This is a genomic window from Gemmobacter caeruleus (assembly GCF_008271655.1).
Taxonomy (GTDB): domain Bacteria; phylum Pseudomonadota; class Alphaproteobacteria; order Rhodobacterales; family Rhodobacteraceae; genus Gemmobacter; species Gemmobacter caeruleus.
Map to the genome: position 1 here is coordinate 1 of NZ_VKKX01000002.1, position 55,904 is coordinate 55,904.

Annotated in this window: 48 protein-coding genes, 1 tRNA gene and 2 pseudogenes; 21 read left to right on the forward strand and 30 right to left on the reverse strand. The window is 66.0% G+C overall.

Annotated elements, in window-relative coordinates; all coding sequences use genetic code 11:
- The first annotated feature begins 122 nt into the window (after window positions 1-122).
- On the forward strand, window positions 123-1,682 hold the full coding sequence (locus tag FOA17_RS00470; RefSeq protein WP_203232236.1) for a pre-peptidase C-terminal domain-containing protein: 1,560 nt from the start codon (window positions 123-125) through the stop codon (window positions 1,680-1,682).
- Between the two features lie 159 nt (window positions 1,683-1,841).
- The gene (locus FOA17_RS00475; RefSeq protein WP_149139562.1) at window positions 1,842-2,783 is read left to right on the forward strand and encodes a CehA/McbA family metallohydrolase; all 942 of its coding nucleotides are present in this window, start codon (window positions 1,842-1,844) and stop codon (window positions 2,781-2,783) included.
- Here the strand turns inward: FOA17_RS00475 and FOA17_RS00480 are convergent, their stop codons facing one another.
- Complete coding sequence (locus FOA17_RS00480) at window positions 2,784-3,494, reverse strand: PAS domain-containing protein (RefSeq protein ID WP_149139563.1); 711 nt, start codon at window positions 3,492-3,494, stop codon at window positions 2,784-2,786.
- A 197-nt stretch (window positions 3,495-3,691) separates the two neighbouring features.
- Between FOA17_RS00480 and FOA17_RS00485 the strand changes: the two genes are divergently transcribed.
- The 3 genes from FOA17_RS00485 to FOA17_RS00495 are packed head-to-tail and all read left to right on the forward strand — an operon-like array spanning window position 3,692 to window position 5,741.
- The gene (locus FOA17_RS00485) at window positions 3,692-4,585 is read left to right on the forward strand and encodes a YicC/YloC family endoribonuclease (protein WP_149139564.1); all 894 of its coding nucleotides are present in this window, start codon (window positions 3,692-3,694) and stop codon (window positions 4,583-4,585) included.
- A 2-nt stretch (window positions 4,586-4,587) separates the two neighbouring features.
- On the forward strand, window positions 4,588-5,223 hold the full coding sequence (gene gmk, locus FOA17_RS00490) for a guanylate kinase (RefSeq protein WP_149139601.1): 636 nt from the start codon (window positions 4,588-4,590) through the stop codon (window positions 5,221-5,223).
- Window positions 5,220-5,741, forward strand: coding sequence for a gamma carbonic anhydrase family protein (locus FOA17_RS00495; protein ID WP_149139565.1), 522 nt, complete (start codon window positions 5,220-5,222; stop codon window positions 5,739-5,741). The genes gmk and FOA17_RS00495 overlap by 4 nt, the downstream gene beginning before the upstream one ends.
- Before the next feature lie 88 nt (window positions 5,742-5,829).
- Here the strand turns inward: FOA17_RS00495 and FOA17_RS00500 are convergent, their stop codons facing one another.
- Window positions 5,830-6,687, reverse strand: a complete 858-nt coding sequence (locus FOA17_RS00500) for a LysR family transcriptional regulator (protein ID WP_149139566.1) — start codon at window positions 6,685-6,687, stop codon at window positions 5,830-5,832.
- A 99-nt stretch (window positions 6,688-6,786) separates the two neighbouring features.
- Between FOA17_RS00500 and FOA17_RS00505 the strand changes: the two genes are divergently transcribed.
- From FOA17_RS00505 to FOA17_RS00520, 4 genes are all read left to right on the forward strand, one after another.
- Window positions 6,787-9,231: a GcvT family protein gene (locus FOA17_RS00505; RefSeq protein ID WP_149139567.1), complete on the forward strand. Its 2,445-nt coding sequence runs from the start codon at window positions 6,787-6,789 to the stop codon at window positions 9,229-9,231.
- 83 nt (window positions 9,232-9,314) lie between these two features.
- Window positions 9,315-11,765: a GcvT family protein gene (locus FOA17_RS00510; protein WP_203232237.1), complete on the forward strand. Its 2,451-nt coding sequence runs from the start codon at window positions 9,315-9,317 to the stop codon at window positions 11,763-11,765.
- Between the two features lie 90 nt (window positions 11,766-11,855).
- Window positions 11,856-13,400, forward strand: coding sequence for a trimethylamine methyltransferase family protein (locus FOA17_RS00515; RefSeq protein WP_149139569.1), 1,545 nt, complete (start codon window positions 11,856-11,858; stop codon window positions 13,398-13,400).
- Between the two features lie 5 nt (window positions 13,401-13,405).
- Window positions 13,406-14,839 (forward strand): aldehyde dehydrogenase family protein, encoded by a 1,434-nt coding sequence (locus FOA17_RS00520; RefSeq protein WP_149139570.1) that lies wholly within the window; start codon window positions 13,406-13,408, stop codon window positions 14,837-14,839.
- Here FOA17_RS00520 and FOA17_RS00525 read toward each other — a convergent pair.
- The 21 genes and pseudogenes from FOA17_RS00525 to pyrC form a co-directional block, all read right to left on the reverse strand.
- Window positions 14,824-15,495, reverse strand: a complete 672-nt coding sequence (locus FOA17_RS00525; protein ID WP_149139571.1) for an SDR family NAD(P)-dependent oxidoreductase — start codon at window positions 15,493-15,495, stop codon at window positions 14,824-14,826. The two genes, FOA17_RS00520 and FOA17_RS00525, sit on opposite strands and share 16 nt — an antisense overlap.
- 138 nt (window positions 15,496-15,633) lie before the next feature.
- Entirely contained in the window at window positions 15,634-17,112 is a 1,479-nt protein-coding gene (purF, locus tag FOA17_RS00530; RefSeq protein ID WP_238991676.1) for an amidophosphoribosyltransferase, read from the reverse strand.
- Between the two features lie 100 nt (window positions 17,113-17,212).
- The gene (locus tag FOA17_RS00535) at window positions 17,213-17,818 is read right to left on the reverse strand and encodes a CvpA family protein (protein WP_149139572.1); all 606 of its coding nucleotides are present in this window, start codon (window positions 17,816-17,818) and stop codon (window positions 17,213-17,215) included.
- Window positions 17,819-17,840: 22 nt separating this feature from the next.
- A complete protein-coding gene (radA, locus tag FOA17_RS00540; RefSeq protein ID WP_149139573.1) occupies window positions 17,841-19,193 on the reverse strand; it encodes a DNA repair protein RadA in 1,353 nt (450 codons plus the stop codon).
- The gene (locus FOA17_RS00545) at window positions 19,193-20,170 is read right to left on the reverse strand and encodes an LLM class flavin-dependent oxidoreductase (RefSeq protein ID WP_149139574.1); all 978 of its coding nucleotides are present in this window, start codon (window positions 20,168-20,170) and stop codon (window positions 19,193-19,195) included. Before FOA17_RS00545 ends, radA begins: the two co-directional genes overlap by 1 nt.
- A complete protein-coding gene (locus tag FOA17_RS00550; protein ID WP_149139575.1) occupies window positions 20,167-20,583 on the reverse strand; it encodes a paraquat-inducible protein A in 417 nt (138 codons plus the stop codon). Before FOA17_RS00550 ends, FOA17_RS00545 begins: the two co-directional genes overlap by 4 nt.
- Window positions 20,584-20,625: 42 nt before the next feature.
- Window positions 20,626-21,411 (reverse strand): DNA repair protein, encoded by a 786-nt coding sequence (locus FOA17_RS00555; protein WP_203232238.1) that lies wholly within the window; start codon window positions 21,409-21,411, stop codon window positions 20,626-20,628.
- Window positions 21,412-21,557: 146 nt separating this feature from the next.
- Complete coding sequence (locus FOA17_RS00560) at window positions 21,558-22,304, reverse strand: ABC transporter ATP-binding protein (protein WP_149139576.1); 747 nt, start codon at window positions 22,302-22,304, stop codon at window positions 21,558-21,560.
- Window positions 22,301-23,044, reverse strand: a complete 744-nt coding sequence (locus FOA17_RS00565) for an MlaE family ABC transporter permease (RefSeq protein WP_162528134.1) — start codon at window positions 23,042-23,044, stop codon at window positions 22,301-22,303. Before FOA17_RS00565 ends, FOA17_RS00560 begins: the two co-directional genes overlap by 4 nt.
- 32 nt (window positions 23,045-23,076) lie before the next feature.
- Window positions 23,077-24,138, reverse strand: coding sequence for an alanine racemase (alr, locus tag FOA17_RS00570; protein ID WP_149139578.1), 1,062 nt, complete (start codon window positions 24,136-24,138; stop codon window positions 23,077-23,079).
- Window positions 24,139-24,317: 179 nt separating this feature from the next.
- On the reverse strand, window positions 24,318-25,748 hold the full coding sequence (locus FOA17_RS00575) for a mannitol dehydrogenase family protein (RefSeq protein ID WP_149139579.1): 1,431 nt from the start codon (window positions 25,746-25,748) through the stop codon (window positions 24,318-24,320).
- Window position 25,749: 1 nt separating this feature from the next.
- Window positions 25,750-26,523, reverse strand: coding sequence for an L-iditol 2-dehydrogenase (locus FOA17_RS00580; RefSeq protein WP_275259717.1), 774 nt, complete (start codon window positions 26,521-26,523; stop codon window positions 25,750-25,752).
- Window positions 26,520-27,526, reverse strand: a pseudogene (locus tag FOA17_RS00585) (ABC transporter ATP-binding protein). Before FOA17_RS00585 ends, FOA17_RS00580 begins: the two are co-directional and overlap by 4 nt.
- A gap of 8 nt (window positions 27,527-27,534) precedes the next feature.
- On the reverse strand, window positions 27,535-28,365 hold the full coding sequence (locus tag FOA17_RS00590) for a carbohydrate ABC transporter permease (RefSeq protein WP_149139580.1): 831 nt from the start codon (window positions 28,363-28,365) through the stop codon (window positions 27,535-27,537).
- 3 nt (window positions 28,366-28,368) lie between these two features.
- Window positions 28,369-29,241, reverse strand: a complete 873-nt coding sequence (locus FOA17_RS00595; protein WP_149139581.1) for a carbohydrate ABC transporter permease — start codon at window positions 29,239-29,241, stop codon at window positions 28,369-28,371.
- Window positions 29,242-29,334: 93 nt separating this feature from the next.
- Window positions 29,335-30,648: an ABC transporter substrate-binding protein gene (locus FOA17_RS00600; protein ID WP_149139582.1), complete on the reverse strand. Its 1,314-nt coding sequence runs from the start codon at window positions 30,646-30,648 to the stop codon at window positions 29,335-29,337.
- 103 nt (window positions 30,649-30,751) lie between these two features.
- Window positions 30,752-31,717, reverse strand: a complete 966-nt coding sequence (locus FOA17_RS00605) for a sugar-binding transcriptional regulator (RefSeq protein ID WP_149139583.1) — start codon at window positions 31,715-31,717, stop codon at window positions 30,752-30,754.
- Entirely contained in the window at window positions 31,714-32,400 is a 687-nt protein-coding gene (locus tag FOA17_RS00610) for an HAD family hydrolase (protein WP_149139584.1), read from the reverse strand. The genes FOA17_RS00605 and FOA17_RS00610 overlap by 4 nt, the downstream gene beginning before the upstream one ends.
- A 41-nt stretch (window positions 32,401-32,441) precedes the next feature.
- Window positions 32,442-33,947 (reverse strand): replicative DNA helicase, encoded by a 1,506-nt coding sequence (locus FOA17_RS00615; protein ID WP_149139585.1) that lies wholly within the window; start codon window positions 33,945-33,947, stop codon window positions 32,442-32,444.
- A gap of 272 nt (window positions 33,948-34,219) precedes the next feature.
- Window positions 34,220-34,900: an orotate phosphoribosyltransferase gene (locus FOA17_RS00620; RefSeq protein ID WP_149139586.1), complete on the reverse strand. Its 681-nt coding sequence runs from the start codon at window positions 34,898-34,900 to the stop codon at window positions 34,220-34,222.
- Between the two features lie 77 nt (window positions 34,901-34,977).
- Window positions 34,978-36,021, reverse strand: coding sequence for a dihydroorotase (gene pyrC / locus FOA17_RS00625; RefSeq protein ID WP_149139587.1), 1,044 nt, complete (start codon window positions 36,019-36,021; stop codon window positions 34,978-34,980).
- Between the two features lie 90 nt (window positions 36,022-36,111).
- Between pyrC and FOA17_RS00630 the strand changes: the two genes are divergently transcribed.
- Both FOA17_RS00630 and FOA17_RS00635 read left to right on the forward strand, forming a co-directional pair.
- A complete protein-coding gene (locus tag FOA17_RS00630; RefSeq protein ID WP_149139588.1) occupies window positions 36,112-36,465 on the forward strand; it encodes a GFA family protein in 354 nt (117 codons plus the stop codon).
- Entirely contained in the window at window positions 36,462-36,857 is a 396-nt protein-coding gene (locus FOA17_RS00635; RefSeq protein WP_203232239.1) for a lysozyme inhibitor LprI family protein, read from the forward strand. The genes FOA17_RS00630 and FOA17_RS00635 overlap by 4 nt, the downstream gene beginning before the upstream one ends.
- Window positions 36,858-36,860: 3 nt before the next feature.
- Here the strand turns inward: FOA17_RS00635 and FOA17_RS00640 are convergent, their stop codons facing one another.
- The 4 genes from FOA17_RS00640 to FOA17_RS00655 all read right to left on the reverse strand — a co-directional run bounded on the left by FOA17_RS00640 (window position 36,861) and on the right by FOA17_RS00655 (window position 42,340).
- Window positions 36,861-37,799 (reverse strand): phosphoadenosine phosphosulfate reductase, encoded by a 939-nt coding sequence (locus tag FOA17_RS00640; protein ID WP_149139589.1) that lies wholly within the window; start codon window positions 37,797-37,799, stop codon window positions 36,861-36,863.
- 126 nt (window positions 37,800-37,925) lie between these two features.
- Complete coding sequence (locus FOA17_RS00645; RefSeq protein ID WP_149139590.1) at window positions 37,926-38,963, reverse strand: glycosyltransferase family 2 protein; 1,038 nt, start codon at window positions 38,961-38,963, stop codon at window positions 37,926-37,928.
- The gene (locus FOA17_RS00650) at window positions 38,963-40,006 is read right to left on the reverse strand and encodes a glycosyltransferase family 2 protein (protein ID WP_149139591.1); all 1,044 of its coding nucleotides are present in this window, start codon (window positions 40,004-40,006) and stop codon (window positions 38,963-38,965) included. Before FOA17_RS00650 ends, FOA17_RS00645 begins: the two co-directional genes overlap by 1 nt.
- Window positions 40,007-40,009: 3 nt before the next feature.
- Window positions 40,010-42,340, reverse strand: coding sequence for a glycosyltransferase family 2 protein (locus FOA17_RS00655; protein ID WP_238991677.1), 2,331 nt, complete (start codon window positions 42,338-42,340; stop codon window positions 40,010-40,012).
- A gap of 246 nt (window positions 42,341-42,586) precedes the next feature.
- Between FOA17_RS00655 and FOA17_RS00660 the strand changes: the two genes are divergently transcribed.
- From FOA17_RS00660 to hpbA, 3 genes are all read left to right on the forward strand, one after another.
- Window positions 42,587-44,845: a glycosyltransferase family 32 protein gene (locus tag FOA17_RS00660; RefSeq protein ID WP_149139592.1), complete on the forward strand. Its 2,259-nt coding sequence runs from the start codon at window positions 42,587-42,589 to the stop codon at window positions 44,843-44,845.
- An 18-nt stretch (window positions 44,846-44,863) separates the two neighbouring features.
- Window positions 44,864-45,484 (forward strand): YdeI/OmpD-associated family protein, encoded by a 621-nt coding sequence (locus tag FOA17_RS00665; protein ID WP_149139593.1) that lies wholly within the window; start codon window positions 44,864-44,866, stop codon window positions 45,482-45,484.
- A 130-nt stretch (window positions 45,485-45,614) separates the two neighbouring features.
- Entirely contained in the window at window positions 45,615-47,651 is a 2,037-nt protein-coding gene (gene hpbA / locus FOA17_RS00670) for an N-methyl-L-proline N-demethylase HpbA (RefSeq protein ID WP_149139594.1), read from the forward strand.
- A gap of 178 nt (window positions 47,652-47,829) precedes the next feature.
- Here the strand turns inward: hpbA and FOA17_RS00675 are convergent, their stop codons facing one another.
- Together FOA17_RS00675 and FOA17_RS00680 are read right to left on the reverse strand one after the other, a co-directional pair.
- Window positions 47,830-48,309 carry a hypothetical protein gene (locus FOA17_RS00675; protein WP_238991678.1) on the reverse strand — a complete coding sequence of 160 codons (480 nt, stop codon included), beginning with the start codon at window positions 48,307-48,309 and terminating at the stop codon, window positions 47,830-47,832.
- Between the two features lie 204 nt (window positions 48,310-48,513).
- Window positions 48,514-48,589: transfer RNA gene (locus tag FOA17_RS00680), tRNA-Ala, on the reverse strand.
- Window positions 48,590-48,756: 167 nt separating this feature from the next.
- Between FOA17_RS00680 and proS the strand changes: the two genes are divergently transcribed.
- The 7 genes from proS to FOA17_RS00715 all read left to right on the forward strand — a co-directional run bounded on the left by proS (window position 48,757) and on the right by FOA17_RS00715 (window position 54,774).
- Entirely contained in the window at window positions 48,757-50,097 is a 1,341-nt protein-coding gene (gene proS / locus FOA17_RS00685; protein WP_149139595.1) for a proline--tRNA ligase, read from the forward strand.
- A gap of 144 nt (window positions 50,098-50,241) precedes the next feature.
- The gene (locus FOA17_RS00690; protein ID WP_149139596.1) at window positions 50,242-51,171 is read left to right on the forward strand and encodes a class I SAM-dependent methyltransferase; all 930 of its coding nucleotides are present in this window, start codon (window positions 50,242-50,244) and stop codon (window positions 51,169-51,171) included.
- Window positions 51,172-51,186: 15 nt separating this feature from the next.
- Window positions 51,187-51,678 (forward strand): DUF2937 family protein, encoded by a 492-nt coding sequence (locus FOA17_RS00695; protein ID WP_149139597.1) that lies wholly within the window; start codon window positions 51,187-51,189, stop codon window positions 51,676-51,678.
- A gap of 86 nt (window positions 51,679-51,764) precedes the next feature.
- A complete protein-coding gene (locus FOA17_RS00700) occupies window positions 51,765-53,048 on the forward strand; it encodes a lipoprotein-releasing ABC transporter permease subunit (RefSeq protein ID WP_238991679.1) in 1,284 nt (427 codons plus the stop codon).
- On the forward strand, window positions 53,041-53,718 hold the full coding sequence (locus FOA17_RS00705; protein ID WP_149139598.1) for an ABC transporter ATP-binding protein: 678 nt from the start codon (window positions 53,041-53,043) through the stop codon (window positions 53,716-53,718). The genes FOA17_RS00700 and FOA17_RS00705 overlap by 8 nt, the downstream gene beginning before the upstream one ends.
- A gap of 52 nt (window positions 53,719-53,770) precedes the next feature.
- On the forward strand, window positions 53,771-54,175 hold the full coding sequence (locus FOA17_RS00710; RefSeq protein ID WP_149139599.1) for a cytochrome c family protein: 405 nt from the start codon (window positions 53,771-53,773) through the stop codon (window positions 54,173-54,175).
- Complete coding sequence (locus tag FOA17_RS00715; protein WP_149139600.1) at window positions 54,175-54,774, forward strand: DUF1345 domain-containing protein; 600 nt, start codon at window positions 54,175-54,177, stop codon at window positions 54,772-54,774. Before FOA17_RS00710 ends, FOA17_RS00715 begins: the two co-directional genes overlap by 1 nt.
- Window positions 54,775-55,472: 698 nt before the next feature.
- On the opposite strand, the pseudogene FOA17_RS00720 reads toward FOA17_RS00715, so the two are convergent.
- Window positions 55,473-55,904, reverse strand: a pseudogene (locus FOA17_RS00720) (integrase core domain-containing protein); the annotation flags it as partial.

The window sequence follows — 55,904 nt, forward strand, 5'->3', positions numbered from 1 at the left end:
CCGCGCCAAGCCCGCACCCTCCAGGTGATCCATGAAACGCGCCCCTCGCAGCCGTCAACGCCATGATTTATATGCGAAATATCACGATTACGACAGCGAAATCAGCGACTTACTTGGAGAATGTGGGTTACAGCGGCGATGAGGCGGGCGAGGGCGCCTATACCATCACCGCGCGCATGGGCGACACGATCCTCAACAGCGCCGCCACCACCTTCAATATCGGCGGGTCCAGCGTGATTTCGTCCGATCTGGGGCAGTCGAACGATTCCGACTGGTTCCGCGTCAATCTGGTGGCCGGACGCAGCTATGGCTTCCAGCTGACCGGCGATGGCTCGGCCAATTCGCTGGACGATGGCCGGGTGCAGATCGTGACGGCCAGCGGCCAGATCCTCGATACCGACTATACGGGCGGCACCGCCACGCTGAACCCCGCGACCAGCGGCACCTATTATGTGATCGTCAGCGATTACAGCAATGACGAGGCGAATGAGGGCAATTACCGCCTGACCGCGCAGATGAGCGACACCATCGTCAACAACGTCGCCACCACCTCGGTCCTGGCGCGCAATGGTTCGGTCACCTCGACCATCGACGCGCCGAACGATACCGACTGGTTCAAGGTCTCGTTGCGCGAAGGGCTGGCCTACGGGTTCAAGATCACCGGCAACGGCACCAATCCGCTGTCCGACCCGGATATCTATCTGCGCGACACCAACGGCGCCGATATCCTGGTCTATGGCAATATCGGTTCAGGCACCTCCTCCACGATCAGCTGGACCGCCGATCAGTCGGGCACCTATTTCGTGCAGGCCGGCAATATTCTGGAAACCGATCTCGGCGGCTACAAGATCACCTCGATCGCCACCGATACGATCCGCGGCGATACCGCGACCGCCGCCACCCTGCTTGAGGGCGAAAAGCGGCTGAGCCGGGTCGATGTCGGCAATGATGTGGACTGGTTCGAGATGAACCTGGTCGCGGGGCGCAGCTATACGTTCAAGCTGAACGGCAATGGCGCGGCGCCGCGTCTGGCCGACCGTTTCCTCGCGCTTTATGACGAGGATGGCGCGCGGATCAACGCGGCCTCCAGCAGCGGTTCGTCCAGTTCGGTCATCACCTTTACCGCGACCGAGAGCGGCACCTTCTATCTGGGCGCGCAGGGCTATTACAGCACCAGCACCGGGAATTACACGATCTCGGTCGGGTCCAATGCCAGCCGCTTTGTCGGCAGCGGCGCGGGCAATGACATGGCGGGCAATGGCAAGGCCAATGTGATGCTGGGCTATGGCGGCGCCGACAAGCTGGCGGGGCTGGGCGGCAATGACGTGCTGCGCGGTGGCACCGGGCGCGACATGCTGCTGGGCGGCGGCGGCAATGACCGGCTGTTCGGCGATGCCGGGGCCGATACGCTGAACGGTCATGCCGGCGACGACATCCTGACCGGCGGGCGCCATGCCGACCTGTTCATCTTTGCCCGCAATGGCGATCATGACGTGATCCGCGATTTCACCAATGACGTGGATACGATCCGTCTGGCGGGCTTTGGCCTCAGCTCGGTGCGGGCCGCGCTGAACAAGGCGGTGCAGGTGGGCGACGATGTGGTGTTCGACTTTGGCCGCGGCGATACGCTGACGGTCGAGGACACGACCCTGACCGCGCTGCGCAACGACCTGCTGGTCTGAACCCGGCCTGGCCGGACGGCGATCCTGCAATCAAGGGGGCGCCCAAGCGCCCCCTTTTTCCTGCGCAGCTCTCTGTCGCCGGCGGGACAGCCGCGTCGCCGCCGGCACAGCAATCGCCGCCGCGCCGCGCTTGGCTGACCCGGACAGGAGGCCCATCCCATGCGACTTTCCGCCTTTTCAGCGCCGGGCCGGTTCTGGCGCGGCAATCTGCACAGCCATTCCACCCGCTCCGACGGGGTCTTGCCGCCCGAGGAGGTCTGCCGCCGCTACCGTGCCGAGGGCTATGACTTTCTGGCGCTGACCGACCATTTCATCGGGCGCTACGATTATCCGATCGTGGATACGCAGCCCTTTCGCGCGCCGGGATTCACCACCCTGACGGGGGCCGAACTGCATTCCGGCCCGATGCGCAATGGCGAGCTGTGGCACATTCTGGCGGTCGGCCTGCCGCCCGACTTTGCGCCGCCCGCCGCGCCGGATTTCGCCGTGCATCCCGGCATGGAAAGCGGCCCTGCGCTGGCGGCGCGGGCGGTGGCGGCGGGGGCCTTTGTCGCGATTGCCCATCCGCAATGGTCGGGCCTGACACTGGACGATGCCCGCAGCCTGACGGCCGCCCATGCGGTCGAGGTCTATAACCACGGCTGCGCCATGGGCTGCGACCGGCCCGACGGCTTTGCCATTGCCGATCTGCTGCTGTCCGAGGGGCGGCGCCTGTCGATGATCGCCACCGATGATGCCCATTTCTCGGAGCCCGATCATTTCGGCGGCTGGGTGATGGTCAAGGCCATCGAGAACACGCCCGAGGCGCTGCTGGCCGCGCTGAAGGCGGGCGATTTCTACAGCAGCCAGGGGCCGGAGTTGCGCGACGTGGTGATCGAGGGCGACCGGATTCGGGTCGAAAGTTCGGCCGTGGTCAGCATGATCGTGCAGGGGCAGGGCACGGCTGCCCGGGCGGTGCATGGCCATGCGATGACCCGCAGCAGCCTGCCGCTGGAACGCTTTGCCGCCTCGCCCTGGTTGCGGGTCACGGTGATCGACGCGGCGGGGCGGCGGGCCTGGTCTAACCCGGTCTTCCGGGCCGAGGCGGAGGGCGCCGCGTGACTATTCCTCCAGATCGACCAGCCGCAGATAGCTGCGGGCCTTGGCGCAGGGCTTGACCCGGTAGGGCGCGGCAGGTTCGGCAAAGGCCGGGGCCAGCGGCGCCGGCTGCGTGCCGGCGCGGATCAGGTCTTGCGCCGGGTCGGCTCGCGTCAGGCGCGGCGGGGTCAGCGCGCTGCAACTGGCCGCGACGATCGACAGCCGGCGCGGCGCCCGCCCGATCTGCCCCGACAGCGCCAGACAGCCAAGCGCCATCTCGCCCCGGCCGCCATCGCCGGCCAGCGGCATCAGGATCATCCGGCCGAACAGCGACGGCCGCCCCAGCCCGGTCTCGGCGGCCAGCGTCAGGTCAAGGATCGCGGGCCGCAGGAAACAGGCATCGAGCAACCCGGTCAGCCGCGCCCGCGCCATCGGATCGAACAGCGCGCTCAGCGGCATGCCGCGCCCGTCCATGCCCAGGATGTCGCACAGGCTCATGCCGGCGATGCGCAGCCGGGCGATGCCGGGGGCGATGCGTTCCGCCAGAAAGGCCCCTTGCAGCGCGCCGCGCAGCCCCCGTGGATCAATCGCGCCGCGCGGTGGCAGCGCGCCATTTTCGCGCAACCCCTCCCAGTAGCTGCGCACCTCCTCGATCATGGCGCGCATCTCGGTTTCTCGCCGTGCCCGTGCCTCGGCATCGCCGGGGCCTTTGCCGCCGAAAAAGGTCAGGACCATGGCTGTCGCTCCGCTGGGCCGGAACCGGGCGCCGGTGGACAGCCCCGCGCGAATCCGCCATGGTCGGGCGGGTCACGGGCGTCCAGAAGGCTCAGGGGCCGGGAATGGGTTACTGTGATCTTAATATAACCGGATTCGCCGCAAATTTGCGGGATTTCTGAACCATTGGTAAATGCGCGTCGCGCAAGGAGAATGCCATGACCGTGTCGATGACCGGGTTTGCCGCCGGCAAGGGGCAGGGGCCGGGCGCCTCGTGGGTCTGGGATCTGCGCGCGGTGAATGGCAAGGGGCTGGACCTGCGGTTGCGGGTGCCGGACTGGATCGACGGGCTGGAACTTGCGCTGCGGGGCGAGCTGTCGCGCGCACTCAGCCGGGGCAATGTCAGCCTGACGCTGCGAGTCACCCGCGAACAGCCCGAGGCCGAGGGGCTGCGCCTGAACCCCGCCACCCTGCGCGGCGTGCTGCTGGCGCTGGCCGAGGTGGAGCGCGTGGCGATGGAGGAGGGCGTCACGCTCGCGCAGCCCTCGCATGCCGATGTGCTGGGCTTTCGCGGCGTGGTCGAGACCGGGGCAAGCGACGAGGATACGACGCCGCTGCGCAATGCGATCCTGGCCGATCTGCCGGCGCTGATCACGGCTTTCAACGCCATGCGCCAGGCCGAGGGCGCCGCGCTGGCGCAGGTGATCGGTGGCCAGATCGACCGCGTGGCCAGCCTGCGCGACGAGGCCGCCGCCGCCGTGGAAAACCGCCGCGCCAGCCAGGCCGAAACGCTGCGCACCCAGCTTGCCCGCGTGCTGGAGAACAGCGAGGACGCCGATCCGCAGCGCCTGGCGCAGGAACTGGCACTGCTGGCGGTCAAGACCGACGTGACCGAGGAGCTGGACCGGCTGGCGGCCCATGTCACCGCCGCCCGCGCGCTGCTGGCGGAGCCCGGCCCGGTCGGGCGCAAGTTCGATTTCCTGATGCAGGAATTCATGCGCGAGGCCAATACGCTCTGTTCCAAGGCGCAGGACATTGCGCTGACCCGGATCGGGCTTGACCTCAAGACGGTGATCGACCAGATGCGGGAACAGGTTCAGAACGTGGAATGACCATGACGCGCAAGGGTTTGCTGCTCATCCTCTCCTCGCCTTCGGGGGCGGGAAAATCGACGCTGGCACGACGGCTGATGGATTGGGATCCGACGCTGCGCTTTTCCGTTTCGGCCACCACCCGCGCGCCGCGCCCGGGCGAGGAAGACGGGCGCGAATATTACTTCAAGGCCCGGGCCGAATTCGAGGCGATGGTGGCCGCGGGCGAGATGCTGGAACATGCCGAGGTGTTCGGCAATTTCTACGGATCGCCCAAGGGGCCGGTCGAACGCGCCATGGCCGAGGGGCGCGACACGCTGTTCGACATCGACTGGCAGGGCGGCCAGCAGATCCGCAATTCGGCGCTTGGCCGCGATGTGGTGTCGATCTTCGTGCTGCCACCCTCGATCGCCGAGCTTGACCGCCGGCTGCGCAGCCGCGCCCAGGACAGCGACGAGGTGATCGCCGGGCGCATGGCCAAAAGCCGCGACGAGATCAGCCATTGGGCCGAATATGATTACGTCATCGTCAATCACGACATCGACACCGCCTTTGCGCAATTGCTGACCATCCTACAGGCCGAACGCATGCGCCGCGACCGCCAGCCCGATCTGCCGGGCTTCGTGCGCGCCCTCAATCAGGAGTTCGAGACGCGATGATCTATGCCCTGGACGGGATCGCCCCGCAGATCGCCCCGGATGCCTGGGTGGCGCCGGATGCCAATCTGATCGGGCGGGTGGTGCTGGAGGCGGCGGCCTCGGTCTGGTTCGGCTGCACCCTGCGCGGCGATAATGAGGAAATCCGCATCGGCGCCGGGTCGAACGTGCAGGAAAACTGCGTGCTGCATACCGATATGGGCTATCCGCTGGTGATCGGCCCCGATTGCACCATCGGCCACAAGGCGATGCTGCATGGCTGCGTGATCGGCGCGGGCAGTCTGATCGGCATGGGGGCCACGGTGCTGAACGGCGCCCGGATCGGCCGGGGTTGCCTGATCGGCGCCGGCGCGCTGATCACCGAGGGGAAGGAAATCCCCGATGGCAGTCTGGTCATGGGCGCGCCGGGCAAGGTGGTGCGGCTTCTGGATGCCGCCGCGCAGGACAAGCTTTTGCGCTCTGCCGCCGGCTATCGCGCCAATGCCGCACGGTTCCGCGCCGGGCTGCGGCCGGTGGGCTGACCCCGCGCCGCGCGGCCATGCCGTCGCCAAAGGCGTCGCATTTCCATGGGAACCCTGTCGCCCGGCCGCAGCCCGGCGAGCTGTCAGTTCACCCCTCGCGTCCGGCCAGACGGCGGCGGATGATGCGGGTCAGACGGCGGTGCAGCGGCGTGATGCGATGGCGCAGGTGCATGGCGGCATAGACCGGCTGACGCAGCACCGGCGCATCGCTGACCGGACGGAAGCGCCCGGTGGCGCACAGGGTTTCCGCTGTCTTTTCCAGCACATAGCCCGCGCCCCCCATGGCGGTCAGCAGGGCGGCGACTGTGCCGCTTTGCCCGACCGAGATCGCGGCGCCGGCCAGATGCGGGGTGACCTGGCGGTGCATCGCCTCGAAGGCGGGCGAGAAATGCGCGAAGACGAAGCTTTCGGCCTGCACCGCCTCCAGCCGGTCGGTCTCGGACGAGACCATGACATAGGCCACATCCCCCACGCTTTCGAAATGCAGATCCGGGTGCGGCTTGGGCGAGAACATCACCGCGAAATCCTGCGTGCCGGTCAGCAGGTCGGCGCACATCTGATTGGAATAATCCGGCTCGATATAGAATGCCGCTTCGGGCAGGGCGCGGCGGAAATCGGCGACCCAATCGCCGATATGCTGCGCCGCCAGATCGTTCTGGATCGCCAGCCGCACCAGCTGGCTGCCATGCAGCGGCACCTGGATGCGCCGCCGGGCCTCGTTCCATTCATGGCGCAGGCTGCGCGCGTGCCCCTCGAACCGTCCGCCCTCGACCGTCAGGTCGGTGCCCGCACGCGACCGTTCGAACAGCCGCGCGCCAAGGGCGGTTTCCAGCGCGGCGATCCGGGCCGAGACGGTGCTTTGCGTGATGCCCAGCCGCTCTGCCGTGCGGTTGAAGCTGCGCGTTTCGCACAGGTCGAGAAAGGTCTCCAGCAGGTCGATCTGCATGCGCCACCTCCTGATCGGTTTTCTCGATCAATAGGGCGGCTGCGGCCGAATTGAAAGCCCGGTGCCGCCTGATACTCTGCGGCAAAAGCGGAGGATGCGATGGCGGAATTTCCGACACAGGCGCGGGTGGTGATCATCGGGGGCGGGGCGGTCGGGGCCTCGTGCCTCTATCATCTGGCCAAGGCCGGCTGGACCGATTGCCTGTTGCTGGAAAAGAACGAACTGACCGCTGGTTCCACCTGGCATGCGGCGGGAAATGTGCCCACCTTTTCCGCCAGTTGGTCGATCATGAACATGCAGCGTTATTCGGCGCAGCTCTATCGCGGCCTGGGCGCCGAGGTGGACTATCCGATGAATTACCATGTCACCGGCTCGGTCCGGCTGGGCCATACGGCGGAACGGCTGCTGGAATTCAAACGCGTGGTGGGGATGGGGCGCTATCAGGGGATGGATCTCGACATTCTTGCGCCCGACCAGATCCGCGATCGCTATCCCTTTCTGGAAACCCATGACCTGACCGGCGCGCTGCACGATCCCTATGACGGCGATATCGACCCCGCGCAGCTGACACAGGCGCTGGCCAAGGGCGCGCGCCAGATGGGCGCGCGGATCGAACGGTTCTGCCCGGTGACTGCCGCCCGGCGCGACGGCGGCGTCTGGGTGCTGACCACGCCCAAGGGCGAGATCCGCTGCGATATCGTGGTGAATGCGGGCGGCTATTACGCCGCCGAGGTGGGCCGCATGTTCGGCCGCCGCGTGCCGATGATGGTGATGAGCCACCAATATCTGCTGTTCGACACCATCCCCGAACTGGAGGCCTGGTCGAAAGGCGCGGGGCAAAAGCTGCCGCTGTTGCGCGACGTGGACAGCAGCTATTACCTGCGGCAAGAGAAATATGGCTTCAACCTCGGGCCTTACGAAAACCCCTGCCGGGCGCATTGGGCCACCCCCGACGATCCGATGCCCGAGGATTTCAGCTTTCAACTCTTCCCCGACGATCTGGAGCGGCTGGAATGGCATATCACCGATGCCATGGCCCGCGTGCCGCTGCTGGCCGAGGCCAATCTGCAAAAGGTGATCAACGGCCCGATCCCCTATACGCCCGATGGCAACCCGCTGATCGGCCCGATGCCGGGCGTGCCCAATGCCTTTGAGGCCTGCGTCTTTACCTTCGGCATCTGCCAGGCTGGTGGCGCCGGCAAGGTGCTGGCTGAATGGGTGACCGAAGGCGCGACCGAATGGGACATGTGGTCCTGCGACCCGCGCCGCTTCACCGGCTGGGAGGACCAGGATTATTGCGTGCAGAAGGGGATGGAGGTCTATGGCCACGAATACGCCATCCATTTTCCGCATCACAGCTGGCCCGCCGCGCGCAACCGGCGCCTGTCGCCGGTGCATGACCGGGTCAAGGCGCTTGGCGCGCAATTCGGCGCCTTCAACGGCTGGGAACGCGCGCTGTGGTATGCCCGGCCCGGCGACGATACCTCCGAGGCGGCGCAACAGACCTGGGCGCGCAAGGGGCCTTGGTTCGATGCGGTGGCCGGCGAATGCGCGGCGGTGCGCGACGCGGCGGGCATCCTGGATTTGCCGGGCTTTTCGCGCTTTCGCCTGTCGGGTCCGGCGGCGCGGGACTGGTTGGGCCGGATGATCGCGGGCAAGGTGCCGGCGCCGGGTCGCATCGGTCTGGGCTATTTCGCCGATGACAAGGGCCGGATCGTCACCGAGATGTCGATCATGTGTCTGGCCGACGATCTGTTCTTTCTGATCACCGCGGCGGTGGCACAGCTGCATGATCTGGAATGGCTGCGCCGGCATCAGCCGCCCGAGGGTGTCACGATCGCCGATGTGACCGAGGATTTCGCCTGCCAGATCCTGACCGGCCCGATGAGCCGCGCCATCCTGGCCCAGGTCACCGAGGCCGATCTGACCCGGCCCTGGCTCAGCCACCAGTCGGCGCAGATCGCGGGCCGCTGGTGCCAGTTGGTGCGCGTCTCCTTCGCCGGCGAGTTGGGCTGGGAGATCCATACCAAGACCGCCGACACCGCCACGATCTTTGACGCCGTCATGGCGGCCGGGCAGGCGCATGGGCTGCGTCCCCTTGGCATGTTCGCCCTGAACAGCCTGCGGGTGGAAAAGGGTTATCGCGCCTGGAAGGGCGATCTTTCGACCGATTACACCCTGCTGCAAGGCGGGCTGGAGCGGTTCATCGACTGGTCCAAACCCGATTTCATCGGCAAGGCCGCGCTGGAGGCGGAACGCGCCGCCGGGCCGCGCCGGCGCTTTGTCACGCTGGTCATCGCGGCCGGCGATCACGACGCGCCCTATATGGCGACGATCTGGCATGGCGGGCAGGTGGTGGGCGAGCTGACCTCGGGCGAATGGGGGCACCGGCTGGGTGTCTCGATCGGGCTGGGCATGATCCGCGCCGATCTGTCGGTGCCGGGGACAGAGGTCGAGGTGGAGATCTTTGGCCAGCGCCATGCCGCGGTGGTGCAGGAGGATCGCCCGCTCTGGGATCCGCAGAACCAGCGGCTGCGCGGGTGATCCGTTTCTTCGACGAAGAAACGGGGTGAAAGTTTTCGACGAAAACTTTCCATCGCGGGATGGAAAGCAACAGGAGCAGGATGATGGCGCAGATACCTTCCAAAGCGCAGGCGGTGATCATCGGGGGCGGGGTGTCGGGCTGTTCGGTGGCCTATCATCTGGCCAAGGCCGGCTGGCGCGACATCGTGCTGCTGGAACGCAAGCGCCTGACCTCGGGCACGACATGGCACGCGGCGGGGCTGATCGGGCAATTGCGCGCCAATCAGAACATGACGCGGCTGGCCAAATATTCCGCCGAGCTTTACCGCAAGCTGGAGGCCGAGACCGGCGTCGCGACCGGCATGAAGACCGTGGGGTCGATGACCGTCGCCCTGACCGAAGACCGCATGCAGGAGATTTTGCGCCAGGCCACCATCGCCGACATCTTCGGGGTGGAGGTGCATCGCATCACCCCGGCAGAGGTCAAGGCGCTCTATCCGCATCTCAATACCGACGGTGTGGTGGGCGGTGTGCATCTGCCGGGCGACGGGCAATGCGACCCGGCCAATATCGCCATGGCCCTGGCCAAGGGCGCGCGGATGAACGGCGCTACCATCCTGGAGAATGTGAAGGTCACAGGCGTCACCGAGGCTGTCGAGGGCGCGCGCCGCCGGGTGACCGGCGTGAGCTACGAGGGCCCCGACGGCCCCGGCTTCATCGCGGCCGACGTGGTGGTGAATTGCGGCGGCATGTGGGGGCGCGATCTGGCGGCGCAGAATGGCGTGACCGTGCCGCTGCACGCGGCCGAGCATTTCTATCTGGTGACCGAGCCGGTGGCCGGCCTGACCGACATGCCGGTGCTGCGGGTCGTGGACGAATGCGCCTATTACAAGACCGATGCCGGCAAGATGATGCTGGGTGCCTTTGAGCCCAGGGCGAAGCCCTGGGGCATGGGTGGCATCCGCGAGGATTTCGAATTCGACACCTTGCCCGAAGATTGGGATCATTTCGCGCCGATCCTCGACATGGCCACCCGCCGCATGCCGATGTTCGAGACGGCGGGCATCCACACCTTCTTCAACGGGCCGGAAAGCTTTACCCCCGACGATCGCTATTACCTTGGGCCGGCGCCGGAACTCGCGGGCTATTGGGTGGCGGCGGGGTATAATTCGATCGGCATCATCTCCTCCGGCGGGGCGGGGATGGCGCTGGCGCATTGGATCACCGAGGGGCACGCGCCCTTTGACCTCTGGGATGTGGACCTGCGCCGGGCGCAGCCCTTTCAGAAGAACCGCGCCTATCTGAAGGAGCGGGTGACCGAAACCCTGGGTCTGCTTTACGCCGATCATTATCCCTATCGCCAGGTGGTGACCGCGCGCGGCGTGCGGCGCACCCCGCTGCATGAGGCGCTGAAGGCACGCGGCGCGGTCTTTGGCGAGGTCGCGGGATGGGAGCGCGCCAACTGGTTCGCGGTGCCGGGGCAGGAACGCGACTACCGCTATGCCTGGGGCCGGCAGAACTGGTTTGAAAACCAGCGCGCCGAACATCTGGCGGTGCGGCAGAAGGCGGGGCTGTTCGACATGTCTTCCTTCGGCAAGATCCGCGTCGAGGGGCGCGATGCCTGCCGGTTCCTGAACCGTCTTTGCGCCGGGCAGATCGACGTGGCGCCGGGGCGCATCGTCTATACCCAGATGCTGAACGAACGGGGCGGGATCGAATGTGACCTGACCGTCACCCGGCTGAGCGAGACCGCCTTCCTGCTGGTGGTGCCGGGGGCCACGCTGCAACGCGACCTGGCCTGGCTGCGCGGCCATCTGGCCGAGGATTTCGCGGTGGTGACCGATGTGACAGCGGGCGAGGCGGTGCTGTGCCTGATGGGGCCGGAGGCGCGGCGCATCTTGCAGAAGGTCAGCCCGAACGATCTGAGCAATGCCGCGCATCCCTTTGGCACGGCGCGCGAAATCGAGATCGGCATGGGCCTCGCCCGGGCGCATCGCGTGACCTATGTCGGCGAATTGGGCTGGGAGCTTTATGTCAGCGCCGATCAGGCCGCCCATGTTTTCGAGGCGCTGCTGGAGGCCGAGCCGGAGCTGAAACTCTGCGGCATACACGCGCTGGACAGTTGCCGGATCGAGAAGGGTTATCGCCATTGGGGCGATGACATCACCGATGAGGATCATGTGCTGGAAGCGGGGTTGGGTTTTGCCGTGCGCGCCGCGAAAGAGGGCTTCATCGGCCGCGAGGCGGTCTTGCGCAAGCGTGAGGCCGGGCTGGCGCGGCGGCTGGTGCAGTTCCGCCTGACGGACCCGGCGCCGCTTCTGTTCGGGAACGAGGCGGTGCGGCGTGATGGTCGGATCGTCGGGCCGGTGACCAGCGGCAATTACGGGCATCATCTGGGCGGGGCCATCGGGCTGGGCTGGGTGCCCTGCGCGGGCGAGACCGAGGCCGATCTTCTGGGATCGCGCTATGAGATCGAGATCGCGGGCGAGCGTCATGCGGCGGTGCCGTCGCTGGTGGCGATGTATGATCCGGCCTCGGACCGGGTGCGCATGTGACGACCGGGGACGGGGGGCTGTCTGCCCCCCGCGCGGCCTGCGGCCGCCCCCCCGAGGATATTTCTGAACAGATGAAGGCAGGAGGGCGTCATGTCTGAAGCGGCAGAGGCGGCACGGGGGCGGCGGGCGGGCGGGCGCGCGGCGCGGGTGGCGGAGCGGGCGGCGCCCCTGGCCGAGGCGCTGCGCCCGGTGCGCCCGGGCCTGCAAGGCGGGCAGTATCGCCCGCTGAGCGAGGCGGGGGTGGCGCAGATCCATGCCGCTGCACTGGACGCCTTGGAGGAGATCGGGCTGGCCAATGCGCCGCCTTCGGGGGTGGAGATCCTGACCGGGGCGGGGGCGGTGCGGGGCGCGGACGGGCGCATCCGCTTTCCCCGTGCGCTGGTCGAGGACATGCTGGCCAAGGCCGCGCGCGACATTACCCTGCATGGCCGCGACCCCAGGCATGACCTGCATCTGTCGGGCAGCCGGGTGCATTTCGGCACCGCGGGCGCGGCGGTGCATGTGGTCGATCCGCTGACGCTCGACTATCGCGACAGCACGGCGCAGGATCTTTATGATGCGGCGCGGATCGTGCAGCATCTGGACAATGTGCATTTCTATCAGCGCACCATGGTCTGCCGCGATCTGGCCGACAATTTCGACATGGATATCAACACGCTTTATGCCTGTCTTTCGGGCACGACCAAGCATGTCGGCACCTCGTTCAGCGATCCGTCGCATGTGGCGGGCTGTTTCGAGCTGCTGCATGCCGTGGCGGGGGGCGAGGAGGCCTGGCGCGCGCGGCCCTTTGTCAGCAATTCCAACTGTTTCGTCGTGCCGCCGATGAAATTCGCCGAGGAATCCTGTCAGGTGATGGAGGATTGCGTGCGGCGCGGCATGCCGGTCCTGTTGTTGTCGGCGGGGCAGGCGGGGGCCACGGCCCCGGCGCCGATCGCGCTCGCTATCGTGCAGGCGGTGGCGGAATGTCTGGCGGGCGTGGTCTATGTGAACGCGATCCGGCCCGGGGCGCCGGCGGTCTTTGGCACCTGGCCCTTTGTCAGCGATCTGCGCACCGGCGCCATGTCGGGCGGCAGCGCGGAACAGGCGCTGCTGACGGCGGGCTGTGCGCAGATGCACCGTTTCTACAACCTGCCCGGCGGCGCCGCGAGCGGCATCACTGACAGCAAGCTGCCGGACATGCAGGCGGGCTGGGAACAGGCGATCACCAATGTTCTGGCCGGACTGTCGGGGCTGAACATGTGCTATGAGGCCGTGGGGATGCATGCCTCGTTGCTGGGCTTCTGTCTGGAAAGCCTGATCCTGGGCGATGACATTCTGGGCCAGGTCTTGCGCTGCGTGCGCGGCATCGACGTGACACCGGATTCGACCGCTCTGGAGGCCATGCGCGAGGTCTGTCTGGGCGGGCCGGGGCATTATCTGGGTTCGACCCAGACGCTGGGCCTGATGCAGACCGAATATATCTATCCTGCCGTCGGCAACCGCATGTCGCCGAAGGAATGGGCCGAGGCCGGCAAGCCGCTGTTGCTGGATCGCGCGATTGCGCGCAAGAATGAGATCCTCGCCAAGGCGGGCAGCCAGATCGCGCCCGAGATCGACGCCGCCTTGCGCGCCCGTTTCAACATCCGCTTCCGGTGATTGCCATGATGCCCCTGCATCCCGCGAAATTCTACATTGACGGCCAATGGGTTGACCCGATCGCGCCAGACAGGTTGGGGGTGGAGAACCCCGCCACCGAGGAGATCATGGCCGAAATCGCGCTTGGCGGTGTGGAGGATGCCGACCGGGCGATCCTGGCGGCGCGGGCGGCGTTTGACGGCTTTTGCGCCACGCCCTCGGCCGAGCGCATCGCGCTGGTGCGCCGGATTCTGGAGGCATACAACGCCCGTCATGAGGATTTCGCCCAGGCGATGCGCTTGGAGATGGGGGCGCCGATCACCTGGTCGCGCGACGCGCAGGTCTGGGCGGGGCGGGTGCATATCGAAAGCACCCTGGCGGCGGCCGAGGAAATGGTCTGGGAATGGTCGCGCGGCGATACGCGGATGCTTTATGAGGGGATCGGGGTTTGCGGGCTGATCACGCCCTGGAACTGGCCGATGAACCAGATCGCCTGCAAGGTGGCGCCGGCGCTGATTGCGGGGTGCAGCATGGTGCTGAAACCGTCGGAAATCGCGCCGCTGTCGGGGCTGTTGTTTGCCGAGATCTGTGACGCGGCGGGGGTGCCGAAAGGGGTCTTCAACCTGGTCAACGGCATGGGGCCGGTGGTCGGGCATCGGCTGGCCAGTCACCCGGAGGTGGATATGGTCAGCTTTACCGGATCGACCCGGGCCGGAACGGCGGTGGCCACTGCTGCCGCGCCCACGGTCAAGCGTGTGGCGCAGGAGCTGGGCGGGAAATCGGCCAATATCATCCTGCCTTCGGCCGATCTGGCGGCGGCCGTGCGCGGCGGGGTCGAGGGCTGTTTCGGCAATACCGGGCAAAGCTGCGATGCGCCGACGCGCATGCTGGTGCCGCGCGCAAGCCATGAGGCCGCCTTGGCGGTGGCCGCAGAAGTGGCGGCCGAGGTGGTGATCGGGGCCACGGGCGAGGCCGGCACGACGATGGGCCCGCTGGTATCGAAGGTGCAGTTCGACAAGGTGCAGGCGCTGATCGCGGCGGGGATCGCCGAGGGCGCGCGGCTGGTCGCCGGCGGGATCGGCCGGCCCGAGGGGGTGAACCAGGGCTGGTATGTGCGCCCCACGGTCTTTGGCGACGTGACCAATGACATGACCATCGCGCGGGAGGAAATCTTTGGCCCCGTCCTGTCGATCCTGCCCTATGACACGGTCGAGGAGGCGATCGCCATTGCCAATGACACGCCCTATGGTCTGGCGGCCTATGTGCAGGGCGCGCGGGACGAGGCGCGCGCGGTCGGGCGGCGGCTCCGTGCGGGGCAGGTGAACCTGAATTACCCCGATTGGGATACTTTCGCGCCCTTTGGCGGCTACAAGCAATCGGGCAACGGGCGTGAATATGCCGGCTGGGGCATTCACGACTTTTGCGAGGTGAAGGCGCTGGTCGGTTACGGCGCCGACTGAAGCGCCGCCACCAGCCGCGCGGCCTCGGCCTGCGGGTTGGTCAGGGGGGCGCGATCCTCGCCGGGGTGAAAGCGCGCGCGGGTGGCGGTCGGCATCGGCGCCGGGGTTTCGATCCGCACGCGCGGGCCGATGCGGGCGGTTTCCTGCTGCCAACTGCGCGCGAGCGCGATCTGGGCGGATTTGCTGGCGCCATAGGCGCCGTAATTCATCTCGCCGCCCCTGGGGTCGTCGAGGAACAGCGCCTGACCGGCGGGGGCAGCCTGCAAGAGCGGCGCCACCATCGGGATCAGCACGCCGGTCGCGCGGATATTGGTCGCGACCGACTTGTCCCAATCCTTCACGTCAAGGAAATGTGCCGGGGCCAGGGGGGCTGCGTGGATCGCGGCATGGATCCAGAGATCGAGCTTGCCCCAGCGGTCATGGATCGACCGGCAGAGCCAGGCCATCGCCTCGTCATTGGTGATGTCCATCGGGGCGAGGGTCAGTTCGCCCGCGCCGGGCTGCTTTTTCGCCTTCACGCGGTCGTCCAGTTCCTCCAGCCCGCCGACGGTGCGGGCGACCGCCACAACATGCCAGCCGCGCCCGGCCAGTTCTTCGGCCAGGGCGGCGCCAAGGCCGCGCGAGGCGCCGGTGACAAGGGCAATGCGGTCAGACATGGGGGCAGACTCCGGTGCGGGGCGGCAGGCGCCCGGGGGTTTCACACCCCCGGACCCCCGTGGGATATTTGGGAACAGATGAAGGGGCAAGGGGGCGCGGCCCGCAGAATGCGGGGCGCGATGCCGCAGGGGCGCGGATCAGGCCGCGGGTTCCTTCATCTCGAACCCTTGGGCCAGCTTGTCCGAGGGTGGGATCGGATATTCGCCCGAGAAGCAGGCATCGCAGAATTTCGGCGCCTTGGGGTCGCGGCCCGCGGCCTCGCCCGCGGCGCGGTAAAGCCCGTCGAGCGAGATGAATTTCAGGCTGTTGACGCCGATCCAGTCGCGCATCTCGTCTTCGGACATGGTGGCGGCGAGCAGCTTGGAGCGTTCGGGCGTATCGACGCCGTAGAAGCAGGGCCAGGCCGTCGGCGGCGAGGCGATGCGGAAATGCACCTCGGCGGCGCCGGCATCGAGGATCATGTCCTTGATCTTGCGCGAGGTGGTGCCGCGCACCACCGAGTCGTCCACCAGGATCACCCGCTTGCCCTGGATCAGCGCGCGGTTCACGTTCAGCTTGAGCCGCACGCCCATGTTGCGGATCTGTTCGGTCGGTTCGATGAAGGTCCGGCCCATATATTGATTGCGGATGATCCCCATGGCGTAGGGGATGCCCGATTGCTGCGAATAGCCGATGGCGGCGGGGGTGCCGCTATCGGGCACCGGGCAGACCAGATCGGCATCGACCGGGGCCTCTTTCGCCAGTTCGACCCCGATCTGGCGGCGGGTTTCATAGACCGAGCGGCCCATCAGGATGGAATCGGGGCGCGAGAAATAGACCTGTTCAAAGATGCAGAAGCGCGACGGGGCGGGCGAGAAGGGGCGGGTGGATTGCACCTTGTTGCCCTCGATCACCACCATTTCGCCCGGCTCGATCTCGCGCACATATTCGGCGCCGACGATATCGAGCGCGCAGGTTTCCGACGACAGGCACCAGCCGCTGTCGCCCAGCCGCCCCAGCACCAGCGGCCGCACGCCATGGGCGTCGCGCACGCCGATCAGTTTCGTCCGCGTCATGGCGACCACCGAAAAGGCCCCCTCGACCCGGCGCAGCGCATCCTTGATGCGTTCCGAGATATTGGTCTGGATCGAGCGCGCCATCAGGTGAATGATGCATTCGCTGTCCGATGACGACTGGAAGATCGAGCCGCGTTCGATCAGTTCGCGGCGGAGTGCGGCGGCATTGGTCAGGTTGCCGTTATGGGCGATGGCAGCGCCGCCCATCGAAAATTCGCCGAAAAACGGCTGCACGTCGCGAATGGCCGTCGCGCCCTTGGAACCGGCGGTCGAATAGCGCACATGGCCGATGGCCAGCGCGCCGGGCAGGGTTTCCATCACATCGGCGCGGGTGAAGTTGTCGCGCACATAGCCGAAGCGGCGGGCCGAGTTGAAGCCCTGTTCGGGGTCATAGGTGACGATGCCGCCGGCCTCTTGTCCGCGATGTTGCAGCGCGTGCAGGCCGAGTGCCACGAAATTCGCCGCATCGGTCACGCCGATTACGCCAAAGACGCCGCATTCCTCCTTGAGCTTGTCGCCATCGTCCATTGGGTCGAACGGGGTGCCAGGAAGGGCGCGCATGGAGGCTCTCCAGAATCCGAAGGGGGGCGTTCTGGCCCCCCTTTACCGCCTTGTCGTCAGAGTGTCACGCCCCGATGCGCCGCGCCGCAGCACGTTCGCGTCAGCCGCCGGTGGTGGGCGCCGGTTGCGCGGGGCTGATCGCCGGGTCGGCCGGGGCGGCGCAGACCGCGACCAGCCCTTCGTATTTGCCGACGATCCAGCCCGGCGCGTCGCTGGGAAGCTGGCTGTCGATATTGCCCTGGAACGAGGAAAACACCTTGGCCGAGCGCGAATTGTCCACCATGGGCACGGTCTGGCCGGGCAGGGCGCGGTCATAGACGATGAAGGCCACCGCCACCAGCAGCACGCCCCGTGCCACCCCGAACAGGAAGCCGAGCGCCTGATCCAGACCGCCCAGGAAGGACTGGTTCACCCAGGAGGACAGAAGCGGCGTGAACAGGGCTGCCAGCACCAGCCCCACGGCAAAGACCGCGGCAAAGCCCACGATGATCGACAATTCGCAGCTGTCGCCGATCAGCTTGCTCAGCCCCGGGATTTCCTTCACCAGCGGCTGTGCCTGGGCGGCAAAGACATAGGCGAGGATCGCGGCGCCGATCCAGCCGGCAATCGCCATGATCTCGCGGATCAGGCCGCGCGAATAGGCCAGGATCGCCGACAGCACGATGACCGCGGCCACCACGCCGTCAATGATGGTGAAACCTTCCATTCCGTCACTCCCCAGGGGCGGTTCAACCGGCCCCGAACATTTCGCCCACAAAGGCCGTCAGATCGGCCATTTCGCGCAGGCGCATACCCTCTGCCTGTCCCGCCTTCGACCGGGCGGGCAAGGTCGCCTGTGAGAAACCAAGTTTCGCCGCCTCTTTCAACCTGTTTTCGGTCTGCCCGACCGGCCGGAGTGCGCCGGAAAGCGAGATTTCCCCGAAAAGCACCATGTCGGGCGGGATTGCCACATCCTCGCGCGCGCTGAGCAGGGCGGCCGCGATGGCCAGATCGGCGGCGGGTTCGCTGACGCGCATGCCACCAGCCACGTTCAGAAACACGTCGAGCCCGGTAAAGGGGATGCCGCAGCGCGCCTCCAGCACGGCGAGAATCGTGCCGAGCCGGCCGCTGTCGATGCCGACCACCGTGCGGCGTGGCGTGCCCAGGGTGGAGGGCGCGACCAGCGCCTGCACTTCGGTCAGCACCGGGCGGGTGCCCTCGATCCCGGCAAAGACCGCCGAGCCGGGCGTCGCGGCCTCTCGGTCCGACAGGAACAGCGCCGAGGGGTTCAGCACCTCGGACAGCCCGTCGCCCGTCATCTCGAACACGCCGATCTCGTCGGCGGGGCCAAAGCGGTTCTTCACCGCGCGCAGAATGCGGAACTGATGCCCGCGCTCGCCCTCGAAATAAAGGACGGTATCGACCATATGTTCCAGCACGCGGGGGCCGGCAATGGCGCCTTCCTTGGTGACATGGCCCACGATCACCACCGCGACGCCGCGCCGTTTGGCAAAGCTGACCAGCTCATGCGCGGCCGCGCGCACCTGGCTGACCGAACCGGGCGCGCTTTCGACATTGTCGAGCCACATGGTCTGGATCGAATCGATGATCGCGAGCGCCGGGCGTTCGGCATCGAGCGTGGTCAGGATGTCGCGCAGGTTGGTTTCGGCGCCCAGACCCACGGGGGCGGTCTGCAAGCCCAGCCGCTGCGCGCGCATCCGCACCTGAGCCGCGGCTTCCTCGCCGGAAATATAAAGGCATTTCAGGCCGGTGCGGGCGAAACTTGCGGCGGCTTGCAGCAGAAGCGTCGATTTGCCGATGCCGGGATCGCCCCCCACCAGAATGGCCGAGGCCGGCACGAGGCCGCCGCCCAGCACGCGGTCCAGCTCGCCAATGCCAGACGAGGCGCGGGGCGGCGGGGCCTCTTCGGTGGCCAGATCGGTGATCGGGATGCTGCGCCCCTTGGCAGTCGGTTTCGGGCCGGCGGAGAGCGGCGCCTCCTCCACGATGCTGTTCCACGATCCGCAGGCATCGCATTTGCCCGCCCAGCGGGGATGGGTCGCGCCGCAGACCGAACAGACAAAGGCCTTTTGCCTGGCCATCAGCGCCACGCCTCGGCGGTCAGGGTCAGCGCGCGCTTGCGGGCCTCGAAATCCCAGCAATCGGTGACCAGGATCAACTCATCGGCCTGCGTGGCGGCCACGATCCCCTCCAGCCCCGCGCGCACCTGATCGGGCGTGCCGCAGGCATGGCAGCCCAGCATGGCACTGACCTGCGCCTGTTCGCGGGGCGTCCAGTCAAGGGGGCCGGGCGGCAACTGGTGGCGCCGGTCGCCGCGCACCAGCCCCAGAAACCCCTTCTGCACCGTGGTAAACAGATGTCGCGCCTCGTCTTCGGTCGCGGCGCAGGCCACGTTCACCGCCACCATCGCATAGGGCGCCGCGAGCCGGGCCGAAGGTTTGAAACGGTCGCGATAGAGATGCAGCGCCTCATGCAGCGCGGCGGGCGCGAAATGCGAGGCAAAGGCATAGGGCAGGCCCAGTTCCGCCGCCAGCAGCGCCCCGAAATGCGATGAGCCGAGGATCACCACCTCCACCTCTGCGCCGGCGGCGGGAACGGCGGTGATGCCGATCTGGTTATCGGCGGCGAACCAGCCCAGCAATTCGACCACATCCTGCGGAAAACGGTCTGCCCCCTGCGGATCGCGGCGCAGCGCGCGGATCAGCGTCGCCCCGTCGGTGCCGGGCGCACGCCCCAGCCCGAGATCGATGCGCCCCGGATGCAGCCGGGCCAGCGTGCCGAACTGTTCCGCCACCACATAGGGCGCGTGATTGGGCAGCATGACCCCGCCTGCACCAACCCGGATATGCGAGGTCGCGGCGGCGACATGGGCGATGACGACCGGCGTCGCGGCCGATGCCACGCCCTCCATATTGTGATGTTCGGCCACCCAATAGCGGCGAAACCCCAGCCCCTCGACATGGGCGGCGATGGCGGCGGCATTGCGCAGGGCCTGGCCCGGCCCCTGATCCGCGCGCACGCGCGTCAGGTCGAGCAGGGAAAGCGGTGGACGGGTCATTGCGGGCTTTTCAGGAAAAGTGACATCAGGATACAGGCGGAGAACAGATAAAGGCCCCAGGCGGTTTCCACCGTGGCCAGCCCCACGCCCTTCACGATCACGACATACAGCGCGATCAGGAAGATATCCGCCATGGCCAGCTTGCCCAGCACCACAAGGGCCGGTTCCACCCGCGGATCCAGCAGCCCGAAATCGCGCAGGGCGCGGCCCAGCACCTTGAGCAGCGGCGCGAAGATGGCGCAAAACGTGACCAGCAGCGCCAGCACCACATCGCTTTCCCACAGCGATTGCAGCCCCGAGATGACGGAGATTTCCGAAAGCCCGAACATTGGCAGCAGACCCGCGCGTAACAGCGGGGCAAACCAGGCGATCGGGAACAGCACAAGAAGCAGGAGATTGAGCGTGCGTGACATGGCCGCGATCCTGCGGTGAAAGCAGGGCAGGCGCAAGTGGGCCTATTGCGGCAGCGGGTCGGATTTGATCCCGTGCAGCGGCACCACATTCAGTTCGCGGGCCGGTTCGGGGCGGTCCTCGAAATCATAGCCCAGCTCGGGCAGGATCTCGCGCAGATCGGCCTCCAGCCGGCGAATCTGGCTGTGGTTGCGGCGTTCCTCGGTTTCGACATCGGTCAGCCAGCGGCGCAGTTCATCGACGGTCAGCCGGGCCAGCTGGATCCGCTCGGCCAGCGCATCGGCATCGCCCTGCCGCGCGGTCAGGAAGTTGCGCGCGCGCCCCACCTTGTCGGCGGAATAGGCACGGGCCAGATCGCGGCTCTGAAAGCTCATCTGCGCGGCCAGTTCCAGCAGCTCCGGCTCCAGCTGTTGCAGATCGGGATGTTTGCGCAGCAATTCCATGCGCTGCCGCATCTCCTCGAATTCGGTGGACAGGCCGAAGACGCCGGTGCGGTCGGCGGCATGGGCCAGGCTATAGGCGCGCTTCACGTCCTCCATGCCGATCTGGAAGGACCGATGGGTCTTTTCCAGCTTGGCCATGCGGGCATTGGCGGGGATGAAGAAGCAGACGCAGACCATGATCGCGGTCAGGGTCAGTTGCACCCACATGCCCGCCGCCGGCAGCGCGACCGAGCCCCAGGTGAGTTGCAGCGTGGGCCAGGGCATCTGGCCGATCGCCGCCAGGGCCGAGATCAGGACAAGAAAGCAGGTGATCGCCACGATCGCGCCAAAGGCGAGGTTCTGGCCGACGCTCAGCGCCAGCCGCAAAAGATGATCGTTGTCACGCACCTTGCACCCCTTGAAGTCCCACGCGTTAACTTTTTGCGCAAGTCCATGGGAAAGCAACACATTTTCGCCACAATCCCACGGGACGGAAACGATCATGGCGGGCCGCGCGGGGATTGTTCCCGCCCGGGCATCAATGCCCGGCGCGTTCAGCGCAGCGATTCGATGGGGCCTTCGGCGCGGCCATGGATGAATTGCTGGACGTAAGGGTCTGGCGTGGCGTCCATTTCCGAAACCGGCCCCGTCCAGCGCACCTTGCCGCCATGCAGCATCGCCACATTATCGGCAATGGCACGAACCGAAGACATGTCATGCGTGATGGTCATCGCGGTCGCGCCCATCTCCACCACGATTTCGCGGATCAGGTCGTTGATGACACCCGACATGATCGGGTCCAGCCCGGTCGTGGGTTCGTCAAAGAAGATGATCTCGGGATTGGCGGCGATGGCGCGGGCGAGGCTGACCCGTTTCTGCATGCCGCCCGACAGTTCGGCCGGGAACAGGTCGGCCACCTGCGGGCCAAGCCCCACGCGGCGCAGCTTTTCGATGGCGATCTCGCGCGCTTCGGCCTTGGGCCGGGCCAACGAGCCGCGCAGCAGGCGGAAGGCCACGTTTTCCCAGATGCGCAGGCTGTCGAACAGCGCGCCGCCCTGAAACAGCATGCCGAACCGCGCCAGAAAGGCGTCACGGTCGCCGCGCGTCACGTCCTGCCCGTCCAGCGTGATGCTGCCGCCATCGGGCTTGATCAGGCCGAGGATACATTTCAGCGTCACCGACTTGCCGGTGCCCGAACCGCCGATGATCACCATCGAGGTGCCCTTGGCGATGGTCAGATCCACCCCGCGCAGCACGGCATTGCTGCCAAAGGTCTTGTGAACGCCGCGCAGCTCGATCATGAGAAGAACAGCTCCGTCAGCAGGTAGTTCGCGGCAAAGATCAGCACCGAGGCCGAGACGACGGCGGATTTCGTGGCCCGCCCCACGCCCTGCGCGCCGCGCCCCGAATTCATGCCGTGATAGCAGCCCATCAGCGCCACTAGAAATCCGAAAGCCGCGCCCTTCAGCAGGCCCGAGGTGATGTCCCACATCTCCAGGAAATCGACGGTGTTCTTGATATAGGCGGCCGAGTTGAAGTCGAGCCGCTGCACGCCCACCAGCCAGCCGCCCATGATGCCGATGCTGTCACCCACGGCCACCAGCACCGGCACGGCCAGCGTGGCGGCGACGACGCGGGGAACGGCAAGGTATTTCAGCGGGTTGGTCGAAAGCGTCACCAGCGCGTCAATCTGTTCGGTCACCTTCATCGTGCCGATTTCGGCGGCGATGGAACTTGCCACGCGCGCGGCCACCATCAGCCCGCCCAGAACCGGACCCAGCTCGCGCGCCATGCCGATGGCCACGATGGCGGGCACCACGGCCTCGGCGCTGAACCGCTGGCCGCCGGCATAGATCTGCAAGGCCAGCGCGCCGCCGGTGAACAGCGCGGTCATGCCGACCACCGGCAAAGAGAACCAGCCGATCTGCATCAGCGCATGCAGGAATTCACGCGGATAGAAGGGCGGGCGGAAGATGTGGCTCACGACCTGCGCGGCATAGATCGCGACACGGCCAAGATTGGACAACAGGCCCAGAACCATGCGGCCCAGACCCGCGAAGGGCGAAAGCAGGATCACACTTGCCCCCGGGTGGTGGCCGAGACATAGCGCCGGTTGTAGCGGTGGCCCAGCGAGGTCAGCACCTCATAGCCGATGGTGCCGGCGATATCGGCCAGATCGTCCACCCCCTGCATCGGGCCGAGGAGATCGAGCGCGCGCGGGATCTCGCGCAGATGGGTGACATCGGCGGTGATCAGGTCCATCGACACGCGACCCACCAGCGGCACCGGGGTTTCGCCATCCCACAGCGTCGCCTTGCCGGAATAGCGCCGGGTCAGCCCGTCGGCATAGCCGGCGGCCAGCGTGGCGATCAGGCGCGGCTCGGTCGCGGTATAGCCGCAGGAATAGCCCACAATCTCGCCCGGGGCGACCTCGCGCACCTGAATGACCGGCAGCGACAGGCCCACCACGGGCCGCGCATCGGCAAAGGGGCGCCCGCCATAGAGGCCGACCCCCGGCCGGGTCAGTTCAAAGTGATATTCCGGCCCCAGCAGGATGCCGCCCGTGGCCGCCAGGCTGCGCGGCACGCCGATCCCGTCGGTCAGCGCGTGAAATTCGGTAAGCTGCGCCGCGTTCATCGGGTGGTCGGGTTCGTCGGCGCAGGCCAGATGGCTCATCACCAGTTCGGGGCCCTGTTCCAGCACCAGCGGCGCCACCGCCTCCCATTCCGGGGCCTCGAGCCCCAGCCGGTTCATGCCGGTATCAAGCTGGATGCCGAAAGGATGGCCCGGCAGGCTTTCCAGATGCCGGGTGATCTGATCGACCGAATTGAGCATGGGCGTGAGGTCGAGATCATGCACCATCTCGGTGTCGCCGGGCATATGCCCGCCCAGCACGTTGATCTGCGGCCCCGGGCCAAGCGCCTGGCGCACGGCGGCGCCTTCCTCGGCCACGGCCACGAAGAAACGCCGGGCCCCGGCCTCGGCCAGCGCCCGCGCCACGCGACGCGCGCCCAGGCCATAGGCATCGGCCTTCACCACGGCAGCGGTCTGCGTGGTCGGGTCACTCATACGGTCCAGCGCGCGCCAGTTGGCGGCGATGGCGTCAAGGTCAATGGTCAGGATCGCGGTAGCCATGTTCGCGGTTTTGACAGGGCGTGCAGGAAGGTCAAGGGGAAATGCCGGGACCGGCGGGGGATTGCCGCAGAAGGAAGATGAGTATTTGGGCAAGGAGCAAGACAAAACCCGCCAAGGGGGCGGAGAACGGCCCAAAGCGGGCAGGGCGGCGGCGGGCGGCGCGCGCCCGCCGGGCCGGGTCAGCCGAGATAGGCCCTGAGCGTGGCCGCGGTGCCATGATCGCGCAGGCTGGCGACCCAATGCGCGAAATCGGCCGCAAAGCCCGCATCCCGCGCCAGATCGCCATAGATCGTCGGCTGGTCGAGCCAGGCCTGCGGATCGGTCTGCGCGCGCCGGGCGAGCGGGTTCAGCTGATCCCAGTTGGGGTCATTGGGGGCGATTTCCGTGCCGCTGTCGCTGGTGCCGGCGCAATAGCGGCACCAGAGCGCCGAGACGAGCGCCAGGCCCCGCGCCGGTTTTCCCGCCGCCCGCGCGTCGCGGATCGAGGGGATGATGAACTTGGGCTGGCGGTTCGACCCGTCGAGGCAGAGCCTGCGTTCGGTATCGGCGACCTCGGGGTTGGAAAAGCGCGCGCGGATCAGATCGTAATAGGCCGGGATCGCGGTATCTGGCACGGGCGGCACATAGGGGATGACCTCGTCGCGTTCGACCTTATCGAGAAAGCCCGTGATCAGCGGATGGGCCATTGCCTCATGCACATATTCGATATCCATCAGCCCGCCGGGATAGGCGATGATGGCATGGCCACCATTGAGGATGCGGATCTTCATCATCTCATAGGCGTGGACATGGTCGGAAAAGGTGACGCCGACCTGTTCGAGCGGCGGGCGCCCGGCGGGGAAATGGTCTTCGATCACCCATTGGCGGAAGGGTTCGCAGGTCACCGGAACCGGGTCGTCGGCCAGGCCGAATTGCGCCGCCATGGCGCGTTCGCGCGGGCCGGTGGCGGGGGTGATGCGATCGACCATGCCATTGGGAAAGGCGACATGCGCGTCGATCCAGTCGGCGAGAGCCGGGTCCGACAGGCGGGCAAGGCCCACCACGGCGGCGCGGGCAACCTGGCCGTTGCCGGGCAGGTTATCGCAGCTCATCACCGTGAAGGCGGGCGTGCCGGCGGCGCGGCGGGCCTTGAGCGCGGCGATGATCGCGCCAAAGGCGGTGCCGGGCGCCGCCGGGTTGGCGGCATCGGCGGCAATCTCGGGCGCGTCGGGGTCGAACTGGCCGGTGGCCGCGTTGATGAAATAGCCGCCTTCGGTCACGGTCAGGCTGACGATGCGGATCTCGGGCCGGGTCATCGCGGCGATCAGGCTGGCATTGCCGGCCTCGACCGGCAGGAAGTCGATCATCGCGCCCACCCGCCGGCAGGTGCGGCCGGCGGGATCCAGCTCGATCACGGTCGAGAGGCAATCCTGCGCCAGCAGCGCGTCGCGCATCCGGGCATCCGGCGCCCGCACCCCGGCGCCGAGAATGGCCCAGTCGTGGCCGAGGCCGCGATTGAACAGGTCGTCCAGATAGACGGCCATATGGGCGCGGTGAAAATTGCCCAGCCCGATATGGACGATGCCGGGCGTCAGCTTGGAGCGGTCGTAGCGGGGGAGTTGAGCGTTCATGTCATGCCATCCAGTTGCCGCCATCGACCCCGAAGGTCTGGGCGCAGATGTAGTCGGCCTCGGGCGTGGCGAGGAAGATCGCCATGCCGGTCAGGTCTTGTGCGGTGCCCATGCGGCCAAAGGGCACGGCGGCGGCGACCTCGCGTTTCTTCTGGCCGGGGGCCTTGCCTTCATATCTGGCAAACAGGCTGTCCACGTGATCCCAATGCTCGCCCTCGACCACGCCGGGGGCGATGGCGTTCACGGTGATGCCATGGGCGATCAGGTTCAGCCCGGCGCTTTGCGTCAGGCTGATGACGGCGGCCTTGGAGGCGCAATAGACCGCGACCAGGCTTTCGCCGCGCCGTCCGGCCTGGCTGGCCATGTTGATGATCCGCCCGCCGGCGCCCTGGGCGATCATCTGCCGCGCCGCCGCTTGCAGGCAGAACAGCGTGCCCGCGACATTGACCGAAAAGATGCGGTCGTAATCGGCGCGGGTGATTTCCACGATCGGTTGCGCGGTGAACAGCGCGGCATTGTTGATCAGGATATCGAGCCGCCCCATCTGCGCCACGGCCTCGGCAAAGCCCGCTTCGATACTGGCGGGGTCGGCCACGTCCATCTGCACCGCATGGGCGCCCGGCCCGAGCGCCGCGGCGGCGGCCTGAACCGCCGCCGCGTTGATATCGGCCAGGGTGACCGTGGCCCCCTCCGCCAGATAGGCGCGCGCGAATTCCAGCCCGATGCCGCGCGCGGCCCCGGTGATCAGCGCGGTCTTGCCCGCCAGCCGCATCACGCAGTGCCCCCCATGGCCATGCCGTTCGCGTCAAAGCGATAGAGCTTGTCGGCGGGCGGGGTCAGGCGGATGGTCTGGCCGTGATGCAGCCCGCGTTCGCCCTGCACCCGCACCGTCAGCTCGCCCACCCCCTCGGCCGTGACCTTGAGGAAGGTGTCGGAGCCCAGATGTTCGGCCAGCCCGATCACGCCCTGCCAAGGGCCGTCGGCGGTGACCTCCAGATGTTCGGGGCGCACGCCCAGCGTGGTGCAGCCGTGTTTCGCGGCCTCGGCCCCGGTGATGAAATTCATCTTCGGGCTGCCGATGAAGCCGGCGACGAACAGGTTGCGCGGGCTGTGATAGAGCTCCAGCGGGCTGCCCACCTGTTCGATGCGGCCGGCATTCAGCACCACGATCTTGTCGGCCATGGTCATGGCCTCGACCTGGTCATGGGTCACATAGATCATCGTGGTCTTCAGCGACTGGTGCAGTTCGCTGATTTCCTGCCGCATGGTCACGCGCAGCGCCGCGTCGAGGTTCGACAGCGGTTCGTCGAACAGAAAGGCCGCCGGTTCGCGCACGATGGCCCGCCCGATCGCCACCCGCTGCCGCTGACCGCCGAAAGCTGGCCGGGGCGGCGTTCCAGGTAATTGGCCAGGTTCAGGATGCGCGCGGCATGTTCGACCTTCTTGTCCTGTTCGGCCTGGCTCAGCCCGGCCATCTTCAGCGGGAAGGCGATGTTCTTGCGCACCGACATATGCGGATAGAGCGCGTAGCTCTGGAACACCATGGCAAGGCCGCGTTCGGCCGGCGCCGCATCGGTGGCATCGCGCCCGTCGATGACGATCTGCCCCGAGGAGATATCCTCAAGCCCCGCGATCAGCCGCAGCAGCGTGGATTTGCCGCAGCCCGACGGGCCGACGAAGACGACGAATTCACCATCGTTGATCTGAAGATCGAGCGGCGGAATGACATTCACATCGCCAAAGGTCTTGGTGACGGAAGAAAGGGTAATCTGTCCCATGTTTTACCTCACTTCACCGCGCCGAAGGTCAGGCCGCGGACGAGTTGTTTCTGGCTGAACCAGCCGAGGATCAGGATCGGCGCAATGGCCATGGTCGAGGCCGCCGAGAGTTTTGCGTAGAAAAGGCCCTCGGGCGACGAATAGGAGGCGATGAACTGGGTCAGCGGCGCGGCGGCCTTGGTGGTCAGTTGCAGCGTCCAGAAGGCTTCGTTCCAGGCCAGGATGATGTTGAGAAGCAGGGTGGAGGCGATGCCCGGCACGGCCATCGGCGTGAGGATATAAAGGATCTCGGAACGCAGGTTGGCGCCGTCCATCCGCGCGGCCTCAAGGATTTCGCCAGGGATTTCCTTGAAGTAGGTGTAAAGCATCCAGACCACGATCGGCAGGTTGATCAGCGTCAGCACCACCGTCAGGCCCGCCCGGCTGTCCAGAAGCCCCAGATCGCGGAACAGCAGATACATCGGCACCAGCACGCCCACGGCGGGCATCATCTTGGTCGAAAGCATCCACATCAGCAGATCCTTGGTGCGCTTGCCCGGCACAAAGGCCATGGCCCAGGCGGCGGGGATCGCGATGACCAGCGCCAGCACGGTGGAGCCCAGCGACAGCACGACCGAATTCCAGAAATGCAGCGCATAGTTCGACCGTTCCTGCACCTCGGCATAGCTGTGCAGCGTCCAGCCCGAGGTCAGCACCGCCAGCGGCGACTTGATCGCGTCGCCCTCGGTCTTGAAGGACAGGATGATGATCCACAGGATCGGGAAGAAGATCAGAAAGCCGATGGTCCAGGCCGCGATGGTGACGGCGGCGGTCTTACCGGCAGAGGATTTGCGGGCCATGTCTCAGCTCTCCAGGTTCTTGCCGATCATGCGCATCAGGAAGAAGGCAACGATATTGGCGAGGATGACGGCGATGATCCCGCCCGCGCTGCCGCCGCCCACGTCGAAATTCAGCAGCGATTGCTGGTAGACGAGGTAGGGCAGGTTGGTCGAAGCCGTGCCGGGGCCGCCATTGGTGGTCACCAGGATCTCGGCAAAGACCGACAGCAGGAAGATGGTCTGGATCAGCACGACCACGGTGATCGAGCGCGTCAGATGCGGCACGGTTAGATAGATGAAACGGTTGAGCCAGCTTGCCCCGTCCATCTCGGCCGCCTCCATCTGCTCGCGGTCCAGACTTTGCAGCGCGGTCAGAAGGATCAGCGTTGCAAAGGGCAGCCAGCTCCAGGCGACGATGATGATGATCGACAGCAGGGGCGCTTGTGACAGGAAATCAAAGGGTTGCAGGCCAAGGGCCTTGGCCAGATGGGCGAACATGCCGTTCACCGGGTTCATGAACATGTTCTTCCACACCAGCGCGGACACGGTGGGCATCACGAAGAAGGGCGCGATCACCATGACCCGCACGATGCCCTGACCCTTGAAGGGCTGGTCCAGCAGCAAGGCCAGCGCGATGCCGCCGATCACGGTGATGAGCAGCACGCCCCCCACCAGCAGCAGCGTGTTCAGCAATGCCGCGCCAAAGGCGGGTTGCGCGATGAAATAGTAATAGTTGTCGAGGCCGGTCCAGCTTTCCATCCCCGGCATCAGCAGGTTGTAGCGCAGGAAGCTGAAATAGATGGTCATCCCGAGCGGCACGATCATCCACAGAAACAGCAGGATGACAGCAGGGGAAACCATGAGGCGCGCAGCCGTCCGGGAATGTTCGGTCGCCATGGCAATGTCCTGAGAAGGAGAAATGGAAAGGGCGGGGCCGCGGAGAGAAGAGAGGGCAGCCCCGCCCGGGAGGAACAAAACCTGGGGGTTCCGTTACTTGATGTAACCCGCGCGGGTCATTTCCTGCGTCACCGCCGCCTGGGCCTGGGCCAGCGCGTCATCCGCCGAGGACGACCCGGCCAGCGCCGCCGAGAACAGTTGCCCGACCATGGTGCCAAGGCCCTGGAATTCCGGGATGGCCACGAATTGCACGCCGACATAGGGCACTTCGTCCACGGTCGGATGGGTCGGATCGGCCGCGTTGATGCTGTCCAGCGTCATCTTGGCGAAGGGCACCTTCTGGTATTCCGGGTTCGCATAGAGCGAGCTGCGGGTGCCCGGGGGCACGTTGGCCCAGCCCTCTTTCTCGGCCACGAGGGCGAGATATTCCTTGGAGGTCGCCCAGGCGACAAAGGTCTTGGCCGCGTCGATCTTTTGCGAACCGGCGGGAATGCCGAGGTTCCAGGCCCAGAGCCAGTTGCCGCGCTTGCCCAGCCCGTTATCGGGCGCCAGCGCGAAGCCGACCTTGTCGGCCACGGTCGATTCCTTGGCATTGGTCACGAAAGAGGCGGCGACGGTGGCGTCGATCCACATGCCGCATTTGCCCTGCTGGAACAGCGCGAGGTTTTCGTTGAACCCGTTGGACGAGGCGCCGGGCGGACCATAATTGTTCATCAGATCCAGATAGAAGTTCAGCGTGTCCTTCCAGGGTTGCTGGTCGAACTGGGGTTTCCAGTCGGCATCGAACCACTTGGCGCCAAAGCTGTTGGACATGGCGGTCAGGAAGGCCATGTTCTCGCCCCAGCCGGCCTTGCCGCGCAGGCAGATGCCATAGATTTCGGCATCCTTGTCGGTCATCGCGGCGGCGGCATCCTTGATGAAGGCCCAGGTCGGCGCTTCGGGCATGGTCAGACCGGCCTTTTCCATGAGGTCGGTGCGATACATCACCATGGAGCTTTCGCCATAGAAGGGCGCGGCCACCAGATTGCCGTCCACGGTCAGACCGCCGCGGATGGCGGGCAGCAGGTCGTCCACGTCATAGTCGGCGGGCAGGTCATTGAGGCTGACCAGCCAGCCCTGCTTGCCCCAGATCGGCGCTTCATAGGTGCCGATCGTCATCACGTCGAACTGGCCACCCTTGGTGGCGATGTCGGTGGTGACCTTCTGGCGCAGGACGTTTTCTTCCAGCGTCACCCAGTCCACCTTGATGTCGGGATGCTTGGCGTAAAAGTCGTCCATCAGACCCTGCATGCGGATCATGTCGCCGTTGTTCACGGTGGCAACGGTGATGGTCGTCTCGGCCAGAGCGGCGCCCGCAAGGGTGAGCGCAACGGTCGCGCCAAGCATGGCGCGGTAAGTCATGTTCATCAGTGATCCTCCCTGAATGCGTGAGCAAATCATCGCATTGCGGGTAAATGCTCACATGAGAGGGTGAGTCGTCAATCCCCTTCTTCCGCCGCAACTGCGAGGGTCAGGCGGGCGCCAAAAGCGCCTCGGCCGTGGCGCTGTCTGTGATCAAGCCATTGAGAATGCGCGATTTCAGTGCGCCGCGAATCGCCGGAACCTTGGTTGCGCCCGCAGCGATCCCGATCGCCGGCCGCTCCAGCCCGGGTTCGACCCGCACCCCGCCGGTGCGGGTATTGATGCCGAAATCAAGATAGCGCCCCTCCGAATCGAAGACCCAGCCGGCCACTTCGCCCGCCGCGCCCGCGGCCCGCATCTGCGCCAGTTCATCGGAGGAGACAAAGCCGTCGGTATGCAGCGGCGCGTCATTCGACATCTGGCCCACCCCCACGAACAGCACATCTGCCGTTCGTGCCAGTTCCAGCACGCGCTGCACCGGGGGCAGGGCGTGGAAGGCCGCGCGCAGCGATTCATCGGGCGACACCACGGGCACCAGCATCGGGTAATGCGGCGCGCGCACCTTGTCGGAGATGCGCATGACCACGTCAAAGAACGAGGCCGACCCATCCGGCGCGATATTGCCGATTAGCGAGACCAGCCGGTGCTGCGGCGCCTCCAGCGGCTCCATCGCATCGACCAGCCCGCGCAGCGCCCGCCCGGTGCCAAAGCCGATCACCAGCGGGTCGGGCATGCGCAGGAAACGCTCCAGTTCCGCCGCGGCGGCCGAGGCGATGCCCGGCACCGGATCGGCCCCCGGCCCCAGCCCCGGCAGCACCCGGCAGCGCGTCAGCCCGTAACGGTCGCGCAAGGCGCGTTCCAGATCCATGCAGGCGCCGATCCGGTGATTGAGCCGCACCTGGATCAGCCCGTCGGCCATGGCGCGGCTGACCAGCCGCTGCGCCCGCTGGCGGCTGACGCCCATCTCGGCCGCGATCTGGTCCTGGGTCATGCCCGCCACATAGTAAAGCCAGCCCGCGCGGGCGGCCTCGTCCTGAACGGTGGGTTCCGGGTCGGTCTTGGGCGGGCGGCTCATGCGGGGCCTCGCAGGTCGGGATGCAGGTCAAGAAAACGGCTGAAGTCGTCAAAGACAAGATGCGGTGTGGCATCCTCGGGCTGGGTCAGGGCGCGACCGGCCATATGGCTGCCGCCGGTAAAGCGCCAGACCGTCATGCCGGCGGCCAGCCCGGCGCGAATGCCGGTCAGGCTGTCCTCGATCACCAGACAACGCGCGGGATCGGTGCCGCAACGGGCGGCGGCATGCAGGAACAGGTCGGGCGCCGGCTTGCCCCGCGTCACCATGGAGGCGGTGAACAGCCGTGGCCCCACCAGATCGCCCAGCCCGGTCAGCCGCAGCGACTGTTCCGCCCGGCGCGGGCTGGAGGATGTTGCCACGCAGCGCGGCAGCGCCAGCCCGTCCAGCGCCGCCCGCACGCCAGGCATCACCGTCAGATCGGCCTCGAAGGCCGCCATCAGCCGGTCGCGATAATGCGTCTCGAATTCGGGGGGTAGGTCCAGCCCGAACTGGTCGCGGATGGTCTGCATCACCGTAGGATAGCTGCGCCCCAGAAAATTGCGCGAGACATAGTCCAGATCGACCTGCACCCCTCGCAGGGCCAGTTCGTGAATCAGCATCGACAGCGAAATGATCTCGCTGTCGATCAGAACCCCGTCGCAATCGAAGATCACAAGGTCGAACTGGCGGTTTGCGGCATCCATGCCCCGGGTTTAGCGGCAAGGGGCGGCGTTGTGCAACGCCTTCAATACCCCTCGTCCTGCGCCTGCCAGGGCTGGACCAGGTTGCCAAAGCGGGTAAAGCGTCCCTCGAAGGACAGTTCCACCGTGCCGATCGGCCCGTGACGCTGCTTGCCCAGAATGACCTCGGCCTTGCCATGCACGCGCTCGGCCTTGTCCAGCCATTCGGGGAAGCGCGGGTCATCTTCCGGCGGCTTGAGGCGTTCGTGATAATATTCGTCGCGATAGACGAACATCACCACATCGGCGTCCTGTTCGATCGAGCCGGATTCGCGCAGGTCCGACAATTGCGGGCGCTTGTCGTCGCGGCTTTCCACCGTCCGGCTCAGCTGTGACAGGGCGATGACGGGGATATTCAGCTCCTTGGCAATGGCCTTAAGGCCCTGGGTGATCTCCGACACCTCCTGCACGCGGTTGCTTTCACCCCGGCCGGTGCCCTTCAGCAGCTGAAGATAGTCCACCATCAGCACATCCAGCCCATGCGTCCGCTTGAGCCGCCGCGCGCGCGCCGCGACCTGGCTGATCGGCAGGGCCGGCGTGTCGTCGATATAGAGCGGGCAGGATTCCAGCGATTTCGCGGCATCGACAAAGCGGCGGAATTCGGTTTCGGTCATGTCGCCGCGACGGATCTGTTCCGACGGCACCTCGGCCGCCTCGGACAGGATCCGCGCGGCCAGCTGTTCGGCGCTCATCTCCAGGCTGAAGAATCCGACCGCGCCGCCCTCTACCGCGCCTTCATGGCCTTCGTGGGTCATGCCGCGCTTGTAGGCCTTGGCGATATTGAAGGCGATGTTGGTCGCGAGCGAGGTCTTCCCCATCGAGGGGCGCCCCGCCAGGATGATGAGGTCAGAGGGGTGCAGCCCCCCCATCTTCTTGTCGAGGTCGATCAGCCCGGTCGAAATGCCCGCCAGCCCGCCGCCGCGCTGATAGGCGGCATTGGCGCTGTTCACCGCATCGGTCACGGCCTTGAGGAAGGACTGAAAGCCGCGCTCGGCCACGCCCTGTTCGCCCAGCTTGTACAGCCGCTGCTCGGCCTCGGTGATCTGTTCGCGCGGCTCGGAGGTGACCTCGACCTTGGTCGCCTTGGCGGCGATGTCGCGGCCCAGCTGGATCAGTTCGCGCCGCACCGCCAAATCATAGATCATCTGCGCGAAATCGCGCGCGGCAAAGGCGCTGATCGCGGCCCCGGCCAGCCGCACCAGATAGGCCGGCCCGCCCAGTTCCTTCAGCCCGGCATCGTCCTCGAGAAAGGCCTTGAGCGTGACGGGCGAGGCAAGCGCGTTCTTCTGGATGCGGGCGGCGGCGATCTCGAAGATGCGCTGATGGACGGGATCGAAGAAATGTTCCGCCTTCACCAGCGCGGCGATGCGGTCATAGGTGTCGTTATTGGTCAGGATCGCGCCCAGCAATTGCTGCTCGGCCTCGATATTATGCGGCAGGGCCTCCAGCTGGCTCGCCGGCTGCTCCCCGGCGGCGGGCGCCTCGCTGCGGATTTTTGCGACTTCGTTCATCCCTGCCTCGTTCCCCCGGATTGATATTGGCCCCCGGATTGGTGTTGGCTCTAGCCTGCCTCAGGCCCGGGTGGCAATCTGGGCAAGTCGGTGCATAAGCGCGGCCGGGGCCTGTGGATAAGCCTGCGGCCGGGCAAAGATCGCGGAACCGGCGGCCGCCCGCACAAGATATCGCGGTGCATCCGGTCGCAGACTACCACGTCTGACGATTCGGCGCAGGGCTTATCCCCGCGCCGTCCACAGACATTTCGTGGCGGCAAGTGGCGCCCGGGTCACCCCTTGGCGCGGGCGGCCTGCCAGGCGCGCGGATCGTTCAGGAAGGCTTCGACCCCCTCCAGCGTCTCGGCGTCGAAACTGCCTTGCGCCCGGGCCTCGGCCAACATGTCCCACCAGGTGCAGAGATGGATCAGCTTCACCCCGTGATCGGCCAGCCGCGCCTCGGTTTCCGGGAAGATGCCGTAATAGAAGATCACCGCCGTATGCCCGCAGGTCGCGCCTGTGTCGCGGATCGCATCCACGAACGAGAGTTTGGACCCGCCATCGGTGGTCAGATCCTCGACCAGCAGCACGCGCTGGCCTTCGGTCATCGCGCCCTCGATCCGGGCATTGCGGCCATATCCCTTGGGCTTCTTGCGCACATAGGTCATCGGCAGGGCCAGACGCTCTGCCACCAGCGCGGCAAAGGGAATGCCCGCCGTCTCGCCGCCGGCGATATTGTCAAAGGCCTCGAACCCGGCCTCGCGCATCACCGTGACGGCAAGGAAATCCATCAGGGTCGCGCGGATGCGCGGATAGGAGATCAGCTTGCGGCAGTCGATATAGGTGGGCGAGGGCAGGCCGGAGGCCAGCGTGAAAGGCTCGCGCGCGTTGAAATGCACCGCGCCGATTTCCAGAAAGGCGCGGGCGGTGAGGCGGGCGATTTCTTCCTTGGACGGGAAAGAGGTCGGGATCATGCGGGGCATCCTTTCAACGCGCGGTCGAGTTTTCGTCGAAAACTCGGAAATTTACGGATTTTCGTCGAAAATCCGCGTCAGGCTTCAACGGTCCAGTGCAGCGGAAAACCGGGGTCGAATACGGTCACCGGGCCGGCCTCTGTAAAGATCTTGGCCGGATAGGCATGCGGCGCCTCGTGTTTCACCAGACGGATCGTGCCTTCATTCACCGGCAGGCGATAGAAGGCCGGGCCGTTCAGGCTGGCAAAGGACTCCAGCCGGTCGAGCGCGCCTTCTTCCTCGAAGACATGGGCGAGGCAGGACATCGTATTGGTCGCGGTGAAGCAACCCGCGCAGCCGCAGGCATGTTCCTTCAGCGCATCGACATGCGGCGCGCTGTCGGTGCCCAGGAAGAAGCAGCCCGCGCCGCTGGTGGCGGCCGCCCGCAGTGCCAGGCGGTGCTTTTCGCGCTTGGCCACCGGCAGGCAATAGTAATGCGGCTTGATCCCGCCCACGAGGATGTGGTTGCGGTTGATGATCAGGTGATGGGTGGTGATCGTTGCCCCCAGATCGGGGCCGCCGGCGCGGGCATAGGCCACGCCTTCCTCGGTGGTGATATGTTCCATCACCACCCGCAGGCCCGGGGTCGCGCGGCGCAGCGGGTCCAGCACGGTGTCGATGAACACCGCCTCGCGGTCAAAGATATCGACCTCGGATGTCGTCACCTCGCCATGCACGCACAGGGGCAGGCCGATCTCGGCCATCACCTCCAGCACGCCGCGCACCCTGTCGAAATCGCGCACGCCGCCATGGCTGTTGGTGGTGGCCCCGGCGGGGTAGAGCTTGACCGCCTTCACCAGCCCGCTTTCGGCCGCCGCGCGCACATCCGCCGCCTCGGTCGCCTCGGTCAGATAGAGCGTCATCAGCGGTTCGAACCGCGCGCCTTCGGGCAGGGCGGCAAGGATCCGGTCGCGATAGGCCGCGGCCTGCGCCCCGGTCACCACCGGCGGCACGAGGTTCGGCATGATGATCGCGCGACCGAAATGGCGGGCGGTTTCGGGCAGCACACCTTGCAGCATCGCGCCATCGCGCAGATGCAGGTGCCAGTCGTCGGGGCGGCGGAGGGTGAGGCTCTGGGTCATGGGCGCGGGCTATCGCAATCGCCGGCGATTTTCCAGTGGATTCGCGGCGCCCCGCACCCTAGCCTTCGCCCGAGCAGGAGGGAGACGGACATGCTTTATCATGGCGGTTGCCAATGCGGCGCGGTGCGCTATCGGGTCGAGACGAGCCTGGATCAGCCGGTGACCTGCAATTGTTCGCGCTGTCAGAGGCTGGGCTCGGTGCTGGTCTTCGCACCAGCCGCCGACTTTGTGCTGGAAAGCGGGCATGACGCGCTGACCGAATACCGTTTCAACCGTGAGGTCATCCATCATCTGTTCTGCAAGACCTGCGGCATCCAGAGCTTTTCGACCGGCACCGGCCCGGACGGGGCGGAAATGGTGGCGGTCAATGTGAACTGCCTTGACGGTGTGGACCCGCGCGAGGTCGCCGCGCGCGCCTTTGCCTATGACGGGCGCGCGCTGTGAGGGCGCTGGCACTGGCCGTGCTGACTTTGGCGCCCACGCTTGCCGCCGCGCAGGAGATCGACTGCGCGCAGGCCATGGCGCAGGTGGAACTGACCTTTTGTGCCGAACAGGACTGGCAGCGCGCCGATGCCGATCTGAACGATGCCTACAAGGCCGCGCTGGCGCTGATGCGCCAGATCGACGCCGGTCTGGCCGCCGATCAACAGGGGGCCGAGGCGCATTTGCGGGCAGGCCAGCGCGCCTGGGTCAGCTTTCGCGACGAAGCCTGCGCCGCCGAAGGCTATGTGATGCATGGCGGATCGGCAGAGCCGATGGTGATCTATGGCTGTCGAGCCGGCCTGACCCGGCAACGCGCCGAGGGGCTGTGGCAACTGGCGGGCAGCGGCGGCTGAGCTTCAGCCCAGCTGCGCCTCCAGCTCGGCCTGGCGCTTGCGAAAGCGTGGCGCCTGCAACCGGGCATTGACCGACCGGCACACGCCAAGCGCGCGGCGCGGCTGGCCCGCGCCCTCGACATGCGCGAGAATGGCCTTGAGCCAGGGGCCAAAGACCCGCCGACGCCGCCAGAGCGCATGGAACAGGCCCGGCGTCAGATTGCCCTCGCCGGCGGCGGTCAGCAACAGCGGCAGGATGCCCATGGCCGCCAGCGGCACCTCGGGCTGCGGCCCGAGGAAGGGCGTGCGCAACTGCCGCACGAAGGGTTTGGTATAGAGGGCCGCATGCATCGCATCGGCCATCTCGCGCGGGTCATGCAGAACGAAGACCTCGCCGGTGCCCTCGATCATGTCGGGGCCATAGCCGAAACGGTCGGTGAAGTTCAGCCGCCGCGCGGCCAGCGTCCGGCGATCCCAACCGGCGACGGCGGGGTCTTGCGTGGCGCGTGGCGCGAGGGCCAGCACGGTGGCCCCCGGCGCGCAGACCGAAAAGGCACAGGCCGCATAGGCCCCCATCCCGGCGCCGTAAAAGACCACGCGGTCGAAATCCTCAAAGAAGGCGTCATCGACCAGCCGGTCGAAATAGCGATAGACCGCCGGGTCGCGATACCAGGTGTCGCCTTCGGCCATGATGCACAGCTGCGACCACCCCTTTGCCGCCGCCACCGACAGGGCAAAGGGCATCTGGTCGGGCCGCGCGCGCACCTGATCGACGGTTTCGAAGGACACGAGCAGGGTTGACCCCTCATCGGCGAAAAAGGCGTGATGGCGGGCGCCCAGCGGCTCGAAATAGCCTTCTTCCTCGCAGATCTCCTCCAGCCGCGCGAGCCAGCTTGCCCGGTCGGTCGCCATGGAGGCGTCATAGCGCGTCGCGGCGCGCGAGGGATGGGCAGTCTCTGACATGGTTTTCCCGGCAGTCTTCAATCGGATAAACAATATCTCGCAATGTCGCGTGTCGAAAGCAGGCAGACAAGGGGGCAGGGCCGGGGCAGGGCCGAAACAATCCGGGGCCACTGTTTCGGGCGCGGCTCAGGTCGCGGGCGGGCGCATCGCCGGGCTGTGGCGCCAGATCAGCCGCGCCTCGGCCGGGCTCAGCACGCGGCTGGCGGGCGTGATCAACAGCCGCCCGAACAGCGCGCGCCAGCTTTCCTCGGTCATCAATTCGGTGAAACGGTCGTGGCGCCATTGGACGGCAGCGGCGTGAAGCCGCGCCAGTTCGGGGTCGGCCAGCAGCGCCGCGCGCAGGGGCCGGCTGTCCAGCGCGGCGATCGAGCGATCCTCGATCGTGTCGAAATTGCGGTCCACCCAATAGGACATGTCAAACGGCCCGATCTCGCGATTCGCGCGGCCCCGGTCGCATTTGACGATATAGCTCTCCATCGCGCCCAAGGCGTAATGGTTCAGCTGCGCCAGGCCGTAACAATCGCGGCCGAAATCGGAAAAAATCCGTGTGGTCAGGAAATCGCCCGCCAGCGGCCGGCCCGACCCGTCGAACCAGCGCGCCTGTTCCAGCCGGGCGGGATCGGGGTCGCGGGGGCGATGGACGCCCAGCCGGCCATAGGTGCCGTCATTGCGAAACAGGGTCTTGAACAGCGCCGCCCGCCAGGGCCAGGGCAGGGCGGCGGGGGCCGCGCGGGTAAAGATCTCGGTCACCGGGCGGTCCTCATAGGCCACCACGCCGGCATTGCCGAACATCCGCCAGGTCAGCGGGATCGCCGTCGCCTCGGGCAGCGCCGACCAGAGCGCGGGCAGCCGGTGATCGCCCACATGGATGTTCACGAATTCATCGACATCCAGCACCATGAGCCAGTCGGCCGCCTTGACGCGCGGATGCCGCCCCGCCGCCTTCAGCGCCGACCATTGCGGCCCGCGCGCCCAGGGGCCGGGATTGCGCAGATGGGTGACATGGCCAAGCGCCGCCAGCCGGTCGAGCATGGCATCGGTGCCATCCTCGCAATCGTTGGAAAACACCACAACATGATCGAAACCCAGCACCAGGTGATGCGCCAGCCATTCCAGCAGGAACGCGCCCTCGTTCTTGACGGCGGTGATGGCGACCGCCCGCATCAGGCCGCCTGCGCCGCAGCCCTGGCCCGTGGCGCGCCCCGGCGCGCCGCAGGCAGGGGATCGGGCGGCAAGAGCCGTTCGCGATGCGCGGCGATCCGGGTCAGCATCGCCAGGAATTCGGGATGCGCCGCCAGTTCGGCGATCTTGTTGCGGTGCCAGCGCACGGCGCGCTGATGCAGCGTGTTCAGCCGCTGGTCCGACAGCAGTTCGGCCATCCAGCGCTCCACCTCGGCATCATAGCGGCGGATCAGGTCACAGGATTCGTCATTGGTGTCGTTATAGGCCCAATACTGGTAATCCATCTTGTCATTCACATGATTGACCTTGCCGCGCGCGGACTTGACCAGAAAGCTGTCGATGGAGCGCAGCTGGTAATGGTTGACCTGCGCATGGCTGTAATCGGCCTGCACCAGCAGCTTGTGATGCGCGGGCCGCAGCGGCGTCGCCCCCGGCAGTTCCAGATGCAGCGGCGTCTCGAGATCGGGCTTCGGCAGCGGCAGATGCACGCCCACACGTTCCACCTGTTTCAGGATATCGGCGCGGAACAGCGATTTGGGAAAGGCATGCGGCACATAGCGCGGGCCAGAGGTCGCATTGGCGCGGGTGAATTGCCGGGTGATCGGCCCCTCCTCAAAGCCGCGCTGCCCGGCGGTGCCAAAGCGGCGCCAGGGCACGCAGATCGCATGGGCGCCCGGGCTGGCGGCGGCGGTCAGTGCCCGGACCGACCCGTCGCCGATGCGCGAGGCCAGAAATTCGTCGGCATCGCAGACATAGACCCAGTCGGCCTTGCGCACCTCATGATAGCGCGCGCCCTGTTTCAGCGCCTGCCGCTGGATCGACTGCCCCGGGCGATAGAGCGTCTGGTGATGCCGGGCGAGACCCATCCGTTGCAGCCGATGCACCATCTTGGCGGTGGCGTCGTCGCAGTCATTGGTGCAGATCACGAACTGGTCGAAACCAAGCGCCTTGTGATGGGCGAACCATTCCAGCAGGAAGGCGCCTTCGTTCTTCATCGTGGTCAGGACGGTATAGATCTCAGCCATGGTTCAATGCTCGGCCTCGCCGCTATGTTCGACGGTGAAAAAGAAATCCTCGGGCAAATCGCGCATGTGCAGGTCATCGGGAATGACGCCCGGCCCGGCCAGAAACACGGCCGATCCGAAATGCTGCTGCATGCGGCAAAGCCGCTCCATGCGCGGGCCGGTCAGCTCGGCATAGAAGGTGCGGTAATGTTCGGTCTGCATCAGCGCCGCGATCTTGGCGCGGTGACTGGCGATCGAGAAATCATGCGCCGCCCGGATCTCAGGATCGGCCAGAAGGCGGTCATATTCGGCCCGCGCCGCCGGGATCATCCGCTGGATTGAACGATCCTCGTCAAGATTGTGGTTCATGCGGAACCAGTAGTTCAGCCCCTGATCGCGATCGACATGGTTCACCCGGCCCCGGTCGCGCTTGACCAGAAAGCTCTCGGCGCTGCGCACGGCGTAGTGATTGAGCTGCACCCAGTCATAGCCATAGGTTTCGGTCGTCGATCGCCAGGCGTTGCGATAGGCCTCGCGCGGCATCGGCCGGCCCGACCCGTTCAGCCAGCGCACCTCGGACCACAGGTCGGGGCGCAGGCCCTTGGGGCGGTGGACGCCCAGCTTCTTGTAGATGTCGATATTGCGAAACAGGGTCTTGAAGCCCCAGGCCTGATGCGGCTTGCGCACCAGTTCCGGCGCGCAGCGGTCGAACTGCTCGATCAGAAAGCGGTCGTCATAGGCATGCACATCGGCATTGCCGAACAGCCGCCAGGTGAGCGAGATCATGTTGGCATCGCCCATGGCCTGATAGAGCGCGGCCAGCGTGCCGTCGCCGATCTTGACGTCGATGAATTCATCGACATCCATGCAGATGCCCCAGCCGCAATTCTGCATCACGGGTTCCTGCTCGGCCGCTTGCAGGGCGGCGTGCTGGGGTTTCAGCTCGCCGCCGGGCACATAGGGGTTGATGCGGTGCTGCACGATGCCCTTGCGCATCAGCAATTCCAGCATCGTATCGGTGCCGTCGGTGCAATCATTGGTATAGATCAGGAAATCGTCCACCCCGATGGCGCGGTGATAGGCCAGCCATTCCAGGATGAAGGGGCCCTCGTTCTTCATCGTGGTGACGATGGCGGTGCGCCCGGCCTGGGTCGCGGCGGCAGGTCCGGGGCGGGGGCGCGAGACGGGCGCGCGCACGGGGCGGTGGTTGAACACCTCGCCCGCCAGCGCGATCAGCGCGGGATCTTCCACCAGCGAGGATTTGGGCGCCAGTTCCGCCGAATTGCGCGCCGGCACCCGCAGCGCCATGGCGCGGTAGAAATGCGCGACGCCCGAGGGGTCGGGCTTGGCATAGGCCACGCGGATCATGCGCCAGGTGTTTTCCAGCCCCGCCTTGCCCGGCGCCACGCCCCAGCGGGCCATGCCGCGCCGCTGGTCGAATTGGCGGCAGATATGGTCGCCGAACATCGCCTGCGCGTCGGGCCGCACCCGCCAGGGATAGACGCGATGCCCCACCAGCAGGATGACCCCATGTTCCGCCGCCGCGCAAAGGTCGAATGCGCCCTTCTGCCCCGGACCCGCCGGCGCCAGCATATCGCAGGCATCCAGCGTCAGCACCGCCCGCGCCTCGGTCAGAAAGCGCCATTTCAGCGCCTCGTAGATCAGCCCCTCGCCCAGGGGGGCCAGCCAAGGATCGGCGGCGGGCTGTTCCATCCGGTCCTTGCCGGGGGCGTCGGGCGCGAGAAAGGGGTGGGTCTCCGGCCCCATGCCGGGCTTGCCCAGCGGCAGCGGGCAATCGACCAGCACCACGATCAGCCCGGTGCCGGTCAGCCGGTGGCGCAGCGCCTCGGCAAAGGCGGGCAGGTCGGCATCGGCGGCGCGGTTCACGATCACCGCCCCTTGCAGCCCGTGATGGCGGGCATGATGGCGCAGCCCTTCGGCCACCTGTTCGGGCGTTTCCAGAAAGCGAAAGCCCAGCGTCACGTTCAGCCCGTGAAACAGCGCGCCCTCGGCCTCGGCCACCTCCAGATCCAGCGTATCGCCCCCGGCCAGCGCCAGCCGCAGCGCGCCTTCGGGCTGCGCCACCACGGCCAGCAGTGCGCCCGAAACCCCGCGCAATTCCTGCGGATGGGCACAGCCCGGCGCCCCGTCCGGCGCCAGCGCGGCAGGATCGCTGCCCTGGGCAAAGCTCAGATAGACCCGTTCGCTCCGTCGCACGGCATCAAGCAGCGCCGGCAGGCCCGGCAGATCGAGACGCCGCGCGCAAAGACGGCGCAGCAGCACCGTGGCGTCGGGTCGCGCGCCCGGCATCACATCCTCCGGGCGCAGGCCCGGAGCCGAGATGTCGTCTGACATGACTGCCCTCAAACGTCTTTTCTTCAGTGGTGGCTTCAAGGCCCCTTGTGCCCGACGTTAGCACCGCCTTTGCCGCGCCGCCAAGCCGCCGGGGCGGCAGAAATCGCATAAACCCCGGCGGGAATGGCAGAAATGCCGCAAAACCATTGGCAATCCGCCCCATCTTCGCCAGAATGTTTCCGAAAATGCGATAATCGGGGGCCAGACCGTTCTGGCGCAGCCCCGAGGGAACGAGTGGGCAGGAAAATGGCACGCAAGCGCGAGGTGGGAACGCTCTGGATCGGCGGGGGCTTGAGCTGGATGGAACAGCTCTGCCTCAAATCCTTTGTGGATGCCGGGCAGAAGATCACCCTGTTTCATTACGAGGACATCCCGAATGTCCCCGAAGGCGTGATCCTGCGCGACGGGCGCGAGATCCTCGATACCGACAATTTCCTGAAATACGAAAAAAAGGACAGCTTCGCGCTGTTCGCCGATCTGTTCCGCCTGCACATGATCCACAAATGCCCGGGCATGATCTGGGTCGATACCGATGTCTATTGCCAGCGGCCGATGGACTATGACAGCGATTATGTCATGGGGTTCGAACTGCCCGGCAACCGGCGCATCAACAATGCCGTGCTGGGCCTGCCGGCCGACAGCGACCTTTTGCGCGCGATGCTCGATTTCACAGCGGATCTGTATCCGAAGCCCGATTTCCTGCCGAAAGAGGATCACGAGGCCTGCCTCGCCGCCGCCGCCGCCGGCACGCCGCTGCATGTGTCGCAACTGACCTGGGGGGTGTGGGGGCCGCTCATGGTCACGCATTTCGCGCACAAGCTGGGGCTGGCCGACAAGGCGCTGCCGCTGCCGGCCTTTTACCCGGTGCCGTTCCCGCGTCGGCTGGAATTCCTGCGCCGGGCCGAGGTGGTGGACATGTCGGTCAGCGACGAGACGACCGCCCTGCATGTCTGGGCCTCGAACAAGCGCGAGATCGGCCTGCGCCATAACGGCATGCCGCCGCCGGGCAGCTGGTTCGACCGGGCCTGCAAGGCGCATGACATCCAGCCCGGCAAGGCGATGATCAAGGGCCGGGGCAAGCACCAGTTCGACACCGCCCTGGTCGAACAGCTGGATCTGGAGGAGGTCACCCGTTTCGGCGATGTGGGGGGCAATGCGCAGGGCGTGGCGATCGCCGCCTATGAACGCTGGGATTGCGATATCCTGATCATCGACATCACCGGGCGCGGGCAATGGCCCGAACGCCCCTCGCGCTGGCTGGAGGGGTATCTCACCATGCTGCGCGACCATGGCGTGCCCGAGGAAAAGATCCGCGTGGCCGCCACCGCGCAAGACCTGACCGGCTGCACGCTGATCTGCAACCTGTCGGGTTTTGGCGATATCAACAAGATCTCGCATCTGGAGCCGGTGCTGCAACGATGCCTGATGCCCGATACCGTGATGATCACCGATATCCGCAAGGGATCGGGCGCCTATCCTTTCCTCAACCGCTTTGGCAGTTGCGACACGCTTTCCACCCGCAAGGTCGATGACGTGCCGGTGACGCGGGCGCTGTTCCGCCCCACGGCCGAGGCGGCGGTTCAGGCGGCGGGCCTGCGCGCCGAACAGGCCGCCGTGCCGGGCGAGCCCGCCGACTGGGCCGGCATTGCCGCCATGCTTGCCGGCGAAAAGGGCTGGGTGCGCGATGGTGACAGCCATTCCTTCCTGTTCGTGCCGCGCGGGTCGGATACGCTGGTCGTGACCTTTGACAATCTCGACATCGCGATGACCAAGCGCGAGGACCGCCGCCCCTGGGGCTATGGCTTCATCGAGAAACAGGGCTGGGACATGCTGGGCGTCATGGCGAATGGCTGGACCTGGTATCGCGACCCCTGGGTGCATGAGCAATTCGACGATCTGGCGACCTCGGCCTTTTTCGACGGCTACAAGCGCGTGGTGTTCTACGGCGCCTCGATGGGGGGCTATGCCGCCTGCGCCTTTTCGCCGGCCTGTCCGGGGGCGGATGTGGTGGCGATCAGCCCGCAATCCACGCTGGACAAGACGCTGGTCCCCTGGGAAACCCGCTATCACACCGCCTGGGACCGCGATTTCAGCGGTCCCTATGGCGATGCCGCCGAGGTGTCAAAGGCCGCCGGGCGGGTGATCCTGCTTTATGACCCCTATGAGCCGCTGGATAGCGGCCATGTCGCGCGCTTTACCCAAGGCAATGTGCTGAAGCTGCGGGCGCCGCTGATGGGGCATCGGCTGGGCTCCAGCCTGCAACAGATGGGCGTCCTGTCAAAGGTGACCACCGGCGCGCTGAACGGCACGCTGACCGAGGCGGAGTTTTACGGCCTGTTGCGGGCGCGCAAGGGCTTTGCCCGCTATCAGAAGGAACTGTTCAAGCGGGCCATAGCGCGCGGCCGCCCCGATCTGGCCCGGCGCATCGGCCGTTTCGTGCTGACGCGCGGTGGCAACCGCTTCATCCGCAAGAGCATGGCAGAGCTGGAGACCGCCGAGGGTTGAGCGGCGGAAAGGGGGCCGATGATCACCGCGATCGAGGACTATTTCGCCAAGGGCTGCGGCCGCTGCGCCCGCTTTGACACCGCCGATTGTGCGACCCGGCTCTGGGCCGGGGGGCTGGCCGCGCTTCGCGCGCTTTGCCGCGAGGCCGGTCTGGACGAGACGCTGAAATGGGGCCATCCCTGCTATGCCCATGCCGGGCGCAATGTGGCGATCATCGGCGCCTTCCGTGCCGATTTCCGCCTGACCTTCTTTGACGCCGCGCTGCTCGACGATCCGGCGGGGCTGATGGAACGCACCGGCCCCAACAGCACCCGGCCCGAAACCATCCGCTTTCACAGCGCCGAGGAGGTGGCGGCACGCCGCGCGGCGGTGCTGGCGCTGCTGGCGCAGGGCCGCGACCATGCCGCGCAGGGGCGCCGCGCCCCGCGCGCGACCGTGACGCCCGACTGGCCGGACGAACTGCGCGACACCCTGGCGGGCGACCCCGTGCTGGCCGCGGCCTTTCACGCCCTGACCCCGGGGCGGCAGCGCAGCTACCTGATCCAGCTTGCCGGCGCCAGGACCGCTTTCACCCGCCGGGCGCGTCTGGCCCGCTGGCGCGATCGCATCCTGTCCGGCAAGGGCGCGACCGAGCGCTGAAACCCGCTGTTTCGGTTGGCATTGGGGCCATCTAGCGTAGAATGTTCATCAGTGAATGAAATATTGACATAGGTGAACATTTTAGCGAGAAAGGCAGCATAGCCCGCCAACCACCTTACGGAGCCGCGCCATGTCGAACGATCCGCTGTTGCAACCCTACAAGCTGAAGCATCTGACCCTGCGCAACCGGATCATGATCACCAGCCATGAACCGGCCTATCCCGAAGACGGCCTGCCCAAGGGCCGCTACCGCGCCTATCACGTCGAACGCGCCAAGGCAGGCGTGGCGCTGACCATGACTGCCGGCTCTGCCGCCGTTTCGCGCGACAGCCCTCCGGTCTTCAACAACATCCTCGCCTGGAAGGACGAGGTGGTAGGCTGGATGAAACAGCTGGTCGATGAATGCCACGATCACGGCGCGGCGGTGATGATCCAGCTGACCCATCTCGGCCGCCGCACCCGTTGGGACAAGGGCGACTGGCTGCCCGTCATCGCGCCCAGCCATGAACGCGAGGCCGCGCATCGCGCCTTTCCCAAGCGGATCGAGGAATGGGACATGACCCGCGTCATCCGCGATTTCGCCGATGCGGCAGAGCGGATGAAGGCCGCCGGCGTGGACGGGATCGAGCTGGAGGCCTATGGCCACCTGCTTGAACAATTCTGGTCGCCGCTGACCAATGACCTGGAGGCGCCCTATGGCGGCAGCCTCGACAACCGGCTGCGCTTTACCTTCGACGTGCTGCGCGGCATCCGCGACCGCTGCGGGCCGGATTTCATCGTGGGGCTGCGCTATACCGGCGATCAGGATCTGCCCGGCGGCATGGGCAAGGCTGAGGGGCTGGAGGTCAGCCAGAAGCTGAAGGATAGCGGGCTGGTCGATTTCCTCAACGTGGTGCGCGGTCATATCGACACCGATCCCGGCCTCACCGACCTGATCCCGATCCAGGGCATGCGCAGCGCCCCGCATCTGGATTTCGCGGGCGAGATCCGGGCCGCCACCGGCTTTCCCACCTTTCACGCCGCGCGCATCCCCGATGTGGCGACCGCGCGCCATGCCATCGCCTCGGGCAAGCTCGACATGGTGGGGATGACCCGCGCCCACATGGCCGACCCGCATCTGGTGCGCAAGATCGTCGAGGGGCGCGAGGATGACATCCGCCCCTGTGTCGGCGCGAATTACTGTCTGGACCGCATCTATCAGGGGGGGCTGGCCTTCTGTCTGCACAACGCCGCGACCGGCCGCGAGGAGACGTTGCCCCACAGCATCCCCGCCGCGACGGCCCGCAAACGCATCACCATCGTCGGTGCCGGCCCCGCCGGGATGGAGGCCGCCCGCGTCGCCGCCGAACGTGGCCATGCCGTGACCGTGTTCGAGGCCGCCGACCAGCCCGGCGGCCAGATCCGCCTGACCGCCCAGGATGAACGCCGGCGCGAGATGATCTCGATCATCCGCTGGCGGCAGGAACAATGCGACAAGCTGGGCGTCGAGTTCCGCTTCAACACCTATGCCGAGGCCGCCGATGTGCTGGCGACCGATCCCGATGCGGTGATCATCGCCACTGGCGGCCTGCCGCATACCGAGGTGCTGGCCGAGGGCAATGACCTGGTCCATTCGGCATGGGATATCCTGTCGGGCGATGTGAAGCCCGGGCGCAATGTGCTGATCTATGACGATGCGGGCGACCATGCCGGGCTTCAGGCGGCCGACATGATCTCTGCCACCGGCGCCGGGGTGGAGATCGTGACCCCCGACCGCAGCTTTGCCCCCGAGGTCATGGCGATGAACCTGGTGCCCTACATGCGCAACCTGCAAGGCCGCGACACCACCTTTACCGTCACCTGGCGGCTGGATCGGGTGACCCGCGACGGCAACCGCCTGCGCGCGACGCTGGGCAGCGATTACGGCGCCGCCAGCCGCGACCGGCTGGTCGATCAGGTCATCGTCAATCACGGCACCCGGCCGCTGGACGAGCTTTACTTCACGCTCAAGCCGATCTCCTCCAATCTGGGCGAGGTGGATTACACCGCGCTGACCTCCGGCGCGCCGCAAGCGGTGCTGCGCAACCCCGAAGGCCGGTTCAGCCTGTTCCGAATCGGCGACGCGGTCTCCGCCCGCAACACCCACGCCGCCATCCACGATGCGCTGCGACTGGTGAAGGATCTGTGAACGGCGGGGCAGGGGACGAAAAGCGCCCCTTGCCCGGTCCCTTCGCACCGGGTGGAGATGCGGACTTCCTTGATATGACTAGTCAATTCCGCTTATGGCCCTGTGCGGACCCTGAAGCACCATGCAGCGTGCAACAGCATTGAGTCCATAACAGACACTCGCGTCACAAGATGCGTAGCTAGACAGGCGTATCCATGAATGGCTCTGCAACAACCTGATGGTTGTCCTCATACATGACATAACCCACGCGATCCGAGCGAATGATCTCAGTTGGGTAGCCGTGTTCGTCCAAGAGAGCGACGAGGTCAAATGCTCTGGAAATAACGTCAGTGGCGTCCTCCTTGAACCAACTCAAACCAGCGGTAAACTCGAGGTTGCGATGGCTTTTGACGGCTGAACGGCTGAACTTCTTGGGAACTGAGAGGTTGGCCCTGAACCAAGACAACGCTTCTTCAAGCCGTTCTGCGGAATATGGATCCAGCAATCGATCAGCGCGCAATTCGTAAGCAGCGCAGAAGAAGCCTTCCCTTGCTCTGCTGCCAATGAGACGATTGGGCCGAACAAACCGGATGAACATGCTGTAACCTTGATTGAATGAACAGATAATCTGTTTGACCATCTTTTCTACAAAGATTTCGACGAATTTATGGAAGTCCACTTGGTCCCGCAAAACGATCGTCTTGCGAAGCGCGGCGAATGAGCGCTCTCGGTCCGATTGCACACTCCGGGTCGGAGCGCAGCAAGTGGTAATGTGGACGCGAACCTGCCCTGCGCGAGGCACTGCCGAGGGGCGGCGTCAGTGGAAACAAAGGCCGTAACGGCAGTTGCCTGTCCCCTGTGCTTGCCTGAGACGGATTTTGTTTGGTGGAGCCAGGGAGGATCGAACTCCCGACCTCTTGAATGCCATTCAAGCGCTCTCCCATCTGAGCTATGACCCCACCGGGTGTCGCCTGCGCATATGGGTGCGGCGCGGCGATGCGGGCTATCTAGGGGATGGCGCGGGGGCGCGCAAGGGGGAAATTGCAGCCCCGTCGCCGCCCACGCCAAACTTGCCCCGCCGCAGCGAACCCGCTAGGAACGGCCAAACCCTTGCAAGAGGCCTGCCATGCGTCTGTCGCGCTATTTCCTTCCCGTGCTGAAAGAAAACCCCGCCGAGGCGCAGATCGTCTCGCATCGCTACATGCTGCGCGCCGGCATGATCAAGCAGCAGGCGGCGGGCATCTATTCCTGGCTGCCGATGGGCTACAAGGTGCTCAAGCGCATCGAACAGATCGTGCATGAGGAGCAGATCCGCGCCGGTCACATCCCGCTGCTGATGCCCACGCTGCAACCGGCCGATCTGTGGCGCGAAAGCGGCCGCTATGACGATTACGGCCAGGAAATGCTGCGCATCAAGGACCGGCACGACCGCGACATGCTCTATGGGCCGACGAATGAGGAGATGATCACCGACATCTTCCGCGCCCATGTGAACAGCTACAAGGATCTGCCGCTGACGCTGTATCACATCCAATGGAAGTTCCGCGACGAGGTGCGCCCGCGCTTTGGCGTGATGCGGGGGCGTGAGTTCCTGATGAAGGACGGCTACAATTTCGACCTGACCAAGGATGACGCGCTGCACGCCTATAATCGCCATATGGTCAGCTATCTGCGCACCTATGAACGCATGGGCCTGACCGCGATTCCGATGCGCGCGGCCTCTGGTCCCATCGGCGGCGACAATACCCATGAATTCCTGGTGCTTGCCTCGACCGGCGAATCCGAGGTGTTCTATGACGACCGCGTGACCGCGCTGAAACTGGGCAATCGCGAGGTCGATTTCGATAACCGCGCCGAGGTTCTGGGCATCTGCGAGGAATTCACCTCGCTCTATGCCCGCACCGACGAAACCCATGACGCGACCCTGTTCGACGCCATCCCCGAGGCGCATCGCAAGGTGGGCCGCGGCATCGAGGTCGGGCAGATCTTCTATTTCGGCACCAAATATTCCGACAGCATGGGCGCGACCGTCGTGACCGCCGATGGCAATCGCGTGCCAGTGGAGATGGGCAGCCACGGCATCGGCGTCAGCCGCCTGCTGGGCGCGCTGATCGAGGCCAACCATGACGACAAGGGCATCATCTGGCCCGAAGGCGTGACCCCCTTCCATTGCGGCATCGTGAACCTGAAACAGGGCGACGGCGCCACCGACGCGGCGTGCGAGGGGCTTTACAAGGCGCTGAAGGCCAAGGGGCTGGACCCGCTTTATGACGACCGCGACGAACGGGCAGGGGCCAAATTCGCCACGATGGACCTGATCGGCCTGCCCTGGCGCATCACCGTCGGGCCGCGCGGCCTGGCCAATGGCGTGGTCGAACTGACCAGCCGCCGCAGCGGCGAAAGCGAGGAAATGTCGGCCGAGGCCGCGGTGGACCGTATCGCCGCGATCTATGCCGATCACCCGTGATCCACATCCGCCGATTGTGCGCGATTTGCGACAGCAAGGGGCCTTCGGGCCCCTTTTTCATGCCCGAAACCCGATTTTGCGTTGACCGGGGCGGTAAACTGACTCAGATTTTCATCAAAAGATAAAAGAAAATTGAGGCAGCAGATGAAACACGATCCCGCCGAGGTCATCGCGCGCGAGGCCGCATTTCCCGCCATGCACCGTCAGGGCCATGCCGGCTTTGTCGCCGATCTGAAACTGCTGCGCGACCAGCATTATGGCGAATTCCTCCGCTCCACCGCGCAGAAATTCCCCGGTGTGAACGAGGTTCTGGCCGCCTTTGACGATGCCCCGCCCGAGGAATTCGCCCAGGCCTATGTCCTGACCGAAGACCAGATGGCGCAACTGCGCAAGACGCGGGTGCAGAAGAAATACCTGCGCCGCTTCGGCAATATCCGCCGGAGCTGGGCGCTTTTGCTGCAATATCTGCCCGAGCTTATGGTCAAGGGCGCCCCGCAACGCGAGGTGCTGGAGCTTTCGACCGCCCATGGCGCCACGCTGGAGATCCTGCGCCACAAGGGCCATAGCGTGCTGGGCAGCGATTTCCCCAACTTTCTGGGCAAGAACAACGAACACGACAGCCGCGAAAGGGGGGTCAACAGCTTTGTCCCCGGCCTGCATCGCGACGACCACGGCTTTGTCAACGACGCGGGCGAGGCCGAGGGCTGGATCTATCAGCCGCTGATCGAAAGCCTGGGGCTGGATGTGACGCTGTTCGATGCGGGGCAGGTGCCCTATCCGTTCGAGGATCGCCGCTTTGACACGCTGATCTCTTTCGACGCGATCGAACATTACTGCCATCCGCGCGACTGGATGAAGCTGGTGGACGAATTCACCCGGCTGGCGCGGCGCTCGGTGCTGATCGTCACCAACCCGGTGCAGGAACACAAGCTGGAGGATGCCGATTACATGGCGGCCTTCTACGCCTTTCAAAAGGCGATGCGCCACTATCGCCGTGACGGGTTTGAATGCGTGACCGCCGGCATGTATCGCCATCAGCTGACGGTGTTCAAGCTGATGCGGACGGGTGACTGACGGGGGCGCGGGGCGATGCTGCGGATCCTCGCGCTGGCGGGGGCGGTTGCGGGCGGCGTGGGCCTGTCGCAATTCCCCGAATTCTCGCAACAATATCTGCAACGGCTGGCCGGGCAGGTGGATGCTCTGTCCGAGGTGGTGCGCGATTTCGACGCGACTGCGACGCGCAACCTGCTGACCCGCGAACAGGCCCTGGCCGACATGACCGGCACCGCTTTCCTCGAGGACCGGCGCAGCGATCTGACCCGCACCTTTGCGCGCCATGACCGGCTGTCGGCCAATCTGGCCGATCTGCGCGCGGCCAGCCCCTTGCAACGGCTGACCATGCCGCAAAAGCTGGGCGATGGCGAAACGCTGGCCGCGACCTGGGCCGATTTTCGCCCCGCCGTGCCAGTGACGACCGACGGGCTGATCACCGCCGGCATCGGCTTTCTGGGCGGCTGGCTGGTGACGACGGGGCTGCTGGGCCTGCTGGCCTGGCCCTTTCGCCGCCGCCGCGCCGTCTGAGGCTGGCGCGAAGGTGAAGCCCCGCCGGCTTGACCTTTCGCCGGCCCGCCGTCAGGGTGCGCGGCGCAACTGACAGGGGTTCCGCCTTGGCCACGACCGCGCCGTTTTCCCGTTTTGAATGGATGATCGCCTGGCGCTATCTGCGCGCCCGCCGCGCCGAGGGCGGTATCAGCGTCATGACCTGGATCAGCGTGATCGGCATCGCGCTGGCGGTCTTTGCGCTGATCGCCACCATGGCCGTGCGTGCGGGGTTCCGGGCGGAATTCGTCAGTTCGATCCTGGGTGCCAATGCCCATGTCACCGTCTACAGCGCTGGCCAGCAGGATGCCTCGGGCCGCATGGTGCGGGGCTTTGCCGATTATGACGCCCGCGCCGCGCGCATCCGCGCCCTGCCCGGCGTGACCCGCGCGGCCCCCATCATCCGCGGGCAGGTCATGGGCACCGCCAATGGCGTCAATGCCGGGGTGGAGGTCTATGGCATGGCGGCCGATGACGTGACCGGCGTGCCCAGCCTGACCACCGGCGACGACGATTTCGGTGATCTGCAACGCTTTGAGGATGGCATCGCTATCGGCTCGGGCGTGGCGCGCGAACTGAATGTCTCGGTCGGCGACCGCATCCGCATCATCTCGCCCGACGGGGTGAAGACCGCCTTCGGCACCAGCCCGCGGGTGAATGCCTATGAGGTGGTCTATGTCTTCACCACCGGCAGCCCCGAGATCGACCGCACCCGGGCCTATCTGCCCTTTGCCGAGGCGCAGACCTATTTCAACCGCGAGGGCATCGCCGACGAGATCGAGGTGATGGTCGCCGATCCCGACCATGTGGAGACCTTTGAACTGCCGCTGTTGCAGGCGGCGGGGGATGGGGCGCTGCTCTGGTCCTGGCGCGACAGCGCGGGGAACTATCTTCAGGCGCTGACGGTCGAGGACCGGATGATGTTCATCCTGATGTCGATCCTGGTGCTGATCGCGGCGATGAACATCGTCTCGGGCCTCATCATGCTGGTCAAGAACAAGGGCCGCGATATCGGCATCCTGCGCACCATGGGCCTGGGCGAAGGCTCGGTCCTGCGGGTTTTCTTCATCTGCGGCGCGATCACCGGGCTGGCCGGCACCGCGCTTGGCATAGTCATGGGCTGCGCCTTTTCCTACTGGTTCACGCCGATCTTCGATTTCGTGAACTGGGTCGCGGGGGGCGGGGTCTGGGATCCCACGGTGCGCCCGATCTACCACCTGAGCGCGCGTTTGCAGGCCGGCGATGTGGCGCTGGCGGCGGGGCTGTCGCTGATCCTGTCCTTTGTCGTCACCATCTTTCCGGCCTGGCGGGCCGCCCGCATGAACCCGGTGGAGGCGCTGCGCTATGAATGATCACGCATTGCGGCTGGAGGGGGTGACCAAGGCCTATAATCGCGGTCTGCCGGGCGAGGTGCAGGTGCTGCGCGGGGTCGATCTGACGCTCGCACGCGGCGAGGTCGTCGCGCTGGTTGCGCCCTCGGGCGCCGGAAAATCGACGCTTCTGCATATCGCGGGGCTGCTGGACAGCGCCGATGCGGGGAGGGTAGTGATCGGCGGGCAGGATCTGACCGGGCTGGGCGATGCCGCGCGCACCCGGGCCCGGCGCGAGGCCGTGGGCTTTGTCTACCAGTTCCACCACCTGCTGCCCGAGTTCAGCGCGCTGGAAAACGTGGTGCTGCCGCAGCTGGCCAATGGCGTGGCCCCCGCCGCCGCCGAGGCGCGCGCGCGCAGGCTGCTGGAGGCTGTGGGTGTGGCCGACCGCGCCCATCACCGCCCCGCCCAACTGTCGGGCGGCCAGCAACAGCGCGTGGCCTTTTGCCGCGGCCTGGCCAATGCGCCGCAGCTTCTGCTGGCGGATGAGCCGACCGGGAACCTCGACCCTGCGACCTCGGATCAGGTCTTTGGCGCGCTGATGGGACTGGTGCGGGAAACCGGCCTTTCGGCGCTGATCGCCACCCATAACCTCGATCTGGCGGCGCGGATGGACCGGGTGGTGCGGCTGGAGGCCGGGCGCATCCTGTGACCCTTGCGGCGGCGCGGGGGGCGTGGTTCTGTGGGGGAAAGAGGAGTGCCCCATGCGTCTTACCCCCGCCCTGCTGATCCTGTCCACCCTGCCGCTGGCGGCCTGCCTCAAGGCCGAGGAACCGGCCCCGACCGGTGCGGGCGATTTCGCGGCCTATTGTTCGGGCTGCCATGGCGCGGGCGGCAAGGGCGACGGGCCGATGGCCGCCACGCTGGGCAAGCCTCCGGCCGATCTCACCCGGCTGGCGGGCAAGGATGGCAAGATCGACATGGCCCGCACCATGAGCAAGATCTACGGCGCCTCGGCCAGCCACAGGGGCGATCTGATGCCCGAATTCGGGCCGCTGCTGGAAACCGACAAGACCGTCCTTTACGACAGCGGCGACGGCATCCCCACGCCCACGCCGCTGCGGCTGGTCCAGGTCGCGGAATATCTGCAAACGCTTCAGGCGCGCTGATGTTCGCCCGCCATCGCCGGTTCCTGCTGGCCTTCGTGACCGGGCTGGCGCTTGGCGGGGCGAGCCTTGGCGCGGGCGTGGCGGCGGGGCAGGCGGTGCTGCTGGCGGCCAACGGGTTCTTCATCACCTATCTGGCGCTGATGCTGCGCTTTGCCCGCAGGCAGACCCCCGCCTCGCTGCGTGCCCATGCCGAACTGACCGATGAGGGCGTGCCGCTGATCGCGGGGCTGGCGCTTGGTGCGGTCGCGCTCAGCCTGACGGCGATCGGCTTTGCGCTGTCGGATGCCAATCCGGTGGTGGCGGCGCTGGCCGTGGCCTCGGTGCCCCTGGGCTGGTTGACCCTGCATGTGCTGGCGGCGTTTCACTATGCCGCGCTCTGGTATGGCCAGGACGCGCGCGGGCTGGTCTTTCCCGGCGCGACCAAGCCCGATGCCTGGGATTTCCTGTATTTCAGCCTGACCATCGGCATGACCGCGCAGGTGTCCGACGTGGTGATCGAACGCCCCGCCCTGCGCCGTCTGGTGCTGGCGCATGGGGTCGTGTCGTTCTTTTACAATACGGTGATCGTGGCGCTGGCGGTGAATGCGGCTGTGGGGTGAATTTATAGTAGCCCCTCAATTGTAGGCTTCTTCTTCAGATCTAGGGAAATGGGGTCATTTCCCAAAATAAGCCCTAGATTGCGAAGCTCGTCTAGGGAATAGTCAAAGCTCGCGATGTTTCCACAAAAATGGTTTTTTAGTGTTGATACTGAGACTTTTTTGGGTCCCCAAAAGGTTCTATTCTTCATTGTCATTAATATCCTGCGTGCCCCAACGTCAACTTGGCTGCGCTTTGATAGGCCAATAATGGATTTCTCCATGCCCTCAAGCGCAACATCATGATGGTCAATGCCGAAGTAGTGGCTATGTGTGTGCTGAACAGTTTCGATGTTTGAGGTGCCAATCATGACGACCTCTTTCTGTTCGTGTTCCGGATGTTCAGCTTCATACCTCAAGTATTGCGCGACGGCTATATCTGGATCGCGGCTAACCATCTCCCAAGTCAGAAAGTTTCCGTCTGACCAGTCGAATACTAGAATCCAGTTATTGAAGTTTCCTGCCTTGCTTTTCTCTATGCTTGTCATCGCCCTGATCACATTTTGATTTACATACCCAGAGAGCTGGTGATCGGATGATGCGCTGTTGATAACCGCCTCAGCAAGAGCGCGCATCTCTTGGAGTTTAATTTCGTCTTTGGGCTGCAATCGCTTAGTTGTTTCAATTTCGTGTAGTGCATTTGAAAAGTGCTTGAAGTACTTGTCGCATCCCGGAAGGTAGTATGGCTGTTTGCTGAACAGCTGTGGCTTGAGTTTGTGCCAGTCCTTCATCGCCTGCAAGGGCGACTTGCAGCCGAGGGCTGATTGCGGGAGCTGCTGGTTGTAGAGCCAAACGTAGCGGTGCAGCGTGGTTTCCAGTTCCTCGCCCGACCGGAAGTGGTGACTTTGCAGGACCTCCTCGATCCGGCCGTTGAAACGCTCGACCATGCCGTTCGTCTGGGGCGATTTCGGCCGGGTCAGGCGGTGTTCGATGCTCAGTTCGGCGCAAAGCTTGTCAAACTCGTGCTCGCCCGTCGCGGCGCGCTTGCGCAGGCCGAACAGACGGTCGGTGAACTCCTTGCCGTTATCGGTCAGAATGGTGCGGATGCGGAGCGGGCAGGCGCGCTCCAGGTCGCGCAGAAAGCGCCGGGCATT

Excerpts from the sequence above, each read along its gene's own strand:
- FOA17_RS00475 (WP_149139562.1), top strand. The coding sequence starts at position 1,842 with ATGCGACTTTCCGCCTTTTCAGCGCCGGGCCGGTTCTGGCGCGGCAAT.
- FOA17_RS00480 (WP_149139563.1), bottom strand. The coding sequence starts at position 3,494 with ATGGTCCTGACCTTTTTCGGCGGCAAAGGCCCCGGCGATGCCGAGGCA.
- FOA17_RS00485 (WP_149139564.1), top strand. The coding sequence starts at position 3,692 with ATGACCGTGTCGATGACCGGGTTTGCCGCCGGCAAGGGGCAGGGGCCG.
- gmk (WP_149139601.1), top strand. The coding sequence starts at position 4,588 with ATGACGCGCAAGGGTTTGCTGCTCATCCTCTCCTCGCCTTCGGGGGCG.
- FOA17_RS00495 (WP_149139565.1), top strand. The coding sequence starts at position 5,220 with ATGATCTATGCCCTGGACGGGATCGCCCCGCAGATCGCCCCGGATGCC.
- FOA17_RS00500 (WP_149139566.1), bottom strand. The coding sequence starts at position 6,687 with ATGCAGATCGACCTGCTGGAGACCTTTCTCGACCTGTGCGAAACGCGC.
- FOA17_RS00505 (WP_149139567.1), top strand. The coding sequence starts at position 6,787 with ATGGCGGAATTTCCGACACAGGCGCGGGTGGTGATCATCGGGGGCGGG.
- FOA17_RS00510 (WP_203232237.1), top strand. The coding sequence starts at position 9,315 with ATGGCGCAGATACCTTCCAAAGCGCAGGCGGTGATCATCGGGGGCGGG.
- FOA17_RS00515 (WP_149139569.1), top strand. The coding sequence starts at position 11,856 with ATGTCTGAAGCGGCAGAGGCGGCACGGGGGCGGCGGGCGGGCGGGCGC.
- FOA17_RS00520 (WP_149139570.1), top strand. The coding sequence starts at position 13,406 with ATGATGCCCCTGCATCCCGCGAAATTCTACATTGACGGCCAATGGGTT.
- FOA17_RS00525 (WP_149139571.1), bottom strand. The coding sequence starts at position 15,495 with ATGTCTGACCGCATTGCCCTTGTCACCGGCGCCTCGCGCGGCCTTGGC.
- purF (WP_238991676.1), bottom strand. The coding sequence starts at position 17,112 with ATGCGCGCCCTTCCTGGCACCCCGTTCGACCCAATGGACGATGGCGAC.
- FOA17_RS00535 (WP_149139572.1), bottom strand. The coding sequence starts at position 17,818 with ATGGAAGGTTTCACCATCATTGACGGCGTGGTGGCCGCGGTCATCGTG.
- radA (WP_149139573.1), bottom strand. The coding sequence starts at position 19,193 with ATGGCCAGGCAAAAGGCCTTTGTCTGTTCGGTCTGCGGCGCGACCCAT.
- FOA17_RS00545 (WP_149139574.1), bottom strand. The coding sequence starts at position 20,170 with ATGACCCGTCCACCGCTTTCCCTGCTCGACCTGACGCGCGTGCGCGCG.
- FOA17_RS00550 (WP_149139575.1), bottom strand. The coding sequence starts at position 20,583 with ATGTCACGCACGCTCAATCTCCTGCTTCTTGTGCTGTTCCCGATCGCC.
- FOA17_RS00560 (WP_149139576.1), bottom strand. The coding sequence starts at position 22,304 with ATGATCGAGCTGCGCGGCGTTCACAAGACCTTTGGCAGCAATGCCGTG.
- FOA17_RS00565 (WP_162528134.1), bottom strand. The coding sequence starts at position 23,044 with ATGGTTCTGGGCCTGTTGTCCAATCTTGGCCGTGTCGCGATCTATGCC.
- alr (WP_149139578.1), bottom strand. The coding sequence starts at position 24,138 with ATGGCTACCGCGATCCTGACCATTGACCTTGACGCCATCGCCGCCAAC.
- FOA17_RS00575 (WP_149139579.1), bottom strand. The coding sequence starts at position 25,748 with ATGAACGCTCAACTCCCCCGCTACGACCGCTCCAAGCTGACGCCCGGC.
- FOA17_RS00590 (WP_149139580.1), bottom strand. The coding sequence starts at position 28,365 with ATGGCCCGCAAATCCTCTGCCGGTAAGACCGCCGCCGTCACCATCGCG.
- FOA17_RS00595 (WP_149139581.1), bottom strand. The coding sequence starts at position 29,241 with ATGGCGACCGAACATTCCCGGACGGCTGCGCGCCTCATGGTTTCCCCT.
- FOA17_RS00600 (WP_149139582.1), bottom strand. The coding sequence starts at position 30,648 with ATGAACATGACTTACCGCGCCATGCTTGGCGCGACCGTTGCGCTCACC.
- FOA17_RS00605 (WP_149139583.1), bottom strand. The coding sequence starts at position 31,717 with ATGAGCCGCCCGCCCAAGACCGACCCGGAACCCACCGTTCAGGACGAG.
- FOA17_RS00610 (WP_149139584.1), bottom strand. The coding sequence starts at position 32,400 with ATGGATGCCGCAAACCGCCAGTTCGACCTTGTGATCTTCGATTGCGAC.
- FOA17_RS00615 (WP_149139585.1), bottom strand. The coding sequence starts at position 33,947 with ATGAACGAAGTCGCAAAAATCCGCAGCGAGGCGCCCGCCGCCGGGGAG.
- FOA17_RS00620 (WP_149139586.1), bottom strand. The coding sequence starts at position 34,900 with ATGATCCCGACCTCTTTCCCGTCCAAGGAAGAAATCGCCCGCCTCACC.
- pyrC (WP_149139587.1), bottom strand. The coding sequence starts at position 36,021 with ATGACCCAGAGCCTCACCCTCCGCCGCCCCGACGACTGGCACCTGCAT.
- FOA17_RS00630 (WP_149139588.1), top strand. The coding sequence starts at position 36,112 with ATGCTTTATCATGGCGGTTGCCAATGCGGCGCGGTGCGCTATCGGGTC.
- FOA17_RS00640 (WP_149139589.1), bottom strand. The coding sequence starts at position 37,799 with ATGTCAGAGACTGCCCATCCCTCGCGCGCCGCGACGCGCTATGACGCC.
- FOA17_RS00645 (WP_149139590.1), bottom strand. The coding sequence starts at position 38,963 with ATGCGGGCGGTCGCCATCACCGCCGTCAAGAACGAGGGCGCGTTCCTG.
- FOA17_RS00650 (WP_149139591.1), bottom strand. The coding sequence starts at position 40,006 with ATGGCTGAGATCTATACCGTCCTGACCACGATGAAGAACGAAGGCGCC.
- FOA17_RS00655 (WP_238991677.1), bottom strand. The coding sequence starts at position 42,340 with ATGTCAGACGACATCTCGGCTCCGGGCCTGCGCCCGGAGGATGTGATG.
- FOA17_RS00660 (WP_149139592.1), top strand. The coding sequence starts at position 42,587 with ATGGCACGCAAGCGCGAGGTGGGAACGCTCTGGATCGGCGGGGGCTTG.
- FOA17_RS00665 (WP_149139593.1), top strand. The coding sequence starts at position 44,864 with ATGATCACCGCGATCGAGGACTATTTCGCCAAGGGCTGCGGCCGCTGC.
- hpbA (WP_149139594.1), top strand. The coding sequence starts at position 45,615 with ATGTCGAACGATCCGCTGTTGCAACCCTACAAGCTGAAGCATCTGACC.
- proS (WP_149139595.1), top strand. The coding sequence starts at position 48,757 with ATGCGTCTGTCGCGCTATTTCCTTCCCGTGCTGAAAGAAAACCCCGCC.
- FOA17_RS00690 (WP_149139596.1), top strand. The coding sequence starts at position 50,242 with ATGAAACACGATCCCGCCGAGGTCATCGCGCGCGAGGCCGCATTTCCC.
- FOA17_RS00695 (WP_149139597.1), top strand. The coding sequence starts at position 51,187 with ATGCTGCGGATCCTCGCGCTGGCGGGGGCGGTTGCGGGCGGCGTGGGC.
- FOA17_RS00705 (WP_149139598.1), top strand. The coding sequence starts at position 53,041 with ATGAATGATCACGCATTGCGGCTGGAGGGGGTGACCAAGGCCTATAAT.
- FOA17_RS00710 (WP_149139599.1), top strand. The coding sequence starts at position 53,771 with ATGCGTCTTACCCCCGCCCTGCTGATCCTGTCCACCCTGCCGCTGGCG.
- FOA17_RS00715 (WP_149139600.1), top strand. The coding sequence starts at position 54,175 with ATGTTCGCCCGCCATCGCCGGTTCCTGCTGGCCTTCGTGACCGGGCTG.